Source organism: Comamonas granuli NBRC 101663, assembly GCF_000739995.1.
GTDB lineage: Bacteria > Pseudomonadota > Gammaproteobacteria > Burkholderiales > Burkholderiaceae_C > Simplicispira > Simplicispira granuli.
On record NZ_BBJX01000011.1, the window covers coordinates 1 to 55,110 of the forward strand.

The window sequence follows — 55,110 nt, forward strand, 5'->3', positions numbered from 1 at the left end:
GTTGGGCTTTCTGCGCCTGCACGGCTGCGAGCAGTTCCAGGGCTATCTGTTCGGGCGGCCCGGCACCGTCGAGGACATCGAGGCGCAATGGGCCGAGTGCCTGTGACCGTCGGCTGCTGAACACCGCAGGCCCCGCCCATGCCCATGCCGCCCGCCCAGCCTCTGCGCATTGCCTGGCTGCCGGGTGTCCTGGCGGTGCTGGCCGCGGCCATGCTGGGCGCCTGGGGTGCCGTGGAGCTGCAGTGGCAAAAGCGGCTGCAGGATCACCGCGAGCACATGGTGGCCAGGCTCGCCGAAGTGGCGCACACGCTGGACGCACGCACCGTGCGCAGCGAGGCACTGGAGGTCGTCACGCTGCTCGGGCGCGAGGCGCCCCTGCTGCAGCACACGCTGCGCGGGTCGGCGTCTGCAGCGGCCGTGCAGGCCCTGCTGGGCACCGTGCGCGAGCGCCTGGATGCGCGCGGCGTGTTCCTGCACGGGGCCGATGGCGCGCTATTGGCGCAGGCCACGGCCGAGTCCGCCCCGGACAGCGGCAATGCGGCGCAGCAGCCCTGGTTCCAGGCCGCGCTGCGCGGGCGCGGCAATGTGCACGCGGCGGTGGACGCTGCCAGCAGCGAGCGCGTGCTCTACCTGGCTGCGCCCGTGTCTGCGGGTGCCGACGTGGCAGCGCCGGTGCGTGGCGTGGTCATGGCCAAGCTGCCCTTCGCCGTGGCCGAATCCGCCCTGGCCGCGGCCGGAATGCAGGCGCTGCTGCTGGCGCCCCAGGGCGTGGCCATGGCGAGCACGCGCGCCGAATGGCTGTTCGCCGTCACGCCGCCGCTGGAGCAGCGCCGCATCGACGCCATGGCGCAGCTCCAGCAGTTCGGGCGCCACTTTGCCAACGGCGTGGCCTCGGCCCTGCCTTTCGACGTGCGCCAGGACGAGGTGTTCATCGACGGCGCCGTGTATGCGCTGGTGCAGCGCCCCATCGACTGGAACGCTGCGGACGGCCCCTGGACGCTGGTGCTGCTCGACGGCACGGCGCATGTCTTTCCCTGGGCAGACCGCGCCGGGCTGGCGCTGGCGGTGGGCACGCTGCTGGCGCTGCTGGGCCTGCTGGTGCTGCAGTCGCTGCGCAACCGCCAGCGCATGGCGGCCACGCACAAGCGTTTGCAGGTGCTCGGTGCGGCGCTGCAGAGCAGCCCGCTGGCCGTGGTGGTGACGGATGCGCGGGGCGTGATCGAATGGGTCAACCCCGGATTCGAGCAGACCACGGGCTACGCGCTGGCCGAGGTGTGCGGCGCCAAGCCCAGCGTGCTGGCCAGCGGCAAGACCCCGTTGCAGACCTATAGCGACATGTGGGCCCACCTCGTGGCAGGGCGCGCGTGGAAGGGCAGCTTCGTCAACCGGCGCAAGGACGGCGCCGAGTACCACGCCGAGGCCACGCTCTCGCCCGTGCTGGACGAGCGCGGCCAGTGCATAGGCATGGTGGGCCTGCACCAGGACGTGAGCGAGCGCATGCAGGAGCAGCAGACCCTGCGGCACAACGAGGCCCGGCTGCGCGAGCTCGTGGAGCAGCAGCAGGCCCTGTTCGACAACGCGCCCCCCGTGCTGCTCACCGGCGACGGTCGCATCCGCCTGTTCAACCCGGCGTTTGCCGCCCTCGTGGGCGGCACGCAGGCGCAGTTGCACGGCGCCCCCGTGAGCCGCCTGTTCGCCAGCGAGCAGGACCATGCGGCATTCTCGGCGCGCGTGGCGCCGCCGCTGGGGCAGGGCCGTGCGGTGCGCGAGCACTGGAAGGTGCGCCGCATGGATGGCACGCCCTTCGAGGCGCGCGTCTCGGCCAGCCCCGTGCACATCGACGGCTGCACGCATGCGGCGATCTGGATCATCGAGGACGTGACCGAGGTGCTCGCGGCCGAGCGCGCCATGCAGCAGGTGCGCGAGCGCCTCGAACTGGCGCAGGAAGTCGGCAAGATCGGCGTCTTCGACGTGGACCTGCGCACCGGGCGCAGCGTCTGGAGCAGCAAGCAGGCCGGCGCCGAGGGGCTGCAGGAGCGCGTGTTCGACGACTGGCGCGAGGCCTGGGCCGCGCGGCTTTACGCACCCGACCGCGAGGCCGCGCTCGCACGCATGGATGCGGCGCTGCAGGGCCAGGCCAGCAGTCTGCGCGATACCTGGCGCCAGCAGCGCTCGGACGGCCGGGTGTGCTGGTTCGAATGCTCCGCACGCATCCTGCGCGACGCCAGCGGCCGGGCCGAGCGCCTGGTGGGCGTGAACGTCGACATCGACGCCTACAAGCAGCTCGAAGCCCGTGTGGCGGCGCAACTGCAGTTCCAGCAGGTGCTCATCGACACCATCCCCCTGCCCGTGGTCTACAAGGACAGTGCCGGGCACTACCTGGGCTTCAACCGCGCCTACGAGCAGGCCTTCGGCATCCTGCGTGAAGACTACCTGGGCAAGACCGTGCTGGACATGCCGTTCTTCACCCCGCCCGAGCGCCGGCAGTTCCAGGACGACGTGGCCACCGCGCTGCAGAGCGCCCAGCCGGTGCACCGCGAGGTGGACATCCGGTACGCCGACGGCCAGGTGCGGCGCACCCTGTACTGGCTGCAGGGCTTCGGGCGCGAGGGCGATGCGCTGTGCGGCGTGATCGGCACGCTGGTGGACATCAGCGAGCGCGAGCGCCTGGCGCAGGACCTGCGCCGCGCCAAGGAGCTCGCCGAGGAGGCGGCTGCGCTCAAGTCGCACTTCCTGGCGAACATGAGCCACGAGATCCGCACGCCCATGAACGCCATCATCGGCATGTCGCACCTGGCGCTCAAGTCCGGCCTCACGCCGCGCCAGCACGACTATGTGAGCAAGATCGAGCAGGCCGGAAAGCACCTCATGGGCGTCATCAACGACATCCTCGACTTCTCGCGCATCGAGGCGGGCAAGCTGCGCATCGACGCCCACCCCTTTGTGCTCGACCAGGTGCTCGCCGGCGTGGTCGATGTGGTCAGCCACAAGGCCAGCGCCAAGGGTCTGGAGCTCATTTGCGATGTGGACAGCCGCGTGCCGCAAAACCTCGTGGGCGACGCGCTGCGCATCGGACAAATCCTCATCAACTACGCCAACAACGCCGTCAAATTCACCGAGCGCGGCGACGTGGGCATCGTGGTGCGCCTGCTGCAGGACGAGGGCGAGCAGGTGCTGCTGCGCCTGGAGGTGCGCGACACCGGCATCGGCCTGTCGCCCGAGCAGGTGGACAAGCTGTTCCAGAGCTTCCAGCAGGCCGACACCTCCACCACGCGCCGCTACGGCGGCACCGGCCTGGGGCTGGCCATCTGCAAGAGCCTGGCCGAGCTCATGCACGGCGAGGTGGGCGTGCACAGCACCCTGGGCCAGGGCTCGACCTTCTGGGTCAGCCTGCCGCTGCGCCGCGGCGCACCGGCCAGGCCGCTCCTGCCCGCGCCCGATCTGCAGGGCCTGCGCGTGCTGGTGGTGGACGACAACGCCCATGCCGCCACGGTGCTGAGCGAGATGCTGCGCTCCATGCGCTTCGCGGTCGATGCCGTGCACGACGGCGCGCACGCCCTGGCGGCGCTGCGCGAGGCCGCGCAAAAAGGCCAGCCCTACGGCCTGGTGGTGCTGGACTGGCAGATGCCCGGTATGGATGGCCTGGAGCTGGGCCAGCGCATCGGCGAACTGGCGCTGCCCGCGCTGCCGCACCGCGTCATGGTCACGGCCTATGGGCGCGAGGACGTGCTGCGCCGCGCGCAGCGCCAGGGCATCGAGGAGGTGCTCATCAAGCCCGTAAGCGCCTCCGTCATGTTCGACACGCTCATGCAGGTGCTGGGCCGGCCGCAGTCCGGCGCCGGCGAGCGCCCCGGCACCGGCGCCAGCGCGCAGGCCTGCCCCTGGCTGCCCGGTGCGCGCGTGCTCGTGGCCGAGGACAACGAGCTCAACCAGCAGGTCGCCCTGGAGCTGCTGCGCGAGACCGGGGCGCAGGTCGATCTGGCGCACAACGGCGCGCAGGCGCTGCAACTGGCGCGCAGCCGCCCCTACGACCTGGTGTTCATGGACATGCAGATGCCCGTGATGGACGGGCTGGAAGCCACGCGCCGCCTGCGCGCCGAGCCCGCGCTTGCCCGGCTGCCCGTTGTCGCCATGACGGCCAATGCCATGGAGGCCGACCGCCAGCGCTGCCTCGATGCCGGCATGAACGACCACTTGGCCAAGCCCGTGGTGCCCGAGCGCCTGTGGGAAGTGCTGCAGCGCTGGTGCGCCGCGCCGCTGGCCCAGGCGGGCGGCGCGGCTGCCGCTCCCCCTGCCGCGCCTGCCGGCCCCGGGCCGGACGAGGCGCGGCTGCCTGCGCCCTGCGCCGGTCTGGACCTGCAGGCCGGCCTGCGCAATGCCCTGGGCCGCCCGGCGTTCTATGCGCAGATGCTGCAGCGGTTTGCAGCGCACCACGCCGACAGCGCCGAGCGCATGGCCTGCGCCCTGGCCGGCGGGCAGCCCGAGACCCTGCTGCGCGAGGCCCACACCCTGCGCGGGCTGGCGGGCACCCTGGGCGCCGGGCCGCTGCAAGAGGCCGCAGCCCGGCTCGAGGAAGGCCTGCGCGCCAGCCCGGACCAGGGCGTGCCGGTGGCGCACCTGCTGCAGGGCGTGCGCGAGCACCTGGAGCCGCTGGTGGCGCACCTGCTGCGCTGGAGCGCGGCACTGCCCGAACCGGCGCGAACTGCCGCCGCAGGCAGTGCGGGCGGGGCTGCGGCCGCCGCCGCGGCCGATGGCGCCCAGGCCGCCCAGGAGCTGCAAGCCCTGCTGCGCGCCGACGACCCGCGCGCCCGCGCGCACGCGCTGCGCCACGAAGCGGCCCTGCGCCGCCTGCTGGGCGCCGCCGATGCAGCGGTGCTGGCGGCGCACATCGAACAATTCGACTATGAGACCGCGCTGCACATCCTGACCGGGTGGCTGGCGCGCAACCCGCAGGCTGGCCCACCGCCCGGCCCTGGCGGTGACCACGGAGGACGCCATGCAACGAGAGAGCCTTCCTGAAGGCGCGGCCGCCACCTGGGGCCAGCGCCAGATGCCCACCGTGCTGGTCGTGGACGACACGCCCGACAACCTCGCCATGATGGCCGAGCTGCTGGACGAGCGTTACCGCGTCAAGGTCGCCCACAGCGGCGAGCGTGCCTTGAAGGCCATGCAGGCCGACCCGCTGCCCGACCTGGTGCTGCTCGACATCATGATGCCCGGCATGGACGGCTACGAAGTGTGCCGCCGCCTCAAGGCCAGCGCGCTCACGCGCGACGTGCCGGTCATCTTCCTCACGGCGCGCAGCGACGTGCAGGACGAGCGCATGGGCCTGGAGCTGGGCGCGGTGGACTACATCACCAAGCCCATCAGCCCGCCCATCCTGCAGGCGCGCGTGCAGACGCACCTGGCGCTCAAGGCCACGGCCGACTTTTTGCGCAACAAGAGCGACTACCTGGAGCGCGAGGTGGCGCTGCGCACGCTGGAGCTGCAGGCCCTGCAGGATGTGACCATCATCGCCCTGGCCTCGCTGGCCGAGACGCGCGACGCCGAGACGGGCAACCACTTGCGGCGCACGCAGTGGTACGTCAAGACCCTGGCCGAGCAGTTGCGCCGGCACCCGCGCTTCGAGGCCGTGCTCACGGCCTCGATGATCGAACTGCTCTACAAATCCGCGCCGCTGCACGACATCGGCAAGGTGGGCGTGCCCGACCACATCCTGCTCAAGCCCGGCCGCCTGACCGAAGACGAATTCACCGTGGCCAAGACCCATGCCCAGCTCGGGCGCAAGGCCATCGAGGGCGCCGAGCGGCGCCTGGGCATGCGCGTGCGCTTTCTCGACGTGGCCAAGGACATGGCCGGCAGCCACCATGAGCGCTGGGACGGCACCGGCTACCCCCAGGGCCTGGCGGGCGACGCCATTCCCGTGGCGGCGCGCCTCATGGCCGTGGCCGACGTCTACGACGCCGTGATCAGCGCGCGCCCCTACAAGCCTGCGGGCACGCACGAACAGGCCTGCAACGCCGTCATCCGCGGGCGCGGCACGCAGTTCGACCCCCTGGTGGTCGATGCCTTCATCGAAGTGGCCGAGGACTGGCGCGGCATCGCCCAGCGCTTTCCGGACGAAGCCCAAGCCCCGCCCCCCTGAGCGCCGCGCTCCCCGGGCGTGGGGGCGTGTGCCCGGGCCCGGCCTGTTTCAGTCGCCGCTGCCTTCGCCGGCAGCGTCTGCGCCGTCCCCCTCCTCGGGGCTTTGCGCCTGCGTGGCAGGGTTGTCGGCGTCAATGCCTGCCTGGCGCAGCGCGGCTTTTTCACCGGCGCTGGCGAACTTGCTGTACTTGCCCAGGATCTGCACCATCTGGCCGTAAATGCGCGGCGTGCCCGCCAGGCACTCGCGCTGCTCCAGAAAGTCGGCCTCGCCCGTGAAGTTGCCGATCAGGCCGCCCGCCTCGGTCACCAGCAGCGAGCCCGCGGCCACGTCCCAGCTCGACAGGCCGGTCTCAAAGAAGGCATCGGTGTAGCCCGCAGCCACGTAGGCCAGGTCCAGCGCGGCGGCGCCAGGACGGCGCAGACCGGCGGTGCGCTGCATCACGTCGCCCATCATGGCCAGGTAGTTCTTGAAGTTGTCGCCCGGGCGGAACGGGAAGCCCGTGGAGATCAGGCACGACTTGAGCTGGGTGCGCTTGGAGACGCGGATGCGCCGTTCGTTGAGGAAGGCGCCGCGCCCGCGCGTGGCCGTGAACAGGTCGTTGCGCGTGGGGTCATAGACCACCGCCTGCTCGATCTTGCCCTTGAAGGCCAGCGCAATGCTCACGCAATAGACCGGAAAGCCGTGGATGAAGTTGGTGGTGCCGTCCAGCGGATCGATGATCCAGATGTAGTCGGAATCCTTGGCGCCATGCTGGCTGCCCGACTCCTCGGCCAGGATGCCGTGGCCCGGATAGGCCGTGAGCAGCGTCTCGATGATGGCCTGCTCGCTCGCATGGTCCACCTCGGTGACGAAGTCGTTGATCTGCTTCTGCGAGATGCGCACCGATTCCACGTCGAGCGCCGCGCGGTTGATGATGGCGCCGGCGGCGCGGGCGGCCTTGATGGCCACGTTGAGCATGGGGTGCAGATTGGACGACATGGATTGTGCAGGTGAGCGCGGCACGGCTTGTGGCGTGGCGCGCGGGCCAGGAACAGGGAAATCGCCGCCGGGCGATGCGGGCAGCGACAATAAGGCCCCGATTTTACCCGCACCGCCCGCGCAGCGCCTGCGCCGCCCGGGCACGCGCCCCCATGAAGACCCGTTTCATCCTCATCCAGACCAGCCATGCCGGCAATGTGGGCGCCGCTGCCCGCGCCATGAAGACCATGGGTTTCGACGACCTGGTGCTGGTCGCTCCGCGCTGGCCCAACGTGCTGCGGCGCGAGGAGACCATCCAGCGCGCCAGCGGCGCACTCGATGTGCTGCAGAACGCGCGCATCGTGGACACGCTGGACGAGGCGCTCGACGGCATCAGCCACCTGTGCGCCACGGCCATGACGCCGCGCGACTTCGGCCCGCCCACGCGCGCGCCGCGCGCGCATTTCGATATGCTATTGAAAAAGGAGCTGCCGGCGCATGCTGGACAAGCGCTGGAGGCCAAAATCACCTCCAATTCAGAACCGGCGGCTGCCGAAAGCGGCATCGGCTTCCTGTTCGGCTCCGAGCGTTTCGGCATGGCCAACGAAGATGTGTACCGCTGCCATGTGGCGCTCTCCATTCCCACCAACCCGCAGTTCGGCTCGCTCAACCTGGGCGCGGCCATCCAGGTCATCGCCTACGAGTGGCGCCAGGCCCTGGGCGGCTTTGGCGTGGAGCAGGCCACGCCCGAGCGCGCGTTGGCCGATGCGGGCCAGGTGGCCGGCATGCTGGCGCACTGGGAGCAGGCGCTCACGGCCATCGGCTTCCTCGACCCGGCCGCGCCCAAGAAGCTCATGCCGCGGCTGAACCAGCTTTTCAACCGCGCGCAACTGGGGGCCGAGGAAATCCACATCCTGCGCGGTGTCGCCAAGGCCATGATCGAGGCGGCCCAGCCAAAGCGCTAGACTGCGTGTCCTTTCTCCCCAGACCGACCCCCCCATGTTTGCCCGCCTGCGCTCCGACATCCAGTGCATCCTCGACCGCGACCCCGCGGCCCGCAGCACCTGGGAGGTCATCACCTGCTACCCCGGCCTGCACGCCATCTGGCTGCACCGGCCCGCGCACTGGTGCTGGACGCACGGCCTCAAGTGGCTGGGGCGCTTCATCTCGCATCTGGCGCGCTGGCTCACGGGCATCGAGATCCACCCCGGCGCCAAGATCGGCGAGCGCGTGTTCTTCGACCACGCCATGGGCGTGGTGGTGGGCGAGACCGCCGAGATCGGCGATGGCTGCACCATCTACCAGGGCGTCACGCTGGGCGGCACCTCGCTCTACAAGGGCACCAAGCGCCACCCCACGCTGGGCAAGGATGTGGTGGTCAGCGCCGGCGCCAAGGTGCTGGGCGGCTTCGAGGTGGGCGACGGGGCCAAGATCGGCAGCAACGCCGTGGTCATCAAGCCCGTGCCGGCGGGCGCCACGGCGGTGGGCATTCCCGCGCGCATCATCCCGTCCAAGGAAGGCCAGAGCGCCGACGTGACCGAGGCCCAGCCGCGCAAGTTCACGGCCTACGGCATCACCCAGGAGGACGACCCGCTGTCGCAGGCCATGCGCGGCCTGATCGACAGCGCCGCCTCGCAGGAGCACCAGATCGCGCTGCTGTGGCAGGCCATCGAAAAGCTCTCCGACTGCGTCAAGACGGGCGACTGCGTGCCCGATGACGCGGCGCTGAAGGAGCAGTTCGAGGCGGGCAAGCTCAACGACCTCGTGGGGAAGTAGGTCAGGCGTTGGCTGAGGGGGGCGGCCGGGGCGAGAGCCGCGGTCAGCCACCGGAACCAATGTGCCGCCTGCCGCGGCACATGCCTCACACCAGCCGCTGCAAATGCCCTGCCAGCGTTTGCAGGTTCACAAAGCTCAGGTCATACATCGCCGACAGGCCTGCAGCCTGTTCCTCGGTGAGATCCGCAGCGCACAGGATGAAGCGGCTTTTGTCCAGTCCCAGCCGTTTGCGCAGCCGCAGGTATTTGTCGATGTCACGCCGAAATTCGCCCGATTTGCATTCGATGCAAATGGGCGCCTGGCCTGCGGGCAGGCACAGCACATCGAGCTCATGCAAGTCTTCATTGGGAAACACCACCTTGACGCCGCGAGCGCAGGAGAAGCTCTGGCCACTTTGCTGCAGGTGGTCGATCAGCGCCATGAAGGCGTACCACTCCAGCCAACCCCCATCAAAGAACTGGCGCACCGCAGGCGCCGTCTGCAGTGTGAGGCGAACGATCTTTTCCGGCTTTTGATAGTGGTAGCGGGCAAAAAAGGTGTGGCTGTACAGCTGGCGGCACAGGGCATTGATGGCTTGTGCGTCCTTTTGCGCCAGTTGGCCCAGTTCCAGGTTCACCCAACTATGGCTCTTGCGGTAGGCATAGCGCACGCGGTCCATCAGCTCGCCATACAGCGCATAGTTGCCGCCGACCATGCGCGCCGCGTCGTCGAAGAAGCCACTGGTGTCCACCAGCGCATGGTCAAAGCGGGCGTCGATTTGCCGCGCTGCAAACCAGTCCCGCAGGGGCGCATGCTGTTGCGCAGTGGCCAGCAGGCTGGTGTTGTGCAGGTTCACGTCCTGCAGCGCAGAAGGCGCGTCGCTGTGCGCTGTCCCCGGATGGCTTGGTGCTGCAGCCTCGGTCTCAGTGGTGCCGGAGGCTTCTTCGGTCTGCTGCAATGCCTTGAGTTCGCGCATGGCGGCGAAATACCGCTCCAGCAGCTTTTCCACATAGAACACGGTGCCAAACACGGTCGATGCCGTGCCACAGCGCGCGCAGGGCATTTGGGACCCGACGGGGGTGGTGGACTCTTCCGAGATGAACCCACACTGGTTGCAGCGGTAGATGGGCATGGTGCAAGGAGATGGTCAGGAACGAAACGGCAGCGCGACAGGACCGCAGGCTTGCAGGGTGCTCAAGTGCCTTGCGGCCGCACCGCGCTCTTGGGCCGGAAGGCCTTGCACACGCTGTCGTGCGTCTCCAGGTAGGGGCCGCCGATGAGGTCGATGCAGTAGGGCACGGCCGCGAAGATGCCGGGCACGAGCTGCTGGCCGTCGCTGTCCTTGAGGCCTTCCAGCGTCTCGGCGATGGCCTTGGGCTGCCCGGGCAGGTTGATGATGAGGCACTGGCCGCGCACCACGGCCACCTGGCGCGAGAGGATGGCCGTGGGCACGAAGTGCTGGCTGATCCGGCGCATCTGCTCGCCAAAGCCCGGCATCTCCTTGTGCGCCACGGCCAGCGTGGCCTCGGGCGTCACATCGCGCGGGGCCGGTCCGGTGCCGCCCGTGGTCAGCACCAGGCTGCAGCCCTCGTCCGCCAGCGCGATCAGCGTGGCGCTGATGCTGTCCTGCTCGTCGGGGATCAGGCGCGGCTCGAAGCTGATGGGGTTCTTGAGCGCGCGCGCGAGCCAGTCCTGCAGCGCGGGCAGGCCCTTGTCCTCGTAGACGCCGCTGCTGGCGCGGTCGCTGATGGAGACGATGCCGATCTTTACCGGCTCGCAGGTGGGGGTGTTGTCAGTCATCGGCGGGCTCCTCGCCAGGGGGGATGGGTGCCTGCGCGGCGGCCTCCGCCAGTTGGGTGCGCAGCAGGGTGAACAGGTCGCGGTAGGCGCGGCCCTTGCGCGGCGCCTGCCCGTGGGACTGGGCGGCGGCGGCTTCGCGCTCGGGCAAGGCGTCCTTGCGCGCCTGGCGGATCAGGGCGCGCAGTTGCTGCATGTCGGCGCCGGGGAAGCTGGCGATCCACTCGGCCAGGGCCTGGTCGTGCGCGATGAGCTGGTCGCGCCAGTGCTCGGCCTGGTGCAGCAGCAGGGTCTCGCGCGCGGGGCCGCTGCGCTGCTCGGCCAGGGCGTCGCGGGCGGCCTGCACGGCGTCCTCGTCGAGCTTGCGCATGAGCTTGCCCACGTACTGCATCTGGCGGCGCTTGCCTTCGAAGTTGGTGATGCGGCGCGCTTCGGCCAGGGCCAGGACCAGGGTCTCGGGCAGTTGCAGGCGCTCGAACAGATCGCTGCGCAGGGTGAGCAGGTCATGGCCCAGGTCCTGCAGTTCGTCGCTTTCCCGCTTGAGGTCGGTCTTGCTGGAGTCCGTGCCCTTGAGTTCGGCTTTGAGCTGCAGATCCAGTTCGCTGCCTTCGGCGATGAACTGGCCTTTCACGAAATAGCCTTTTTTGGGTTTGCGTGGCATGGTGGCGTCGGGGGAAAAGAGAGGCGGGCGCTGGCGCGGGGGCGTGGGGGGTGCGCCGGGCGCGGGCCGCGGCGGCAAGTATCATAGCCGTCGCCATGAACCATATGTCCACCGCTGCCGAATCCGGCTTTGCCTATACCCGTGCCCAGTTTGAACGACTCGTGGACCACGCGCTCGCGCACGCGCGCAAGCTCGGCGCCACCGACGCCGGGGCCGAGGCCTCCGAAGGGGCCGGCCTGTCGGTGAGCGTGCGCAAGGGCGAGCTCGAGACGGTGGAGCGCAACCGCGACAAGTCGCTGGGCGTGACCGTCTACCTCGGGCAGCGGCGCGGCAACGCCAGCACCTCGGATTTTTCGGACGCCGCCATCGAGCGCACGGTGCAGGCCGCCTACGACATCGCGCGCTTCACGGCCGAAGACCCGGTGGCCGGTCTCCCCGATGCGGATGACATCGCCCCGCCCCAGGAGCACCGCGACTTGGATCTGTTCCACCCCTGGCTGCCTACGAGCGAGGAGGCCGCGCGCATGGCCCTGGAGTGCGAGGCCGCGGCCTTTGACACGCACAAGCGCATCACCAACAGCGAGGGCGCGGCCGTCTCGGCCCAGCAGAGCCATTTCTTCAGCGCGCACACGCGGGGGTTTCGCGGCGGCTACGCCTCGTCGCGGCACAGCGTCTCGGTCGCGCCCATCGCCTCGCTGCCCGGCCGGCATGGCGAGATGCAGCGCGACGCCTGGTACAGCTCGCAGCGCAGCGTGGGCGAGCTGGCGTCGCCCGCCGCCGTGGGCCGCTATGCCGCCGAGCGCGCGCTCAGTCGCCTAGGCAGCCGCAAGATCGCCACCACCGAATGCCCGGTGCTGTTCGAGTCCTCGCTGGCTGCCGGCCTGCTGGGGGCCTACGTGCAGGCCACGAGCGGCGGCGCGCTCTACCGCAAGAGCAGCTTCCTGGTCGATTCGCTGGGCAAGCCGGTGTTTCCCAAGCACATCGACATCCTCGAAGACCCGTTCGTGCTGCGCGGCAAGGGCAGCTCGCCGTTCGACGAGGAGGGCGTGCGCGTGCAGGCGCGCAAGGTGGTGGACGCCGGGCGCGTGCAGGGCTACTTCCTCAGCAGCTATTCGGCGCGCAAGCTCGGCATGAAGACCACCGGCAACGCCGGCGGCTCGCACAACCTGGTGCTGACCTCGCGCCGCACGAAGAAGGGCGACAACCTCGAGGCCATGCTGCAAAAGCTGGGCACGGGCCTGTTCGTCATCGAGCTCATGGGCCAGGGAGTGAATTACGTGACGGGCGACTACTCGCGCGGCGCCAGCGGCTTCTGGGTGGAGAACGGCCGGATCGCCTTCCCCGTGCACGAGATCACCATCGCCGGCAACCTCAAGACCATGTTCAAGGGCATCGAGGCCGTGGGCGCCGACGCCTACGCCTACGGCGCCAAGACCGTGGGCTCGGTGCTCATCAACCGCATGACGGTGGCGGGGAGCTGATTGGACGGCCACCCGGCACTGCGCGCCTGCTTTCGCGCGCCGATCCCGGAGATCGCGCAGGCCGCCGCGCTGCTGGATGCGGCCGTCACCGCTCACCTGCGGGGCCAGGCCGCCCAGGCCGAAGCCTGGATCCGGCAGGCCGACATGCCGGCGGTGGCTGCGTGGGTGGAGTCCATTCTGGGCAGGAACAGCCCCTATGCTGTCATCCGTCCCGCCCCTGCGCCCCGCCTGGCCGGGGCGCCACGGGTGCCGGCACGCATGCCCAGCGCGCAGGAACGCTGCCAACTGCATGCGCGCGATGGCTTTCACTGCCGGTTCTGCGGCATTCCCGTCATCCGCCAGGAGGTGCGCGAGCGCATCCGGCGGGCCTACCCCCAGGCGCTGCGCTGGGGCAAGCGCAACGCAGAGCGGCACGCCGCGTTTTTTGCCCTCTGGGCGCAATATGACCACCTGCTGCCGCACGCCCTGGGCGGCGGCAACGAGCTCTCGAACATGGTCATTACCTGCGCCGCGTGCAATTATGGGCGCGGCGGGTACACCTTGGCAGAGGCCGGCCTCGCCCATCCCCTGGAGCAGCCTCCGGTGCGGTCCGCGTGGGACGGTCTGGAGCGCTTTGGGCGCGCGCCCCCCGCCGTGGGGACCGATGCAGTCTTGCCTCAGTAGGCCGCGCCGGGGGCGCGTGCCGGCTGCGCCGCACCGCCAAACTGCGCGCGCAGCTGGCGCGCCGCATGGGCGAACACCAGCACGTCCACCCCCACGGCGACGAAGGTGCAGCCCAGGTCCAGGTAGCGCTGGGCCAGGGCCGGGTCGGAGGTGAGGATGCCCGCCGCCTTGCCGCTGGCCGTGATGGTGGCGATGGCGCCCTCGATGGCCGCCTGCACCTCGGGGTGGCCGGGGTTGCTGCGGTGGCCCATGGAGGCCGACAGGTCCGCCGGGCCGATGAAGACGCCGTGCACGCCGTCCACGGCGCAGATCGCAGGCAGGTTGCGCATGGCGGTCACGGTCTCGGCCTGCACCAGCAGGCAGATTTCATCGTCGGCCACCTCCATGTAGTCGGCGCGCGCCGTCCATAGCGACGAGCGCGCCACGGCGCTGCCCACCCCGCGCACGCCGCGCGGCGGGTACTGCGTGGCCGCGGCGATGGCGCGCGCCTGCTCGGCCGTGTCCACCATGGGCACGAGCAGCGACTTGGCGCCGATGTCCAGCACCTGCTTGATGAGCGCCGTGTCGCCCTGCGGCACGCGCACCACGGCGTGCGAATCGGGGTAGCCCTGGATGGCCTGCAGTGCCGCGAGCGTGCTGCGCAGGTCGTTGGGCGCGTGTTCGCCGTCGATCAGCAGCCAGTCGTAGCGCGCCGTGGCGGCGACTTCGGCGAGGTAGGGCTCGGCCATGGAGAGCCACAGGCCGATCTGGGCCTGGCCGGCGGTGAGGGCGGTCTTGAAGGGGTTGTGGGCGGGCATGGGGGGCTCCTGGGGGCGGGCGGTGGCGGGGCGGCGCCGGTGGGTGCCGGCGGGCCGCGTTCTTGGGCGCATCATAGCCAAAAAGGCCTGCAGCGCTCGCCCAGCAAGCGCTGCCAGCTATTGTTTCAGTAGCTGCCAATGCCTGCGCGGCGCAGCGGCAGGGCCGTGTCAGCCCTGCGCGATGCGCTGCGCGATGGCCTCGCCCACCTGCGTGGTGCTGGCCGTGCCGCCCAGGTCGGGCGTGCGCGGGCCGCTGCGCAGCACTTCCTCGATCGCCGCCACGATGGCGTCGTGCGCCGCGCGGCCCGCGCCCTGGCCGTGGGTGAGGAAGTCCAGCATCAGCGCGCCGGACCACACCATGGCGATGGGGTTGGCGATGTTCTGGCCGTAGATGTCGGGCGCCGAGCCGTGCACGGGCTCGAACAGGCTGGGGAAGCGCCGCTCGGGGTTGAGGTTGGCCGACGGTGCCAGGCCGATGGTGCCGGTGGTGGCCGGGCCCAGGTCGGAGAGGATGTCGCCGAACAGGTTGGTGGCGGCGACCACATCGAAGCGCCCCGGCTGCAGCACGAAGCGCGCGGTCAGGATGTCGATGTGCTGCTTGTCCAGCGTGACCCCGGGGTAGTGCCGGCCCACGTCCTCGGCGCGCTGGTCCCACCAGGGCATGCTGATGGCGATGCCGTTGCTCTTGGTGGCCAGGGTCAGGTGCTTGCGTGGGCGGCTTTGCGCCAGGTCGAAGGCGAACTTGAGCAGGCGCTCGGCGCCGTGGCGCGAGTACACCGACTCCTGGATCACGATCTCACGCTCCGTGCCCTCGTACATGATGCCGCCCAGCGAGGTGTACTCGCCCTCGGTGTTCTCGCGCACCACGAGGTAGTCGATGTCGCCGGGCTTGCGGCCCGCGAGCGGGCAGGGCACGCCCTCGAACAGGCGCACGGGGCGCAGGTTGATGTACTGGTCGAATTCGCGCCGGAACTTGAGGAGGGACCCCCACAGCGAGACATGGTCCGGCACGGCGCTCGGCCAGCCCACGGCGCCGAAGAAGATGGCGTCCATGCCCGAGAGTTGCGCCTTCCAGTCGTCCGGCATCATCCGGCCGTGCTGCAGGTAGTAGTCGCAGTGCGCCCAGTCGAAGGTGTGGAATTTCAGCGCCAGGCCGCAGCGCTGGGCGGCGGCCTGCACGGTGCGCAGGCCCTCGGGCATGACTTCCCGGCCGATGCCGTCACCGGGAATGACGGCAATCTGGTAGCTGCGGGCCATGGCTGTCGGTGCCCGCGTCAGCCCGCCAGCGCGGCCTTGACCGCTGCCGACACCTGGCCCATGTCGGCCTTGCCGGCCAGGCGCGTCTTGACCACGCCCATGACCTTGCCCATGTCGCCCGGTCCCTTGGCGCCGACCTCGGCGACGATGGCCTGGATCGCGGCGCTCACCTCATCGGCCGACATGCGTGCGGGCAGGTAGACCTGCAGCACGGCCAGCTCGGCCTTTTCCTTGTCGGCCAGGTCCTGGCGGCCCGCGCCCTCGAAGGCGGCGATGCTGTCCTTGCGCTGCTTGATGAGCTTGTCCACGATGGCGACGATGGCGGCGTCGTCCAGCGTCACGCGCTCGTCCACCTCCTTTTGCTTCATGGCCGCCTGCAGCAGGCGGATGGTGCCCAGGCGCTCGCTGTCCTTGGCGCGCATGGCGGTCTTCATGTCGTCGGTGATCTGGTCCTTGAGGCTCATGGTGTTTTTCTCCAGTCAAACACGGTGTAGAAAACAAAAAACCCGCGCTTGGCGTCCCTAGCGCGGGTTTGGTGGGCGTCTGGTGCAAACGCCGGCTGTGCTCAGTACAGCTTTTTGGGCAGCTGCATGCTGCGCACGCGCTTGTAGTGGCGCTTGACGGCGGCAGCCTTCTTGCGCTTGCGCTCGGCGGTGGGTTTTTCGTAGAACTCGCGGGCGCGCAGGTCGGTCAGCAGGCCCAGCTTCTCGATGGTGCGCTTGAAGCGGCGCAGCGCCACGTCAAAGGGTTCGTTCTCTTTTACACGGATGGTGGTCATTAGCTAATGGTTTCCAAAATGTGCCGCCAGAGGGTTGCGGGGAAGATCGGGCCCTGCAGCCGTGCGCGGCGGGTTGCCCCGTCTGTAACTAGTATTTGGCCGACGGGGCTAGTGCCAGCAAAGCCGGGCATTATAGCCTTTTTGCACTGCAAATCAAGTCGCTGCGGGCGCGGCCAGCGCCAGGGCGCAGGCATGGGCGCTGGCCCAGGCCCACTGGAAGTTGTAGCCCCCCAGCCAGCCCGTGATGTCCACCACCTCGCCGATGAAGTACAGCCCCGGCTGGGCCTTGGCCTCCATGGTCTGCTGCGACAGGGCGCGCGTGTCCACGCCGCCCAGGGTCACTTCGGCCTTCTTGTAGCCCTCGGTGCCGGTGGGCGTGAGCTCCCAGCGCGTCATCTGCGCGGCCAGGCGGGCCAGGGCCTTGTCGGAGGCCTCGTTGATGGGGCGCTGCCATTCGGGGTCGCGCGCCGCCCAGGCGTCGGCCAGGCGGCTGGGCACGAAGGCGGCCAGGGCGTTGGCGATGTGCTTGCGCGATTGCAGCTTGGCCTGCGCGAGCGCGGCGGGCAGCTCCGCGCCGGGCGCCAGGTCGATGGCCAGCGGCGTGCCCTCCTGCCAGTAGCTGGAGATCTGCAGCACCGCCGGGCCCGACAGGCCCCGGTGGGTGAACAGCAGGTCTTCGTCGAAGGCCATGTGCGTCTTCTTGCTGCCGGTGGCGATGCGCACGGGCAGGGCCAGCCCGGCCAGCTGCGCCCAGGGCGCCCAGTCCTGGCCGTCGAAGGTGAGCGGCACCAGGCCGGGGCGGCGCTCCACCAGGGGGATGCCGAATTGCTGGGCGATGCGGTAACCCAGGTCGGTGGCGCCGATCTTGGGGATGGACAGGCCGCCCGTGGCCACCACCAGGCTGCGCGTCCGCACGCGGCCCCGGTCAGTATCAATTTGATAGCTACCCGCGCTTGTATCTTCTGCGCTGGAGGCCAAAAAGGCAATCTTTTTCACGCTGCAGGGTTGCCAGTGCGTCACCCCCCCTGCGGCGCATTCGGCCAGCAGCATGGCGATGAGGTCCTCGGCCGAGCGGTCGCAGAACAATTGCCCCTTGTGCTTTTCGTGGAAGGCGATGCCGTGCTTTTGCACCAGGGCGATGAAGTCCTGCGGCCCAAAGCGCGCCAGCGCCGAGCGGCAGAACTGCGGGTTCTGGCCCACGAAGTGCTTGTGCGGCGCCTGCGGGTCCAGGTCGCGGTTGGTGAAGTTGCAGCGCCCGCCGCCCGAGATGCGGATCTTCTCGGCCACCTGCGCGGCGTGGTCGATGAGCAGCACCTTGCAGCCGCGCTGGCCCGCCTGGGCGGCGCAGAACAGGCCGGCGGCGCCCGCGCCGATGACGACGGCATCGAACTGCGGCACGGCGCTGCCCGCCGCGCTCGCGCTGGCGTGCGCCGTCATGCGCCGTGCGGCGCCGTGCGCTCGAAGGTCACCACATGGTCCACCTCGGCGCGTATGCCTATCCACTCGCCGATGGCGTGGTCGTGGTGGCTGGGCACATGGGCCAGGAGCTGCTGGCCATTGTCCAGCCGCAGGGTGTAGAGGAACTCGGAGCCGCGGAAGGCCTTGCGCACGATCTGCGCCTGCACCGGGGCATGGTCGTCGTGCACGATGTCGTCGGCGCGCAGCAGCACGTCGCATGCGCCGCCCGGGTAGCGTGCGGGCAGGGGGCACTCGGTGAGGTTGGCCAGGTCGCCCAGCGGGGTGCGCACTACCACGGCCTGGCCTTGCTGCACCAGCGTGGCCGGAGCGAACACGCCGTGCCCGATGAAGTCGGCCACGAAGCGCGTGGCCGGACGGTGGTAGAGGGTGTAGGCATCGTCCCACTGCTGCAGGCGGCCCTGGTCCATCACGCCGATCACGTCGCCGATGGCAAAGGCCTCGAACTGGTCGTGCGTGACGAACAGCGCCGTCGTGCCCGCCTGCTGCAGGATGGCGCGCACCTCGTGCGCCAGGCGCTCGCGCAGCTCCACGTCGAGGTTGGAGAAGGGCTCGTCGAGCAGCATGAGCCGCGGGCGCGGGGCCAGGGCGCGCGCCAGTGCCACGCGCTGCTGCTGCCCGCCCGAGAGCTCGTGCGGGTAGCGCGCCGCGCTGCCCTGCAGGCCCACGAGCTCCAGCACCTCGGCCACGCGCGCGGCGCGCGCGGCGCGCGGCAGGTCGGCGATGCCGAAGGCCACGTTGGCGCCCACGTCCAGGTGGGGAAACAGCGCGTAGTCCTGGAACACCATGCCGATGCGCCGCTCCTCGGGCGGCAGACAGCGCCCCGGGGCGCCGACCTCCTGCCCGGCGAGCCGGATGCGGCCGGCGGACACGGGCTCCAGGCCGGCGACGCAGCGCAGCAGGGTGGTCTTGCCGCAGCCCGAGGGACCGATGAGCACGCCGATCTGCCCGGCACTCAGGCCCAGCGAGACGTCCTGCACCGCCGCCGCGGCCTGGCCGCGGTAGCGCACTTGCAGTTGGGAAACTTCCAGGAACATGGACCCATTGTAAAAGCGCCCAGGTGAATGCGTAGAATTCGCATTTTCATTGGGCTGCCTGTCTTGCCGCGCCTGTCTCCCGTTTTCCGTCCACTTCTCCTCCTGCTCCTGGCCAGCGTGCTGTCCCTGCCCGTGCTGGCGTTGCTGGCCGCCTGGCTGCCGGGGGGCGCGGGCGCGGCGTCGGCCTGGGGCATCCTGCGCGAGATGGCGGCCACCGTGCTGCCCGGTTATGCCTGGACCACGCTGTGGCTGGCGCTGTGGGTGGGCCTGGGGGCCGCCTGCGTGGGCACGGCCGCCGCCGCGGCGGTGACCTTGTTCGACTTTCCGGGGCGGCGCGCGTTCGAGTGGTTGCTGCTGTTGCCGCTGGCCATGCCCGCCTACGTCACGGCCTATGCCTACACCGATTTCCTGCAGTTCAGCGGGCCGCTGCAGGTGGGGCTGCGCGCGGCCTTCGGCTGGGAGGGGCGGCTGCTGCCCGAGGTGCGCAGCCTGTGGGGCGCGGTGCTGGTGTTCGTGTTCGCGCTCTACCCCTACGTCTACCTGCTGGCGCGCACGGCGCTGGGTGAGCGTGCCGCGCACCTCATGGAGGCGGCGCGGCTGCTGGGCGCGCCCTTGCGCCGGCGCATCGCGCGCATTGCCTTGCCCCTGGCGCGCCCGGCCGTGGCCGCGGGGGTGGCGCTGGTGCTCATGGAAACGCTGGCCGACTACGGCGTGACGAGCTACTTCGGCATCCAGAGTTTTTCCACCGGCATCTACAAGGCCTGGCTGGCCATGGACAACCGCATCGCCGCGGCCCAGCTCTCGACGCTGCTGCTCGTGCTGGTGCTGGCCCTGCTGGGCCTGGAGCAGCGCGCCCAGCGGCGCATGCGCTTTGCCGGCGGCGGCGTCGGCCGGGCGGGGTCGGCCGAGGCGCGGCCTGCCCGGCTGCGCGGGCGCCATGCCGTGCTGGCCTGGGCGGTGTGCGGTCTGCCGGTGCTGCTGGGCTTCGTGGCACCGGTGCTGTTCATGCTGCGGCCACTGACGGCCGATTGGTCGGTGCTGCCCTGGGAGCGCTTTGGCGCGTGGACCTGGAACAGCATGCGCCTGGGGGGCATGACGGCGCTGCTGTGCGTGGCCGTGGCCCTGGCCCTGGCCTTTGCCGTGCGCCGCCAGCCCACGGCCCTCACGCGCGGCGTGGTGCGCCTGGCCAGCCTGGGCTATGCGGTGCCCGGCTCGGTGGTGGTGGTGGGCCTGCTGCTGCCCGTGGGCTGGCTGCAGGAGCGCGTGCCGCAGTGGGGGCTGGGCGCGCTGGTCACGACCACGGCGCTGGGCATCGTCTGGGCCTATCTGGTGCGTTTTGGCGCCGTGGCCCTGCAGTCGGTGCAGAGCGGCTATGCGCGCATTCCGGCGAGCCTGGACGATTCGGCGCGCCTGCTGGGCGTGGGCCGCTGGGGCCTGCTGCGGCGCGTGCACTGGCCGCTGCTGCGCCGTTCCACGGCCGCGGCGGCGCTGCTGGTGTTCGTCGACGTGATGAAGGAGCTGCCCGCCACCCTGGTGCTGCGCCCCTTCGACAGCGACACCCTGGCCGTGGTCGCCTACCAGCTCGCGCGCGACGAGCGCCTGGGCGAGGCGGCGCTGCCTTCGCTGGCGTTGGTGCTCGTGGGGCTGGTGCCCGTGGTGCTGCTCAGCCGCGCCCTGCGCAGCCGCGAGGCCGATGCGTAGGCGGGGGAAACCCTGATCACCGCCCGCCCGGGGTTTGGATTTTCAGGCGAATGGCGTTAACCTCCCAGCCCTTGCTGCGCAGGTGGGCCTGCAGGGCGGGCAGCAGTTGGCGCAGCTTGGCGGCGGCGGCGTTGCTCTTGACCACCAGGCACCAGGTGTCCCCGTCGATGGGGCCGGGCTGGAGGCTGGCGCGCAGCAAGGGGGGGACCAAGGCTTCCACGGCCTTGAGGCGTTCACCGGACTCCTGCGCGAGTGCGGTCAGCTTCGCCAGTGTGGGGGACTCATCGGCAGCCTGCTGCAGCGTGATGGCGTGGTGGCGGCGGAGCATGTTCGATTCAGGAAACGGAATACACGGATGCAGTTGATTATCATGGACTCGCGGCTGGCGCGCAGCCGCGCCATCCACCTCACGGGCGGGCGCCTGCTGGCGGTGTTCCTGGCGGCGTCGCTGGTGCTGATGTGCATGGCGGCGCTGCTCTACCACCTGGTATTCCTCAAGGGCGCGCGCGAGGGCTGGCCCGTCATCGGCGCGGTTCTGCGCCTGGTGGTGCAGGATGAGTTCGCGCAGCGCGACCGCTTCGTGCGCCAGAACATCGACGCCATGGCGCGCAAGCTCGGGGAGATGCAGGCGCGCATGGTGGAGCTCGAATCGCTGGGCGAGCGCGTCTCGGGCCTGGCCGGGATCGAGCTGCCGCGCAAGTCCGCGGCGCCGGGCATGGGCGGTGCGCTCATCGCCAGCCATTCGCTCAGCATGGAGGAGCTCGACGCCACCCTGCAGCAGCTCGACCAGCTCTCGGGACAGCGCGTGGACCTGCTCACGGTGCTCGAATCGCGCCTGTTCGACCAGCACATCCACAAGCATCTGGTACCCACCGAGTCGCCCGCGCCAGGGCGCAGCGTGGGTTCGGGCTTTGGCTGGCGCATCGACCCCATCGTGGGCAAGACGGCGCTGCATGCCGGGCTGGATTTCCCGGCCGAAACCGGCGCCGACATCGTCGCTGCCGCCGCCGGGGTGGTCGTCACGCAGGAATATCACGCCGAGTTCGGCAACATGGTCGAGATCGACCACGGCAACCAGATCGTCTCGCGCTACGCCCACTCCTCCAAGGTGCTGGTCAAGCGCGGCGACCTGGTGCGCCGCGGGCAGAAGATCGCCGAGGTCGGCACCACGGGCCGCTCCACCGGGCCGCACCTGCACTTCGAGGTGCTGGTGCAGGGAGTGCCCCAGGATCCGCAGAAATTCCTCACGGCGGGCAGCCAGGCGGCGCGCAAGCTCGCTGCCGCACCCGCCCGCCCCGCCGGGCGGCAGGTGGCGGGCAGGTAGAATCCGCCCCACCGCGGCCTTCCCCGGCAAGCAGTAGCGCGCTTGATTTCCCCGGGCTTGGCCGCATCTGCTGTCACTTCAATACAAGCTTCTGGCCGTCCGGTGTCACCGCGGGCGCACGGGGCGTATCTGTTCGCATGGCCACCAATCTCCTGACCAAAATTTTCGGCAGCCGCAACGACCGGCTTCTCAAGCAGTACCGCAAGACCGTGGCGCGCATCAACGCCATGGAGCCGGAATACGAAAAGCTCAGCGACGAGCAGTTGCGCGCCAAGACCGAGGAGTTCAAGGGCCGCGTCGCCCAGGGCGAATCGCTGGACAACCTGCTGCCCGAGGCCTTCGCCGTGGTGCGCGAGGGCTCCAAGCGCGTGATGAAGATGCGCCACTTCGACGTGCAGCTCATCGGCGGCATGGCCCTGCACTACGGCAAGATCGCCGAGATGCGCACGGGTGAGGGCAAGACGCTCACGGCCACGCTGCCGGTGTACCTCAACGCCCTGTCGGGGCTGGGCGTGCACGTGGTCACGGTGAACGACTACCTGGCCAGCCGCGACGCCGCCTGGATGGGGCGGCTGTACAACTTCCTGGGCCTGACGGTGGGCACCAACCTGCCCAATATGCCGCGCGAGGAAAAGCAGGCCGCCTACAACGCCGACATCACCTACGGCACGAACAACGAGTACGGCTTCGACTACCTGCGCGACAACATGGTCTACGAGGCGCAGGACCGGGTGCAGCGCAAGCTCAATTTCGCCATCGTGGACGAGGTGGACTCCATCCTCATCGACGAGGCGCGCACGCCGCTCATCATCAGCGGCCAGGCCGAGGACCACACCGCCATGTACCTGGCCATGAACCAGGTGGTGCCGCTGCTGGTGCGCCAGGAGGGCGAGGCCGACCCGCGCACGGGCCAGGGCGTGACCAAGCCCGGCGACTTCACCGTGGACGAGAAGGGGCACCAGATCTTCCTGACCGAGCAGGGCCACGAGAACGCCGAGCGCATCCTCGCCAGCCAGGGCCTGATCGCCGAGGGCGCTTCGCTCTACGACCCGGCCAACATCACGCTGATGCACCATCTGTATGCGGCGCTCAAGGCCAAGCATCTGTTCCACCGCGACCAGCACTATGTGGTGCAGAACGGCGAGATCGTCATCGTCGACGAGTTCACGGGCCGCCTGATGTCGGGCCGCCGCTGGAGCGACGGCCTGCACCAGGCCGTGGAGGCCAAGGAAGGCGTGCAGATCCAGGCCGAGAACCAGACGCTCGCGTCCATCACCTTCCAGAACTACTTCCGCCTGTACAACAAGCTGGCGGGCATGACCGGTACGGCCGACACCGAGGCCTACGAATTCCAGGAGATCTACGGCCTGGAGACCGTGGTGATCCCGCCCAACCGCCCGAGCAAGCGCGACGACCAGCTCGACCGCGTGTACAAGACCACGCGCGAAAAGTACGAGGCGGCCATTGCCGACATCCGCGAATGCCACGGGCGCGGCCAGCCCGTGCTGGTGGGCACGACCTCGATCGAGAACTCCGAGATCATCGACCAGCTCCTGACGCAGGCGGGCCTGCCGCACCAGGTGCTCAACGCCAAGCAGCACGCGCGCGAAGCCGACATCGTGGCCCAGGCCGGCCGCGAGGGCATGATCACCATCGCCACCAACATGGCGGGCCGCGGCACCGACATCGTGCTCGGCGGCAATATCGAGAAGGAAATTGCCGCCATCGAGGCCGATGAGTCGCTGGACGAGGGCACGCGGCAAAGCCGCGTTGCCAGCCTGCGCGCGCAGTGGCAGCAGGACCATGAAAAGGTCAAGGCGCTGGGCGGGCTGCGCATCATCGCCACCGAGCGCCACGAGTCGCGCCGCATCGACAACCAGCTGCGCGGCCGCTCGGGCCGCCAGGGCGACCCGGGCTCCTCGCGCTTCTACCTGAGCCTGGACGACGCGCTGATGCGCATCTTCGCGGGCGACCGTGTCAAGGCCATCATGGACCGCCTGAAGATGCCCGACGGCGAGGCCATCGAGGCGGGCATCGTCACGCGCAGCATCGAGTCGGCGCAGCGCAAGGTCGAGGCGCGCAACTTCGACATCCGCAAGCAATTGCTGGAATACGACGACGTGGCCAACGACCAGCGCAAGGTGATCTACCAGCAGCGCAACGAGATCCTCGACGCGGCAGAGCTCTCCGAGCTGATCGCCGGCATGCGCGAGGGCTGCTTCTCCGACATCGTGCGCCAGTACGTGCCGGCCGAATCGGTCGAGGAGCAATGGGACCTGCCCGCGCTGGAGAAGGTGCTGGCCGAGGAGTGGCAGCTCACCATCCCACTGCAGCAGATGGTCGAGGGCTCCCAATCGGTGACCGATGAAGACATCCTCGACAAGGTGGTGGCCGCGGCGCATGCGGCCTATGGCGCCAAGGTCGAGCTGGTGGGCAAGGAGAACTTCACCCAGTTCGAGCGCGTCGTGCTGCTGCAGAACTTCGACTCGCATTGGCGCGACCACCTGAGCGCGCTGGACTACCTGCGCCAGGGCATCCACCTGCGCGGCTATGCGCAAAAGCAGCCCAAGCAGGAATACAAGCGCGAGGCCTTCGAGCTGTTCGGGCAATTGCTGGACATGGTCAAGAACGAGGTCACGCGCATCCTCATGACCGTGCAGGTGCAGTCGCCCACGCAGATCGACCAGGCCGCCGAGGACCTGGAGGCGCGCGCCGAGCGCATCGCCAACGTCACCTACTCCGCCCCCACCGAGACCGGCGAGGTCGAGACCACGGTGGACGAGCGCACGCTCAGCGTGCAGCAGAAGGTGGCGGCCGGCGGGCGCGTGGGCCGCAACGACCCCTGCCCCTGCGGCAGCGGCAAGAAGTACAAGCAGTGCCACGGCAAGCTCGCCTAGAACCAGGCACAACACCCTGAGCGGCTGCGCCGCTTCCCCCTTCTCTCGGCTTCGCCGGGAAGGGGGGCAACACCAGCGCGGCGGGGCGGCCCTTGCGCGGTGTCTGCTGGCACGGCTCGCGCCAGTTGCAGGGACGGCAGCCCATGGTTTGTTTGGGGGTGCCCTATCATCGCCCCCTGCTTTTGGAAGGATCACCCCCATGCCCGTTCATCTCTCCGCTCCCAACCCTGCCGACCTGCACCCCGTGGCCGGCGTGCGCATCGGCGTCGCCGAAGCCGGCGTGCGCAAGGCGAATCGCAAGGACTTGACCGTTTTTCTGCTCGACGAGGGCGCGAGCGTGGCGGGCGTGTTCACGCAGAACCGCTTCTGCGCCGCGCCGGTGCAGGTCTGCCGTGAGCACCTGGCGGGCGGCCAGGCCGTCCGCGCCCTGGTGGTGAACACCGGCAACGCCAACGCCGGCACGGGGGCGGATGGCCTGGCGCGCGCGCGCGCCACCAGTGCGGCGCTGGCGCGGCATCTGCAAGTGGATGCGGCGCAGGTGCTGCCGTTCTCCACCGGCGTCATCATGGAGCCGCTTCCCGTGGACCGCATCGAGGCCGGCCTGCCCGCGGCCATCGCCGACGCGCAGCCGGCCCATTGGGCGCGCGCGGCCGAGGGCATCATGACCACCGACACCGTGGCCAAGGCCTTCAGCCGCCAGGTGCAGATCGGCGGCGCCACCGTCACGGTGACCGGCATCGCCAAGGGCGCGGGCATGATCCGCCCGAACATGGCCACCATGCTGGGCTTCGTGGCCACCGACGCGCGCATCGCGCCGGCGCTGTTGCAGGGCCTGGTGCGCGAGCTGGCGGACCAGTCGTTCAACCGCATCACCATCGACGGCGACACCTCCACCAACGACTGCTTCATGCTGATCGCCACGCAGCAGGCAGCGCATGCCCCCATTGAAGCGCTGTCCAGCGCCGAGGGCCAGGCCCTCCAGGCCGCGCTGCTGGAAGTGGCGCAGAAGCTGGCCCAGGCCATCGTGCGCGACGGCGAGGGCGCGACCAAATTCATCACCGTGCGCGTGGAAGGCGGCAAGACCGGCGAGGAATGCCGCAAGGTGGCCTACGCCATCGCCCATTCGCCGCTGGTCAAGACGGCGTTCTTCGCCAGCGACCCGAACCTGGGCCGCATCCTGGCGGCCGTGGGCTATGCCGGCATCGAGGATCTGGACCAGACCGGCATCGACCTCTACCTCGACGACGTGCACGTGGCCGTGCAGGGCGGGCGCAACCCCGCGTACCGTGAGGAAGACGGCCAGCGCGTGATGAAGCAGAGCGAGATCACCGTGCGCGTGCTGCTGGGCCGCGGCAGCGCGCAGGACACGGTCTGGACCTGCGATCTGAGCCACGACTACGTGACCATCAACGCCGATTACAGATCTTGAGGTGGAACACCCCCCTGAGCCGCTGCGCGGCTTCCCCCCGCTCTCACAGCGCTTCGCGCTGCGGGCAGGGGGACGCCCCCAGTGCGGCGGGGCGGCCCTTGCACGGGGGCTCTGGCCTGGGCCGTGCCAGGTTTGTCCATGGTGGGCGTAGCGTGTGCAGGGGTTTTTGCTGCTAATTTGATAGCTGCTGGCGCTTTATTGGTGCGCGCTGGAGGCCAAAATGAACGAAAAATTTGAACATCTGATCGAACGCGCCGAGCAGCTCATCGCGCGCATCGAATCCGTGCTGCCGCAGCCGCTGGCGGCGCCCGACTGGTCTTCTGCCATTGCCTGGCGCTACCGCAAGCGCAGCAGCGGGCACGGCACGCTGGAGCCCGTGCGCCATGTGGCGGCGATGCGTCTGGAAGACCTGAAGGAAATCGACGGCCAGAAAGAGAAGATCCAGCGCAACACCGAGCAGTTCGTCCGCGGCCTGCCGGCCAACAACGTGCTGCTCACGGGGGCGCGCGGCACGGGCAAGTCCTCGCTCATCAAGGCCTGCCTGAACTCTTACGCGCCGCAGGGCCTGCGCCTGATCGAGGTGGACAAGGCCGATCTGACCGACCTGCCCGACATCGTCGAGGTGGTGGCCGGCCGGCCGGAATACTTCATCGTGTTCTGCGACGACCTGAGCTTCGAGGACGGCGAGCCGGGCTACAAGGCGCTCAAGTCCATCCTCGACGGCTCGGTGGCCGCCGCCACGCCCAACGTGCTGATCTACGCCACCAGCAACCGGCGCCACCTGCTGCCCGAGTACATGCGCGAGAACCTCACGTACACCCACACCGACGATGGCGAGGTGCACCCGGGCGAGGGCGTGGAGGAGAAGATCTCGCTGTCCGAGCGCTTCGGCCTGTGGGTGAGCTTCTACCCGTTCAGCCAGGACGAATACCTGGCCATCGCCGGGCAGTGGCTGGCCTCGTTCGGGCTGGGCGGCGATGCCATCGCCGCAGCGCGCCCCGAGGCCCTGGTCTGGGCGCTGGAACGCGGTTCGCGCAGCGGCCGCGTGGCCTATCAGTTTGCGCGCGACTATGCAGGACGCCACGGTGGTTGAGCCGGCGCGCAAGCACACCGAGGTCGCGGTCGGCATCCTGATCCGCGCCGATGGCGCGCTGCTCTTGAGCACAAGGCCGCCGGACAAGGTGTATGCGGGCTACTGGGAGTTCCCTGGCGGCAAGATCGAGGCGGGCGAGACCGTGGAGCAGGCGCTGCGCCGCGAGCTGCAGGAGGAGCTGGGCATCACCATCGGCCCGGCGGCGGTCTGGAAGGTGACCGAGCACGACTACCCCCACGCCCTGGTGCGCCTGCACTGGTGCAAGGTGCATGACTGGACCGGGGACTTCGAGATGCGCGAGGGCCAGGCCATGGCCTGGCAGCACTGGCCCATCGAGGTGCGTCCGGTGCTGCCAGGCGCGTTGCCGGTGCTGGCTTGGCTGGCCGAGGAGCGCGGCGTGCCGTTCGATCCGGCAATACTATCGAATGGATAGCTGCCGGCGCTTGCTCAGTAAGCGCCAGAGCCCCATTTCACTCCAAACTGGTCCGTGGATCGCCGAACGGGGCGTCCTCGGGCGGGGCCTCCGCAGGGACGCGAAAATCCTCGCGCGCCCAGGCGCCCAGGTCCATCTGCTGGCAGCGCTGGCTGCAGAACGGGCGCCAGGGGTTGTCCGGGTGGTAGAGGCTGGGGCCTTGGCAGGCGGGGCAGCGCACGGTGCGCGGGGCGGGCTGTGGTGCGGGGCGGTGCATGGCGCGGGAGGCTGGGGCAGAGCTGCTCAGGCGCACAGGGTGAGCTCGAAGACGGCGTCCTCGCTGCAGGCCTGCAAATGCCATTGCGGCGTCTGGCGCATGAGGCGCACGGACACCATGAGCCGGTTGCCGCTGATCTCGGGCACCAGGCCCAGGGCGGGATCGATGCGCAGGCGCAGGAGCTGAAAGCTCCGCCCTTGCGGCAGGTTTTGCTGGAACTGTCCGCGCTCGGCGGCAACCTTTTGCGGCATGCCGGAGTCGCGCAGCAGCTTGAGCAGCAGGTAAATCGAGTCGGCCAGGGGCGCGAGGGTGCCGGCCCATTCCTGCAGGGCCGCCTGGCGCTCGGTGGCAGGCCGGTGTTGCCAGGCATAGTAGCTCGGCAGGTCGAACCCGCAGGTGCCGCCAGGAATGCCCGCGCGGCTGCGTATGCCCATGAGCCATTCGTTCTCGGTCAGCAGGTGGCCGGTCTTGCCGACCTGGCTGCTGAGCGTGCCGAAGCAGCGGTCGAGCTGTGCCACCACACCGTCGAGCGCCGCCTCGGAGATGGCCGGGTTGCCGCGGTAGCCGTCGAGCACGTGCTTTTGCTTCTCGATGTCCTTGAGCACGTCGGCCTTGAGGTCCGCGCGCGCCGCCACGTCCATGATTTCAAAGATGGTGGTGAGGGCGAAGTGGTGGTCCAGCGGGTGGCTGCGCGGGATCAGCTCGCCCAGGCGCCGCAGCAGGTATTCGAGCCGCAGGTAGGTGCGGATGCGCTCGTTGAAGGGGTATTCGTACAGAATCACGGCGAAATCATAGCCCGAACCTGCGGGCCGCAAGGCTGACCTGGCTGCGCAGGGCGTCGAGGGACAGGCCGTCGTTGTACATCACCAGGTCGGCGCAGGCACGCCGCTGGCTGCGGCTGGCCTGGGCGGCCAGGATGTCGCGCACGGCGGCGGGGGAGAGCTGGTTGCGTGCGACCACGCGCTCGATCTGGGTGTCCTCGCGGCAGTCGACCACGATGACGGCGTCGAGCCGACGGCGCCAGTGGCCCGATTCGACCAGCAGGGGGATGTCGTGCACCACCAGGCGCGCGCCCTGGGCCCGGGCCTGCAGCGCCTGGCGCTCCGTCTCCTGGCCCACCAGGGGGTGGATGATGGCTTCGAGCCGCTGGCGCGCCTCGGGCTGGGTGAAGGCCAGCGTGCGCATGCGCGCGCGGTCCAGGGCGCCATCCGCGGCCATCAGTTCCGGGCCGAAGGCCGCGGCGATGGCGGGCATGGCCGCGCCGCCGGGCGCCGTCAGTTCACGCGCGATGCGGTCGGCATCGATGATGGTGGCACCGCAGTCGGCGAGCATGGCGGCCACGGTGCTCTTGCCGCTGCCAATGCCCCCGGTCAGGCCCACCTGCCAGCAATGCTTGTCCATCACAGTCCCAGCCAGCCCCAGAGGGCGTGCAGGATGGTGGACGGCCCCAGCACCATGCCGATCAGGCCTGCGCCCACCAGGAAGGGCCCGAAGGGCACGTAGCCGCCTTCGCGCAGGCTGCGCTTGAGCTTCATCGCAATGCCCACGGCAGCGCCGACCACGGAGGCCAGCAGAATCAGCGGCACCAGTGCCTGCCAGCCAAACCAGGCACCCAGCGCGGCAAACAGCTTGAAGTCGCCGTAACCCATGCCTTCCTTGCCGGTGGCGAGCTTGAATGCCCAGTACACCAGCCAGAGCGAGAGATAGCCTGCGGCGGCGCCCAGCACGGCGTCCTGCAGGGAGATGCCCGTCCACCCGGCGGCCGCGCTGAGCAGGCCGGCCCACAGCAAGGGCAGGGTCAGGTCGTCGGGGAGCAGGGTGGTGTCCCAGTCGATGAACGCCAGGGCGACCAGCACGGCGCTGAAGGCACACCAGGCCAGACCGGACGTGCCCAGCCCCCAGCGCTGCACGCAGTAATAGAACAGGGCGCCGGTGAGCAGCTCCACCGCCGGGTAGCGCGCGCTGATGCGCGTCTGGCACGCCGCGCAGCGCCCGCGCAGCGCCAGATAGCTGAGCACCGGAATGTTCTCGTACCAGGCCAGGGTGTGCCCGCAGGCCTGGCAGCGCGAGCGCGGCACGGCCAGGTTGAAGGCCGCGGCGTCCGGGGCCGCAGGGGCCGGGCCGCCGGTTGCGTGCGCATAGTCCGCATGCTCGCGTGCCCACTGGCGCTCCATCATCTGCGGCAGGCGGTAGATCACCACGTTGAGAAAACTGCCGACCATGAGGCCCAGGACACCGGCCAGGGCCGCATCCCACCAGGGATCCAGGATCATCAAACCACCTGGCCCAGCTTGAAGATGGGCAGGTACATGGAGACCACGATGCCGCCGATCAAGGTGCCCAGGAAGACGATGATGATGGGCTCCATGAGGCTGGAGAGACCGGCCACCATTTCGTCCACTTCCTGCTCGTAGAAGTCGGCCGCCTTGCTCAGCATGTGGTCGATGGAGCCCGATTCCTCGCCGATGGCGCACATCTGCAGCACCATGGAGGGGAAGACGTTGGCATTGGTCATGGCCACGGTGAGGCTGGTGCCCGTGGAGACCTCCTGCTGGATCTTGTCGGTGGCCAGGGTGTAGACCGAGTTGCCAGCGGCGCCGCCGACCGAATCCAGAGCCTCGACGAGCGGCACGCCGGCAGCGAACATGGTCGCCAGCGTGCGCGTCCAGCGGGCCACGGCGGACTTGTAGATCAGGTCGCCGAAGATGGGGATGCGCAGCAGCAGGCGGTCCATGAACATCTGCATCTTCTCATTGCGCTTCCAGGCCTGCATGAAGAAGTAGAAGCCGCCGCCGATGATGCCGAAGATCAGCCACCACCATTGCACGAACACTTCGCTCATGCCCATCACGAACAGGGTGGGCGCGGGCAGGTCGGCGCCGAACGAGGTGAACACCTCCTTGAAGGCGGGGATCACGAAGATCATGATCACCGTGACCACCACGAAGGCGACGATGATCACCGAGATCGGGTACATCAGCGCCGACTTGATCTTGCCCTTGATGGCCTCGGTCTTTTCCATGTAGGTGGCAAGGCGGTCGAGCAGGGCTTCCAGGATACCGGCGGCCTCGCCTGCCTCGACCAGGTTGCAGTAGAGGCTGTCGAAGTACAGCGGGTACTTGCGAAACGCCGCATTGAGCGAGGTGCCGGTCTCCACGTCGGCACGGATGTCGTTGAGCAGTTTGCCCACGCTGGGGTTGGCGTTGCCGCGTCCCACGATGTCAAAGGCCTGCAGCAAGGGCACGCCGGCCTTCATCATGGTGGCCATCTGCCGGGTGAACAGGGCGATGTCCTTGGGCTTGATCTTCTTGCCGCTGCGCATGCGGCGCTTCTTGATCTTGGTGGGCAGCACGCCCTGGCGGCGCAGCATGGCCATCACCTGGTTTTCCCCGGTGGCGCGGGTCTCGCCGCGCACGACCTTGCCGTTGCGGTCCTTGCCTTCCCACTCGAAGACGAAGTCCTTGATGCCTGCTTTTGCTGCCGTTGCCATAGATCTCCACCTCGTACGGTCGTTGTTATTCGTTGGTCACGGCGAGCACTTCCTCCAGCGAGGTCAGTCCCAGCTTGACCTTGTGCAGCCCCGATTCGCGCAGCGAGCGCACGCCCTCGTTGCGTGCCTGCTCGGCGATCTCCAGGGCGCTGCCATCGCGCAGGATGATGCGCTGGATCTCCTCGCTGATGGGCATCACCTGGTAGATGCCCAACCGTCCCTTGTAGCCGTTGTTGCACGCCGAGCAGCCCACGGGTCGGTAGGGTACCCAGGAGCCGTCGATTTCCTCTTCCGGATAGCCCGCGTCGAGCAGCGCCTCGTGCGGCACGTCGGCCGGAGCCTTGCAGTGCGGGCACAGCCGGCGCGCCAGGCGCTGGGCCGTGATGAGGATCACGCTGGAGGCGATGTTGAACGGCGCAATGCCCATGTTGCGCATGCGCGTGAGCGTGGTCGGTGCGTCGTTGGTGTGCAGGGTGGAGAGCACCAGGTGGCCCGTCTGCGCCGCCTTGATCGCGATGTCGGCTGTCTCCAGGTCGCGGATTTCACCCACCATGATGATGTCCGGGTCCTGGCGCAGAAAGGACTTGAGCGCGGCAGCGAAGGTCAGTCCCGCCTTCTCATTGACGTTGACCTGGTTGACGCCGGGCATGTTGATTTCCGAGGGGTCCTCGGCTGTGGCGATGTTCACCCCGGGCTTGTTCAGCAGGTTCAGGCAGGTGTAGAGCGACACCGTCTTGCCCGAGCCCGTGGGGCCGGTCACCAGGATCATGCCGTAGGGCCGATTGATCGCCTGCAGCAGCCGCTCCTTTTCCTCCGGCTCATAGCCCAGCGCGTCGATACCCATCTTGGCGCTGCTCGGGTCCAGGATACGGATCACGATCTTCTCGCCGAACAGCGTGGGCAGGGTGCTGACGCGGAAGTCGATCACACGGTCGGGGCCGACCTTGAGCTTCATGCGCCCGTCCTGGGGCACGCGCTTTTCGGAGATGTCCAGGCGCGAGATCACCTTGATGCGGGAGGCGAGCTTGTCCTTGATGGCCACGGGCGGCGAGGCAATCTCGCGCAATTCGCCGTCGATGCGAAAGCGCACGCGGTACTGGTGCTCGTACGGCTCGAAGTGCAAGTCCGAGGCGCGCATGTTGAACGCATCCACCAGCATCTTGTGCAGGAACTTGACGATGGGGGCGTCCTCGACGTCGGCGGCCGCGCCGGTGTCCTCGGGCTCATCCGGGATCTCGGAGGACACATCGTTGAAGTCGAAATCGCCGCCGGAGAGCGCCTCCATGGACTCGCCCGCCGACTTGGTCGCTGCCTCGACCAGCTTGGAGAGCTTGTCGTACTCGGCAATGATCCAGTCCACGCCCATCTGGGTCGTGAACTTGATCTTTTCGGCCGCTTCCTGGTCCGTGGGGTCGGCGGTGGCCACGATCAGCCGGTTGTTGCGCTTGCTCAGCACGAGCACCCGGTAGGCCTGGCAAATCTTGTTGTCGAGCAGATCCTTGGGCAGGCGCAGGGGATCGATGGCGTCCAGGTCGAGCAGCGGGGCGCCGAATACGGCCGATACCGTGTGTGCCAGGTCGGAGGGCGAGACCGCGCCCGAGCCGGTCAGTTCGGCGATGAAGCTGGTGCGGCTGGCCTGCGACTTGCGGAAGATGTCCTCTGCTGCCTTGGGGGTGAGCTTGCCCGCGGAAATCAACGCCCTGCCCAGGCCGGGCAAGGCAATTGATACAGGGTCTTTGTGCGTGGAATCTACAGCGGCCATGTCACCAGATGGAACGGGAAATCGCGAAACCATCCTATCATCGTCGAACAGTGCAGCACTGTAAATCGTGACAGGGATTGCCCGAGGGGACCGCTGGACGCAATCCGTGGGCACCTGGTCGGGGTGAGAGGATTCGAACCTCCGGCCTCTACGTCCCGAACGTAGCGCTCTACCAGGCTAAGCTACACCCCGATGGTCTGTGCGCGGAACCGTTCAGGTTCTGCGCGTCAGCAGCTGAGCCGCCAATTGTAGCAAAGCTGCGCGGTGCGGATTGTCCGGAAGGATAGAAATTGCGTCCATGGCGCGCTGCGCCTCTGCGGCGGCGGCCTGCCGGGCCACGTCCAGGGCCCCTGTTTCGCGCACGATGGCGGCGATGGCGTGCAGCTCGTCGGTGCTGCCCTGCTCGATGGCGTGGCGCACCGTGAGCGCCTGCGCCGGCGTGCCGCGTTGCATGGCGGCGATCAAGGGCAGCGTGGCCTTGCCCTCGCGCAGGTCGTCACCCAGGTTCTTGCCCATTTCCTGGGTGTCGCCGTCGTAGTCGAGGACGTCATCGATGATCTGGAACGCTGTGCCCAGGGCCTGGCCGTAGGTCGCGCAGGCCTCTTCGGTGGCCGCGCTGCTGCCCGCCAGGATGGCTGCGAGGCGACTGCTGGCCTCGAACAGCTTGGCGGTCTTGGAGCGGATGACCTGGAGGTAGGCGGCTTCGTCCAGCGATGCGTCATGCATGTTCATGAGCTGCATGACCTCGCCTTCGGCAATGACGTTGGTGGCGTCGGCCAGGACTTCCATGATGCGCATCTGCCCGGCATCGACCATCATCTGGAAGGCGCGCGAGTACAGAAAATCGCCCACCAGCACGCTGGCGGGGTTACCGAAAGTTTCATTTGCTGTGGCGCGGCCGCGACGCATCGTGGAGGCATCGACCACGTCGTCGTGCAGCAGGGTGGCGGTATGGATGAATTCAACCACCGCGGCCAGGTTGAACCGCTGTGCGCTGTGACAGCCCAGGGCGCCAGCGACGAGCAGCAGCAGCGCCGGCCGCAGCCGCTTGCCGCCGGCCGCGATGATGTATTGGGAGATCTGGCCCACCAGCGGGACATGGGAGTCCAGCCGCAGGGCGATGACCCGGTCCACTTCGCGCATGTCCGGGGCGATGAGTGCGAGCGGGGAGGGAGGGGATGGGGGGGTGGAGGCGGTCAAGGTGCGTGCTGCTAGCGAAGTGGGCCGATTATAAAAAGCGCCCGCCGTGTCTCCGGGCGCGGTCCCCCGGCTTGGCAAGGGGATGGCTCTTTCGGACAAAAAAGCTATAATTTACGGTTCCTTGGAAATCGTTCCTCGGAATGGGTGTGCACGAAGCGTCCTGGAAAGCCCGGGGCCGGGGTGCACAAATGCAAGAAAGAGGTCAACATGTACGCGGTCATAAAAACCGGCGGCAAGCAGTATCGCGTTGCTTCCGGCGAAAAAATCAAGGTAGAACAGATTGCTGCGGACGTAGGCCAGGAAATCGTGATCGACCAGGTTCTGGCCGTCGGCAACGGCGCGGAACTCAAGGTGGGCACGCCCCTGGTGTCCGGCGCCACCGTGAAAGCCACCATCGTGGCCCACGGCAAGCACGACAAGGTGCGCATCTTCAAGCTGCGCCGTCGCAAGCACTACCAGAAGCGCCAGGGCCATCGCCAGCAGTTCACCGAACTGCTGATCGGTGCAATTGCCGCTTGAACTGAGGAGTAGAAGTCATGGCACAGAAAAAAGGCGGCGGCTCTACGCGAAACGGGCGCGATTCCAAGCCCAAGATGCTCGGCGTGAAGGCGTTTGGCGGTGAACTGATCAGCGCCGGCTCCATCATCGTGCGCCAGCGCGGCACCAAGTTCCACCCCGGCACGAACGTCGGTGTGGGCAAGGACCACACGCTGTTTGCCCTGGTCGACGGCCACGTGTCGTTCGCCACCAAGGGTGCGCTGAACAAGCATACGGTCAACGTGACGCCGGCTGCCTGAGGCCTGCCGTCCCGCGTTCCCCGCTGCGAAGCCCCGCCCAAGCGGGGCTTTGTATTTTCCGGGGCAGGGCCGCTGCTGTTTTGTAAACTGGATACCCCATGAAATTCGTCGATGAAGCCTATATCGACGTTGCCGCCGGCGACGGCGGCAACGGCTGCGTGTCGTTCCGGCACGAGAAATACAAGGAGTTCGGCGGCCCCAATGGCGGTGACGGCGGACGCGGCGGCCATGTCTATGCAGTGGCCGATCCCAACCTCAACACCCTCGTGGACTACCGCTATGCCCGCCGCCATGAGGCCAAGCGCGGCGAGCATGGCATGGGTTCGGACATGTTCGGCGCCGCCGGTGCGGACATCACGCTGAAGATGCCCGTGGGCACCATCATCAGCGACGCCGAGACCGGCGAAGTGCTGCACGAGCTGCTCACACCGGGCGAATGCATCGTGCTCGCCAAGGGCGGCGACGGCGGCTTTGGCAACCTGCGCTTCAAGAGCTCCATCAACCGGGCGCCGCGCCAGAAGACGCCGGGCTGGCCGGGCGAGCGCAAAAGCGTCAAGCTCGAACTCAAGGTGCTGGCCGACGTGGGCCTGCTGGGCATGCCCAATGCGGGCAAGTCCACCTTCATCGCCGCGGTCTCCAATGCGCGGCCCAAGATCGCCGATTACCCGTTCACCACGCTGCATCCCAACCTGGGCGTGGTGCGCGTGGGGCCGGAGCAGAGTTTCGTCGTGGCCGACATCCCGGGCCTGATCGAAGGCGCCTCCGAAGGTGCGGGCCTGGGGCATCAGTTCCTGCGCCACCTGCAGCGCACGCGCCTGTTGCTGCACATCGTCGACCTGGCGCCGTTCGACGATGCGGTCGATCCGGTCGCCCAGGCCAAGGCCATCGTGGGCGAGCTCAAGAAATATGACGCCGCGCTGTACGAGAAACCGCGCTGGCTGGTGCTCAACAAGCTCGACATGGTCCCGCAGGAACAGCGCGCGGCCAAGGTCAAGGACTTCGTCAAGCGCTTCAAGTGGAAGGGCCCGGTGTTCGAGATCTCTGCGCTCACGCGCGAGGGCTGCGAGCCGCTCATCAAGGCCATCTTCCAGCACGTGCACAGCTTGCAGCGGGCCGAGCAGCAGGTGCCCGACGTGGACCCGCGCTTTGCCGGTGATGCGGCGGAATAAAATACGCTACTATTTTGATAGCTTATAGCGCTTGCCCAGCAAGCGTTGCAACACAAAAAGACGCAAAAATGGCTTCGAACGTGCTGCGCGATGCCCGCCGCATCGTGGTGAAAGTGGGCTCCAGCCTGGTAACCAACGAAGGCCGCGGCCTGGACGAAACGGCCATTGCCCAGTGGTGCCGCCAACTGGCTGCGCTGGTGCGCGGCGACGGCCAGGTGCGCCGCGAGGTCATCATGGTCTCCAGCGGCGCCATCGCCGAGGGCATGAAGCGCCTGGGCTGGACGAGCCGCCCCAAGGAAGTGCATGAGCTGCAGGCCGCTGCCGCCGTGGGCCAGATGGGCTTGGCGCAGATGTACGAGACCAAGCTGCGCGAGCAGGGGTTGGGCAGCGCCCAGGTGCTGCTCACCCATGCCGACCTGGCTGACCGCGAGCGCTACCTCAACGCGCGTTCCACCCTGCTCACGCTGCTGCAGCTCGGCGTGCTGCCGGTGATCAACGAGAACGACACCGTGGTCAACGACGAGATCAAGTTCGGCGACAACGACACCCTGGGGGCGCTGGTCGCCAACCTGGTGGAGGCCGACGTGCTGGTCATTCTCACGGACCAGAAGGGCCTGTACACCGCCGATCCGCGTAAGGACCCCGAGGCGCGGTTCGTGCATGAGGCGCGGGCGGGCGATCCGGCACTGGAGGCCATGGCCGGCGGCGCGGGCTCAAGCATCGGCAAGGGCGGCATGATCACCAAGATCCTGGCGGCCAAGCGCGCCGCAGGCTCGGGCGCCTCGACCGTCATTGCCTGGGGGCGCGAGAGTGACGTGCTCGTGCGCCTGGTGCAGGGCGAGGCCATCGGCACGCTGCTGGTGGCGCAGACGGCCAAGACGCAGGCGCGCAAGCAATGGATGGCCGACCATCTGCAGTTGCGTGGCGCTGTGGTCGTGGATGCCGGCGCCGCCGCCAAGCTGCGGGGCGAGGGCAAAAGCCTGCTGCCCATCGGCATGACCGCGGTGGAAGGCGAATTCTCGCGCGGGGACGTGATTGCCGTGCGTGACGCGCAGGGCCGGGAAATTGCACGCGGCCTGGCCAACTACGCCAGCGCCGAGGCGCGCCTGCTGTGCCGCAAGCCCTCGGGTGAATTCGAGCGCCTGCTGGGCTACGCGGCGGAGCCCGAGATGGTGCACCGCGACAACCTGGTGCTCACCGGCGCCTGAAAGCACGGCCCCGCGCCGCTGCGCGGCGCCCGCGGCCTGTGCCGGGGCGCGCGCCCCTCAACGGGTTCCGTGCGGCAGCTTGCTGCCCCCGGCAGGCGTATCCGGCAGCGCCGACGACGGCGGCGCGGGGTCGAAGCTGGCGCCAGGCGGCATTTCCACCCCTGGGTGCAGCAGCAACTGGTTCGCGCGCAGGGCGGTGCCCGCTGCCTGGGCGGACTCGGGTTCCCGCGTGCGCATATTGCCGCGCAGGTAGCGGTTGCGGTACTCCTGGCGCGGCAGGAAGCGTGCGAGCTCCGTGAGTGCCATTTCATAGACGCCGCGCTTGAATTCGACCACCACATCGAGGGGCACCCAGTAATCGTTCCAGCGCCAGGCGTCGAACTCGGGGTGATCGGTCGCGCGCAGGTTCAGATCCCAGTCGTGACCCAGGAGCTGCAGCAGGAACCAGATCTGCTTCTGGCCCTTGTAATGTCCGCGCGCGTCGCGGCGGATGTACCGGTCAGGCACCTCGTAGCGCAACCAGTCCCGGGTACGGGCCACCAGACGAACGTGGCTGGGCGACAATCCGACCTCTTCGTGGAGCTCCCGGTACATGGCTTGTTCGGGGGATTCGCCCCGGTCGATGCCGCCCTGTGGAAACTGCCAGCTATGGGTGCGTATGCGCTTGCCCCAGAACACCTGGTTCTTGTGGTTGAGCAGGATGATGCCGACGTTCGGGCGAAAGCCGTCCCGGTCAAGCATAATCTAACCCCAATTTTTACAACTGCGTCCATTATGCATGCCACCTGGTTTGCGGCAAGTGCGGCGCCCCTTCCCCCCGCCTGATTGCGTCCGATGAAAGCCTCCCAGTTCTTCATTTCCACCCTCAAGGAAGCCCCGGCCGATGCCGAGGTGGTCAGCCACAAACTCATGATGCGCGCCGGCATGGTCAAGAAGCTGGGCGCCGGCATGTACAACTGGATGCCCATCGGCCTGCGCGTGGTGCGCAAGATCGAGGCCATCGTGCGGGAGGAGATGAATCGCGCCGGCGCGGTGGAACTGCTGATGCCGGTGGTGCAGCCGGCCGAGTTCTGGCAGGAAACCGACCGTTGGAGCAAGATGGGGCCGGAGTTGATGCGCGTGAAGGACCGGCATGGCCGCGATTTCGTCATCCAGCCCACCAGCGAGGAAGTGATCACCGACATTGCACGCCAGGAACTGCGCAGCTACAAGCAGTTGCCCAGGAACTTCTATCACATCCAGACCAAGTTCCGCGACGAGCGCCGCCCGCGTTTCGGCGTGATGCGCAGCCGTGAATTCATCATGAAGGACGCGTACAGCTTCGACCGCGACCTGGACGCCGCCAAGGGCAGCTACCAGGCCATGGCCAAGGCCTACCGCGCCATCTTCGACCGTTTCGGTCTGCGCTACCGTGCCGTCGCCGCCGACAGCGGCGCCATTGGCGGCGATCTGTCCGAGGAGTTCCAGGTCATCGCTGCCACGGGCGAGGATGCCATCGTCTACTGCCCGGGCAGCGGCTACGCCGCCAACATGGAAAAGGCCGAGGCCCTGGCCCCGGCCGGTCCGCGGCCGGCACCGGCCCACGCCATGGAGAAGATGCCCACGCCCGGCAAGGCCACCTGCGCCGACGTGGCCGAATTGCTCGGTGTGCCGCTGGCCACCACCGTCAAGTCGCTGGTGCTGGCCACGGACGAGGTGAACGAGGCGGGCGAGACGGTGAAAAGCACCGTCTGGCTGCTGCTGCTGCGCGGCGACCATGACATGAACGAGATCAAGGTCGGCAAGGTGCCGGGGCTGGATGCGGGCTTCCGCTTCGCCACCGTGGGCGAGATCGAGGAGCATTTCGGCTGCAAGCCCGGCTACCTGGGCCCCATCGGCTTGAAGAAGCCCGTGAAGATCGTCGCAGACCGCGAGGTGGCCGTGCTGGCCGACTGGATCTGCGGCGCCAACGAGGTGGACTACCACCTCACCGGCGTGAACTGGGGCCGCGACCTGCCCGAGCCCGATGCCGTGGCCGACCTGCGCAACGTGGTGGCGGGCGACCCCTCGCCCGACGGCAAGGGCGAGCTGGCCATCGAGCGCGGCATCGAGGTGGGGCATATCTTCGTGCTCGGCACCAAGTACAGCAAGGACATGGGCGCCACGTTCCTGGACGAGAACGGCAAGCCGCAGTTCTTCGAGATGGGCTGCTATGGCATCGGCATCACGCGCCTTCCTGCCGCCGCCATCGAGCAGAACCACGACGAGCGCGGCATCATCTGGCCCGATGCCATTGCGCCCTTCACCGTGGTGGTCTGCCCGGTGGGCATGGACCGCAGCGAGGCCGTCAAGGCCACCGCCGAGCAGCTCTACGCCGACCTGTGCGCCGCCGGCGTGGACGTGATCCTCGACGACCGCGGCGAACGCCCTGGCGCCATGTTCGCCGACTGGGAGCTGATCGGCGTGCCGCACCGCGTGACCATTGGCGACAAGAGCCTCAAGGACGGCGTGGTCGAGTACCAGCACCGCCGCGACGCCGCCGCGACCAAGGTGGCCGTGGCCGACATCCTGGCCCATGTGAAGGGCCGGCTATCGGTATGAGCATCGGCCGCCGGGCCTGCCTCGCGGCGGGGGCCGGGCTGTTCCTGGCGCCTGGGGTTGCGCGCGCGGGCGGACAGATCGAGGAGCCCCTGGCCGATGCCGTGCGCACGGCCTTGAGCTCGGCCATCGCCAACAGCGCGCCGCCCGAACCCCATTTCGCCACCACCGAGGCGCGCCTGCACTACCTGCGCTGGCTGGGCACCATGAGCAACCGCCTGCGCCGGCGCAAGGCCGACCTGGAGGTGCGGCGCGAGTTCTTGCAGACCGCCTGGTACGAGAGCGCGCGCGCCGGGCTCGATGTGTCCCTGGTGCTGGGCCTGATCCAGGTGGAGAGCGCGTTCCGCAAGTTCGCCGTCTCCAGCGTGGGGGCGCGCGGCTACATGCAGGTCATGCCGTTCTGGAGCCGGCTGATCGGCGACGGCGACCCCGGCAAGCTGTTCCATATGCAGACCAATCTGCGCTTTGGCTGCGTCATCCTGCGCCACTACCTGGACCGCGAGCGCGGCGACCTGTACCTGGCCCTGGGCCGCTACAACGGCAGCCGGGGCAAGCCGGCCTACCCCAATGCGGTGTTTGCCGCGCAGCGCCATTGGGCCTTCGACGGGCGCCTGGCCCTGTGAGTGGGCTCAGGCGGGGGGCGCGGCAGGCGAGTCCTCGGGCAGGCGCGTGACCATGACCTGGTCGATGCGGTAGCTGTCCACGTCGATGACCTCGAACTTGTAGCCCTTCCAGGCCACGCTGTCCGTGCGCCGAGGCACGCGGCGCAGCATGACCATCAGAAAGCCCGCCAGCGTCTCGTACTCGTCGGCGTGCGGCAGCTCGTCGAGCTGCAGTGCGTGCAGCACGTCGGTGATGGGCGTGACGCCGTCGATGAGCCAGGAGTGCTCGTCGCGCCGCACGATCTGCTCCTCGTCGGCGGGGCCCACGAGGTCGCCCATCACCGTGCTCATGACATCGTTGAGCGTGACCACGCCGACGATGAGGCTGTACTCGTTGACGATGACGGCAAAGTCCTCGTGCACCTGGCGGAACTGCTCCAGCACCTCGGCCAGCGTCAGGCGGTCGGGCACGATGAGCATCTTGCGCACCAGGTGCTCGTCGGCGAGCGAGATCGGCTGGTTGTTGAGCACGCGCTGGAACAGGTCCTTGGCGTCCACGTAGCCCAGCACGTGGTCGATGTCGCCATCGCACACCGGGTAGGTGGAATAGGGCTCGGCGGCGATGCGCGCGCGGATCACCTCGTCGGGGTCGTCGCGCAGGAAGTAGGCGATGCGGTCGCGCGGCGTCATGGCTGACTCCACGGTGCGCGTGTCGAGTTCGAAGACGTTGGCGATCACCTGCTGCTCGCGCAGCGCGAGCACGCCGGCGCGCGCGCCGGCCTCGGTCATGGCCAGGATGTCCTCGGAGGTGATGCGCTCGTCGCGCTGGCTGGACAGGCCCGAGAGGCGCAGGAGCGCATCGGCGGCGCGCCCGTAGAGCCAGACCATGGGCCGGAAGACGGCCATGCACCACTGCATGGGCAGCACCACGCGCACGGCCACAGACTCCGGGTGCGCCATGCCCAGGCGCTTGGGCAGCAGGTCGGCAAACAGGATGAACAGCGAACTGACGGCCAGAAACGAGGCCAGAAAACCCAGGGTCTGGGCGCTCTTGGCGCTCAGCCACAGCTCGAACAGCGCAGTGAAGTAGGGGCTCAGCGCGCCTTCGCCCACGATGCCGCCGAGGATGGCCACGGCGTTGAGCCCGACCTGCACCACGGTGAAATAGTCGCCCGGCTGTTCCTGTATGTGCAGCACGCGCTCGGCGCGTGCGTCGCCCTCGTCGGCCATCTGGCGCAGGCGCAGGCGGCGCGCGGCGGCCAGTGTGATCTCGGCCACGGAGAAGAAGGCGCTGGCCGCAATCAGCAGGCCGATGATGAACAGGCTTTGGCTCAGGGTCATGCAATGGCGGCAGAGGTGCCGGAGCGTGCGCGTGGCGCACCACGGTCTGAGTGTAGCCGGGTGTCCTGGGCCCCTATTGCACGAAGCCTATGCGGGCCTTGCCGCTGGCCGCGCGCGGCAGGTCTTCGGGCTGCACGGCGCTGCGCTGGGCCAGGCGGGCGTTGCCAAAGCCCGTCATGAGCGCGCGGCGCATCTCACGCGGGGGCAGGGCGGCCAGCAGGTCCAGCACATCGTCGAGCGGCTCGGGCTCCAGCAGGCGCCCCCAGTCGTGGTCGGCGCGGATCTGGGCGTACAGATTGCGCGCGATGGTGCGCGCCTGCGCGGGGGAGGGGGCCTGCACCTCGAAGACGTTCATGCGGTTGAGGATGGGGTCGGGGATGCTGCGCTCGTCGTTGGCCGTGGTGATCCAGATGACCTGGCTCGCGTCGATGGGCACTTCGGCGAACTCGTCGGTGAAGGCCTGGGCCGTGTCATGCTCCAGCAGGCTGTAGAGCGCGCCCAGTGGGTCGTACTGCGCCTCGCTGCTGGCCTTGTCGATCTCATCGACCACGAGCACGGGGTTGGCGTATTCGCCCTCGACCAGGGCCTCGAACACCTTGCCGGGGCGCGCGCCCTTCCATTGCGCGGACGAGCCCGACAGCAGCCAGCCCGCCGTCATGGAGCCCATGGGCAGCAGGTTCATGCCCGTGCCCAGCAGCTCGGCCAACTGGCGTGCGAAATGCGTCTTGCCGATGCCCGGCGGCCCGAGCAGCAGCATGGGCGTGACCTCCAGGCCATCGCTGCTGTCCTGCGCCAGGGCGACATGGCGGCGCACATCGTCGAGCGCCTCGGTGAAGTTGGGCAGTTGCTCGTACAGCGCGCCCATGTCGGGCACGCCGCGCGGCTTGACCTGAAAGCGCTCGGGTCCGCGTTCGAGCATGCGTTCGTACACGCTGCGCAGGCCCTCGTGCTCGCGCTGGCCCGCGCCGTCCTGCAGGCGGGCGAGCTTGCGCTCCACGTCGCCGGGATGGAACACCTTGTGCATGCGCGCCACCGGCAGGTTCAGGTGGAGGGTTTGTGGAACCAGGCTATGGGCTGTCATGGCGAGCTCCTGCGGTCGGGGATGTCACGCCCAAATTCAAGCACAGATGCCCGGGCCGCTCAATGCTGGAAATGCCCGGTGTTGCACCCCCTGTTCCAGGCACAAAAAAAGCCGCCCTGGGGGGCGGCTGGCGCGTGCGGCGTGCGGGCTCAGGTGCCGAGCATCTTCTTGAGTTCGCCCGACTCGTACATCTCCATCATGATGTCCGAGCCGCCGATGAATTCGCCCTTGATGTAGAGCTGCGGGATGGTGGGCCAGTGGCTGTAGTCCTTGATGCCCTGGCGGATCTCGTCGTCGTCGAGCACGTTGACGGTGGCGATGTCCTTGGGGTCCACGCCGCAGGCCTTGAGGATTTGCACGGCGCGGCCCGAGAAGCCGCACATGGGGAAGCTGGCCGTCCCCTTCATGAACAGCAGAAGGTCGTTGGATTTGACGAGGGCGTCGATGCGTTGGTGGATGTCGCTCATGGAGGCTCCGGGATAGGGCTGCTGTGGCGGCAGCGATGGCAAAACCGCGATTATTTCATCCCTGGCCATTGGCCGCCCGAGCAACGCACGATGCCGGCGAGGTCTTTGCGTGTTTGCACGGCGGCAAAGCCGGCCTCCTGCAGCAGGGCGCAGACGGCCGGGGCCTGGTCCCAGCCGTGCTCGAGCAGCAGCCAGCCGCCCGGCGCCAGGCAGGCCGGGGCCTGGGCGATGATGGCGCGCAGGTCCGCCAGGCCGTCGGCGCCGCTGGCCAGGGCCGCGCGCGGCTCGTGGCGCAGCGCGGCCAGGTGCGGGTCGGCCTGGGGGATGTAGGGCGGGTTGGCGACGATGGCGTCGAACGGCCCCTGCAGCCCCTGCAGCCAATCGCCCTGCAGGCATTGCACCGGCAGGCGCAGGCGCGCGGCATTGCCCTGGGCGACGGCGAGCGCGCCGGCGCTGGCATCCACGGCCAGCACCCGAGCGTCGGGGCGCTGGCTTTGCAGGGCCAGGGCGATGGCGCCGCTGCCCGTGCCCAGGTCGACGATGCGCGGCGCGGTGCGCGCCTGCAGCGCCTGCAGGGCCCAGTCCACCAGGGTCTCGGTGTCGGGGCGCGGGTCGAGCACGCGCGCGTCCACCTGCAGCTCCAGGCCGTAAAAGGCCTTGCGCCCCGTGAGGTAGGCCACGGGCTCGCCCGCCTGGCGCCGCGCGCACAGGGCGGCGTACTGCGCCTGCACGGGCGCCGGCAGGGTGTCGGTGTCGTGCGTGAGCAGCCAGGCGCGGTCGTGCAGGGGGCGGCCCAGGGCGTGCAGCAGCAGCATCTGCGCATCGATGCGCTCCAGGCCCTGGGCGCGCGCCTGCTCCAGTGCCTGCTGGACGCTCCAGGGTGCTATGTTTTCAGGAGCTTCTGGCGCTTGTTCCATGGGCGCTGCCTGCGGTTTTCTTAGATGCCCGTGCCGCGTTCGAGCTCGGCGAGCTGCTCGGCCTCGCGGGCGTGGCGCAGGGCCTGCAGCACCTCGTCCAGATCGCCCTCCATGATGGCCAGCAGCTTGTAGAGCGTGAGGTTGATGCGGTGGTCGGTCAGCCGCCCCTGCGGGAAGTTGTAGGTGCGGATGCGGTCGCTGCGGTCGCCGCTGCCGATCAGGCCCTTGCGCTCGGCGGCCTCCTTGGCGGCGCGCTCGCTGCGCTCCTTGTCCTGGATGCGCGCCTGCAGCACCTGCAGGGCCTTGGCCTTGTTGGCGTGCTGGCTGCGCCCGTCCTGGCATTCGGCGACGATGCCCGTGGGCAGGTGCACCACGCGCACGGCCGAGTCCGTCTTGTTGATGTGCTGGCCGCCGGCGCCGCTGGCGCGGAAGGTGTCGATGCGCAGGTCGGCCGGGTTGAGGGTGATGGCCTCGGCTTCGTCCGGCTCGGGCATCACGGCCACGGTGCAGGCGCTGGTGTGGATGCGGCCCTGCGCCTCGGTGGCGGGCACGCGCTGCACGCGGTGGCCGCCCGATTCAAAGCGCAGCGTGCCGTAGGCGCCCTCGCCCACGATGCGCAGCACGATTTCCTTGTAGCCGCCGAGCTCGGCAGGGCTCTCGCTCACCACCTCCGTGCGCCAGCCGGTGTTGGCCGCCCAGCGCGTGTACATGCGCGCCAGGTCGCCGGCGAACAGGGCCGACTCGTCGCCGCCCGTGCCGGCGCGGATTTCGAGGAAGGCGTTGCGCGCGTCGTCCGGGTCCTTGGGCAGCAGCAGGCGCTGCAGTTCGTCTTCGAGCTGGGCCAGCTCGGCCTCGCAGCCCTGGATTTCCTCCTGCGCCATCTCGGCCATGTCGGGGTCGGCGAGCATGTCGCGCGCGCCGGCCAGGTCGGCCTCGCGCTGCAGGTAGCGGGCGTAGCGCCCGGCGATCTGCGTGACCTCGGCGTGCTCGCGCGAGATGGCGCGGTACTGCGCCATGTCGGCCATGATGTCCTCGCGCGAGAGCAGGAAGTCGAGCTCCTCCAGGCGCCGGGCATAGCGCTCCAGTTGGGTGCGGAGAAAGGGTTTCATGGCGTTCCGGGGGAAGGGGTTTGCTACGCTTTGGGTAGCTGGAGGCGCTTGCCAGTCAAGCGCCAGAGGCCGATGGGGCTTGCAATGCTGCGGCAGCGAGCGCCGCTAGAGCGTCTTCTTGCTCTGCGAGCGCAGGAACAGGCGTGCGGCGGTGTCCGCCGTCTGTGCGCGCGTGCTGGCGTCGCCCGCGCGCAGCTCGGCCAGGGTGCCGTGCAGCATCTTCTGCGCCAGGCCGCGCGAGAGGGCGTCGAGCACGGTGTCGATGTCCTCGCCCTTGGCCAGGCGCTTTCTGGCGCGGTCGAGTTCGATGGCGCGCCAGACGTCGGCCTGGTCCTGGATCTGGCGGATCAGCGGCACCACGCCGTGCTCGGGGTGGCGCTGGTCCAGCCAGTGCATGAAGCTTTGCACGCCCGCGTCGATGATGGCCTCGGCCTGCGCCACGGCGGCCTGGCGGTTGGCCTGGGCGGTCTGCACCACGCTGGCCAGGTCGTCCACGGTGTAGAGGTAGACGTCGTCGAGCTGCTTGACCTCGGGCTCGATGTCGCGCGGCACGGCCAGGTCCACCATGAACATGGGGCGGTGGCGGCGCTTCTTGAGGGCGCGCTCGACGGCGCCCAGGCCCACGATGGGCAGGCTGCTGGCGGTGCAGCTCACCACGATGTCGAACTCGTGCAGGCGCTCGGGCAGGTCGGCCAGGCGCATGACGGAGCCGCCAAAGCGCGTGGCCAGCTTTTCGCCGCGCTCGAGCGTGCGGTTGGCGATGGCGATCTGCCTGGGGTTGCGCGCGGCGAAATGCGTGGCGCACAGCTCGATCATCTCGCCCGCGCCGATGAACAGCACGCGCGTTCTGCCCAGGTCTTCAAAAAGCTGGCTCGCCAGGCGCACGGCGGCGGCGGCCATGCTGATGCTGTGCGCGCCGATCTCGGTGCTGGTGCGTACCTCCTTGGCCACGGCGAAGCTGCGCTGGAAGAGCTGGTTGAGCGTGCTGCCCAGGGCGCCCGCGCTTTCGGCGGCGCGCACGGCGTCCTTCATCTGGCCCAGGATCTGGGCTTCGCCCAGCACCATGGAGTCGAGCCCGCTGGCCACGCGGAAGGCGTGGCGCGCCACGGGGCCGTGCTCCAGGATGTAGGAATGCTCGCGCAGCACGGCGGGGCTCACGCCGCCGCTGTGGGCCAGCCAGCCCAGGGTGCTGTCCAGGGCCGGGCGCTCGCCCGCGCAGTAGATCTCGGTGCGGTTGCAGGTGGAGATGATGGCCGTCTCCACGCTGGCGCCGCCCTGGCCCAGCGCCTGGCGCAGGCCGTGCAGCGTGGGCGCGATCTGGTCGAGCGCAAACGCAAAGCGACCGCGCAGATCGAGCGGCGCGGTCGTGTGGTTGATGCCCAGGGCCCAGACAGTCATGGGTCCGGATTATAAAATTTCTGCCGCACTAGGCCAGGCGCATGCGCACAGGTCTTGATTTACGTCATTTTTCCATGGCCCCGCTGACCCTGCTCAACCACCTGCTCAACTTTGCCGCCCCCGCGGCGGCGCTGGCCCTGGCGCTTGCGCTGGGGGGGCGGTTCTTGATGCCAAAATCGGCTTCGCGCCTTTCCTGGTGGGCGCGAGCAGCTATTGTTTTCGTAGTAGGCTGCGCCGTGCTCGCCGCCGGCCTGTGGTACTACGGCCGCGACGGCAAGATGGCCACCTACGCGGCCCTGGTACTGGCCATGGCCACGGCCCAGTGGCTGCTGGGGCGTGGCTGGAGAGGTTGAGCGGGCCGCCGCGCCGCGCTGGGGTGAAGGCGCGCAGCGCCTGGGGGTCACCCCAGCACCGCCCAGTGGTTGCCCGCCGCCATGCCCGCGGGCCAGCGCAGCATGGCCGGGGGCTCCGTGGGGTGCCAGCGCGCCAGCCCCAGTCCGCCGCCCAGGGTGACGCCGGGCGCGTCCTCCAGGGGCCACAGGCCGCATGGGTTTTGCACTTTGCCGATGGTCAGCAGCTTGTCGGGCTCGTGCGGTTGCCACAGCACGACGCGGTGGGCGAACTGGGCAGTGAGCACGAAACCCCCGTTGGGCCCGGCGGCCACGTCGCCCGCGTAGCCATCGGCCACCATGTGGGTCGGCGTGGTGAGCTGCGCGCCGTCCCACACGGCCAGCAGCGGGGCGTCGCGGCGCCGGGCGGGGTCGTCGTGCTCGGCCTGCAGGCCCACGCCCAGGAGCTGCGCGCCGCCGGCGAGCGGGCGGTTCCAGGCGATGTGGTGCGGCGCCAGGCGCTTGTCGCGCAGGCTCCATGTGCCCAGGAGTTCACCGTTCTCGGGCTTGAGCAGCACGAGCTTGGGGTCCATGCGCTCCAGGTTGCGCTTGTCGCCCGTGGGGGTGCGCGGGATGCCGCCGTTGGCAATCACCAGGCGCCCCTGCGCGTCCACGAGGATCTGGTGCGGGTCGATGCCGTGCGTGCGGTGCTCGGCCACCTTGCGCAGGTCGCGCACGTCGCGCACGCTGACCCAGCCGGCGCCGGTCTGGCGGTCGGTCTCGCCGGTGTAGAGCCAGTGCCCGTCGGGGCTGGCGATGACGTGGCCGTCCAGCGTGCGCGCATCGCCTTCGTCGGCCATGGTGAGGCGCTGCTGCACCTGGCCCTGGGCGTCGAGGCGCAGCATCCAGGTGCCGGGGCGCGTGGCCACCGCCAGGAAGCCGCCGCCCGGCTCGGGCACGATGGCGTGGGGCAGGGTGGGCGTGCTGACGGCGAACTGCGTGCTCACGCGGCCCTGCTCCCAGTCCACCCGCAGGGCGCCGGTCTGCCAGTCGCGTTCGTTCATGCGCCAGCCGCCGGCCACGCGCAGGGGTTGGCCCGTGGCGGCGGCACGGGACAGGGCGGGCAGTGCGGCGGCTCCCAGGGCGGCGCCCAGTTGTTCCAGAAAATGGCGGCGGTGCACGGCGGTCTCGGGCAGGAAGTGGCGATGCACGAAGAATACTACAAATAAGAATGATTCGTAATTGATAAATCGCAAGCGCCGGAGCAATCTGCGCCCCGCGGGGCGCTGTTCAGGCGTCCGTGGGGGCGAACAGGTCGACGCGGTCGGTGATGATGCCGTCCGTGCCCAGGGCGATGAGGCGCTCGGCGGCCCAGGCGTCGTTCACGGTGTAGCTCAGGCAGCGCATGCCCGCACCCTGCACCAGGGCGACGAGCCCGGCGTTCCACAGCGCATGGTCGCAGACGATGGCGGTGCAGCCCAGCTCCCGGGCCAGGCTCCACCAGCCGTCCCACAGCGCATCCAGCAGCAGGGCGCGCGGCAGGTGCGGGGCCGCGGCCTGGGCGCCGCGCAACGCGGGCACCTGGAAGGACGACAGCAGCGGCGCCACGGCCTGGCCCTGCCACAGGCGCGCGGCATGTTCGGCCACCACGCGGCCCGTGGCTTCCTCCAGGCCCGGCGTGGGCTTGATTTCGATGTTCAGGGCATGGCCGTTGGCCAGGCAGTAGCGCGCGATGGCGGCCAGGCTGGGCAGCGGCTCGCCGGCGTAGTTGCGGCTGTGCCAGCTCCCGGCGTCGAGCTGCGCGAGCGTGCCCCAGGCGTGCTCGCCGCCGATGGGGCTGGCCTGCGGGCCCAAGGCCTGGGCGGCGTTGGTGGTGCGCGCGAGCTCGGCGTCGTGCATGAGAAAGGGCAGGCCGTCGCGCGTGAGTTTGACGTCGCATTCGAACATGCGGTAGCCGTAGCGTGCGCCCAGGCGGAAGGCGGCCAGCGTGTTCTCGGGCGCGAGGCGGCCGGCGCCGCGGTGCGCGATCCAGCGGGGGTAGGGCCAGGGGGCGGTCATGGCTGTGCGGGCGCGGCGATGCGCTTGCCGCTGGCGGCGTCGAAGGCGTGCAGGCGGTCGGGCCGCGGGCGCACGCGCAGGCGCTCGCCGCTGCGCGGCGCGGGGGCGCCTTCCTCGATGCGCACGATGAGCGGCTCGTCCCCCAGGCGCGCATAGACCAGGCGCTCGGCGCCCAGCAGCTCCACGGTGTCCACGGCCACGTCCCAGCCGTCCGGGCCCACGTCCAGGTGCTCGGGGCGTATGCCCAGGATCTGCCCGGGCGCCACGCCCGGCGCGTGCTGCAGCAGGTTCATGGGCGGCGAGCCGATGAAGCTGGCCACGAAGGTGGAGGCGGGCGTGTGGTAGACCTCCTCGGGCGTGCCGAACTGCTCCATGTGGCCCGCGTTCATGACGATCATGCGCTGCGCCAGCGTCATGGCCTCGACCTGGTCGTGCGTGACGAACAGGCTGGTGATGCTTAGGCTCCGGTGCAGCTTCTGGATTTCGATGCGCGTCTGTGCGCGCAGCTTGGCGTCGAGGTTGGAGAGCGGCTCGTCGAACAGGAACACCTGTGGCTGGCGCACGATGGCGCGCCCCATGGCCACGCGCTGGCGCTGGCCGCCCGAGAGTTCGCGCGGCTTGCGCTCGAGCAGGTGCGAGAGCTCCAGGATCTTGGCGGCCTTGTCCACGCGCGCGCGGATTTCGTCGCGCGGCCGCTTGGCGATCTTCAGGCCGTAGGCCATGTTGTCGAACACGCTCATGTGCGGGTAGAGCGCATAGTTCTGGAACACCATGGCGATGTCGCGCTCGGCGGGCTCGAGCTGGTTGACCACGCGGCTGCCGATGGCGATCTCGCCGCCGCTGATCTCCTCCAGCCCGGCGACCATGCGCAGCAGCGTGGACTTGCCGCAGCCCGAGGGGCCGACGATGACGATGAATTCGCCGTCCGCGATCTCGGCGTTCACGCCGTGGATGACCTGGTTGGCCTTGGGGCCGTGGCCGTAGCGCTTGACGACGTTGCGCAGGGAGAGGGATGCCATGGTGCTATGTTTTCAGTAGCTTCCAGCGCTTGCTGTATAAGCGCTGAAAGCGGATTTTGCTTATTTTTCCGTGTCCACCAGGCCCTTGACGAACCACTTCTGCATGAGCATCACGACCAGCGCCGGCGGCAGCATGGCGAGGATGGCGGTGGCCATGACCACGTTCCACTCCACGTAGACCTCGCCGAAGATGGCGCGCTTGATGCCCAGCACGATGGGGTACATGTCCTCGCTGGTGGTGACCATCAGCGGCCAGAGGTACTGGTTCCAGCCGTAGATGAACTGGATCACGAACAGCGCCGCCATGGTGGTCTTGGACAGGGGCAGCAGCACGTCGAGGAAAAAGCGCATGGGCCCGGCGCCGTCGATGCGCGCCGCCTCCACCAGCTCGTCGGGCACGGTGAGGAAGAACTGGCGGAACAGGAAGGTGGCCGTGGCCGAGGCGATCAGCGGCACCGTGAGGCCGGCATAGGTGTTGAGCATGCCCAGATTGGAGATCACCTCGTAGGTCGGGCCGATGCGCACCTCCACGGGCAGCATCAGCGTGATGAAGATCATCCAGAACACGGCGTTCTTCAGCGGGAAGCGGAAGTACACGATGGCAAAGGCCGAGAGCAGCGAGATGGCGATCTTGCCCACGGCGATGGCCAGGGCCATGGCCAGGCTCACGCCCAGCATGGGCCAGCCTGCGGCGATGGTCGAGCCCGCGTGCGTCTTGCCGCCCAGCAGGGCGAGGCGGTAGGTCTCGAGCAAGTGCGTGCCCGGCAGCAGCGACAGCGGGTGGCTGGAGGCGATCTGCTCGGCCGACTGCGTGGAGGCGATGAAGGCCAGGTAGACCGGGAAGGCGATGACCAGCACGCCCAGCAGCAGCACGGCGTGGGCGACGAAGTCGAGGACGGGGCGGCGTTCGACCATCATGATCAGTACTGGACCTTCTTCTCGACAAAGCGGAACTGCACCACCGTGAGGGCTATGACCACGCCCATCAGCACCACCGACTGCGCGGCCGAGCCGCCCATGTCCAGGGCCTTGAAGCCGTCGTAGTAGAGCTTGTAGACCAGGATGGCCGTGTCCTTGCCCGGGCCGCCGTGCGTGGCCGCGTCCACCGTGCCGAAGGTGTCGAAGAACGCGTAGATCACGTTCATCACCAGCAGGAAGAAGGTGGTGGGCGAGAGCAGCGGGAACACGATGGTCCAGAAGCGCCGCCAGGGCGAGGCGCCGTCGATCGTCGCCGCCTCGATGAGCGAGTGCGGTATGGACTGCAGGCCCGCGAGGAAGAACAGGAAGTTGTAGGAGATCTGCTTCCAGGCGGCGGCCATGACGATGAGCGCCATGGCGTGGTTGGCGTTGAGCAGGTGGTTCCAGTCATAGCCCAGGGACTGCAGCGCGAAGGCGATCACGCCGTAGGGCGAGGCGAACAGCATGAGCCACAGCACGCCGGCCACCACGGGCGCGACGGCATAGGGCCAGATGAGCAGCGTCTTGTACAGGCCTGCGCCGCGCACCACACGGTTGGCCATGACGGCCAGCAGCAGCGCCAGCGACATGGACGAGGCGGCCACCAGCACGGAGAAGATGGCCGTGGTCTGGAAGGACTCGAGGTAGCCCGGGTCGCTCCACAGGCGCTCGAAGTTCGCCATGCCCACGAACTCGCGGCTGGTGCCGAAGGCGTCCTCCTGCAGCACGCTCTGGTAGAGCGCCTGGCCCGCAGGCCAGAAGAAGAACACCACGATGATGGCCATCTGCGGCGCGATCAGCAGCCAGGGCAGCCAGGCAGAGCGGAAGAGAACACGTTTTTCCATGCGATGCGTGCGCCGGTTGAAGGCCCCAAAACCCTCCCCCGCGGGGCGGGAAAGGGTCGGGCGGGGGGATTGTCAGTGCTGCCGCTGCCAGCGGACGGGGGGTTTAGCCCTTGTTCGCTTTCTGGAAGCGTTCCAATTGCTCGTTGCCGCGCCGGATGGCCGCGCCGATCGCCTCCTTGGCGCTCTTCTTGCCGCTCCAGACGCCTTCCATCTCCTCGTCGATGATGGTGCGGATCTGCACGAAGTTGCCCAGGCGCACGCCGCGCGACTTGTCCGTGGTCTTGCGGATCATCTGCTCGACCGAGACGTCCGTGCCCGGGTTCTGCTTGTAGAAGCCGGACTTCTCGGTCAGCTCGTAGGAGGCCTTGGTCACCGGCAGGTAGCCGGTGCGCTGGTGGCTGGCGGCGGCCACCTCGGGCTTGGAGAGGTAGGCGAAGAACTGCGCCACGCCCTTGTACTCGGCCGGCTTCTTGCCGCTCATGACCCACAGGCTGGCGCCGCCGATCACGGTGTTCTGCGGTGCGCCCGGCACGTCGGGGTAGTAGGGCAGGGTGCCGATGCCGTAGTCGAATTTGCCGTTGCGCTTGACGTTGCCGTACAGCGCCGAGGAGCCGGTGGCCATGGCGCATTCGCCCGAGACGAAGGTGGCGTCGGCCGCGTTGCCCCGGCCCTTGTAGACGAACAGGCCCTGCTTGGACATGTTGGCCAGGTTCTCGATGTGGCGCAGGTGCAGCGGCGTGTTGAAGGCCAGGCGCGTGTCCAGGCCGCCGAAGCCGTTGTTCTTGGTGGCGAACAGCACGTTGTGCCAGGCCGAGAAGCTCTCGAGCTGCGTCCAACTGATCCAGCTCGTGGTGAAGGGGCACTTGTGGCCGGTGGCCTTGAGCTTGGCCGCGGCGGAGGCCACCTCGGGCCAGGTCGTGGGCGGCTTGTTCGGGTCCAGGCCCGCGGCCTTGAAGGCGTCCTTGTTGTAGTGGAACACCGGCGTGGAGCTGTTGAACGGGAAGCTCAGCATCTGCCCGTTGGGCGCCGTGTAGTAGCCGGCCACGGCGGGCACGTAGGCGCCGGGGTCGAACTTCACGCCGCCGGCCTGCATCACCTTGCCCACGGGCACGATGGCGCCCTTGCTGGCCATCATGGTGGCCGTGCCGACCTCGAACACCTGCAGGATGTGCGGCGCATTGCCCGCGCGGAAGGCGGCGATGGCGGCCGTCATGGATTCGTCATAGCTGCCCTTGAAGGTGGGCACGATCTTGTAATCCTTCTGGCTGGCGTTGAACTCCTTGGCCAGGTCGCCCACCCACTCGCCCAGGGCGCCGCCCATGGAGTGCCACCATTGGATTTCGGTTTGGGCCTGGGCCGTGCCGCCCAGCAGGGCCAGTGCGGCGCCAAGGGCCAGGGTGCGGTATGTCATGCGTTTCTCCTCGGATGAATGGACGGAATGCTGCGCCCTATCGTCGGGTGGGTCTGTGACAGGCGCGTGGCTGTCATGAAGGCATGGGGGCTTTTTACCCATGCGGGGCGGGATTCCCTACCGGGAAAACCCGCCTGCGAACGCTCCCGCTTTGTCCCTGATGCGGGTAGTGGCGCCCCGCCATCCTGCGGTTTTGTGCACTGCACCATGCTAGGATAACCCGCCAATTTACTCAGCTACTACCCCGGCCCAGCGCGCACCTGCCGCGCGCCCCGGCCGTGCCACCACAGGACTGCCATGCCCCCCACCTCGCTCGACAAAAGCAAGATCAAATTCCTGTTGCTCGAAGGCCTGCACCCCAGCGCTCTGCAGGTGCTGCGCAATGCCGGGTACAGCCAGATCGAGGCGCTCTCCGGCGCGCTGCCGCAGGAGGAGTTGATCCAACGCATCGCCGACGTGCATTTCATCGGCATCCGCTCGCGCACCCAGCTCACCGCCGAGGTGCTGGCGCACGCGCACAAGCTGGTGGCCATCGGGTGCTTCTGCATCGGCACCAACCAGGTGGACCTGCTGGCCGCCCGCGAGCGCGGCATCGCCGTGTTCAATGCCCCGTACTCCAATACCCGCTCGGTGGCCGAGCTGGTGCTGGCCGAGGCCATTCTGCTGCTGCGCGGCGTGCCCCAGAAGAACGCCGTGGCGCACCGCGGCGGCTGGCTCAAGAGCGCCGAGAACGCCTACGAGGCGCGCGGCAAGACGCTGGGCATCGTCGGCTACGGGGCGATCGGCTCGCAGCTCTCCGTGCTCGCCGAAAGCCTGGGCATGCACGTCGTCTTCCACGACGTGGTGGCCAAGCTGCCGCTGGGCAACGCGCGCCAGGCCGCCAGCCTGCAGGACCTGCTGGCGCAAAGCGACATCGTCTCGCTGCACGTGCCCGAGCTGCCCTCCACGCAATGGATGATGGGCGCCGCCGAGATCGCCGCCATGAAGCCCGGCAGCATCCTCATCAACGCCTCGCGCGGCACGGTGGTCGAGATCGAGCCCCTGGCCGAGGCGCTCCGGGCGGGCAGGCTGCTGGGCGCGGCGGTGGACGTGTTTCCGGTCGAGCCGCGCAGCAACAAGGACGAGTTCGTCTCGCCCCTGCGCGGCCTGGACAACGTCATCCTCACGCCGCACATCGGCGGCTCCACGCTGGAGGCCCAGGCCAACATCGGCGTGGAGGTGGCGGAAAAGCTGGTGCGCTACAGCGACAACGGCACCACCACCTCGTCGGTGAACTTTCCCGAGGTGGCGCTGCCCGCGCAAAGCGGCAAGCACCGCCTGCTGCACGTGCACCGCAACGTGCCGGGCGTGCTCTCGGAGATCAACCGCATCTTCTCGGACAACGCCATCAACGTCTCCGCCCAGTACCTGCAGACCAACGAGGCCATCGGCTACGT

The 55,110-nt window shown here is 68.8% G+C and carries 51 protein-coding genes and 1 tRNA gene (1 of these 52 only partly in view); 20 read left to right on the top strand and 32 right to left on the bottom strand.

Annotated features, from left to right (window positions below; translation table 11 throughout):
* Positions 1-138 precede the first annotated feature (138 nt).
* Both CGR01S_RS12190 and CGR01S_RS12195 read left to right on the top strand, forming a co-directional pair.
* On the top strand, positions 139-5,019 hold the full coding sequence (locus CGR01S_RS12190; protein ID WP_084690670.1) for a PAS domain S-box protein: 4,881 nt from the start codon (positions 139-141) through the stop codon (positions 5,017-5,019).
* A complete protein-coding gene (locus CGR01S_RS12195; protein WP_042427594.1) occupies positions 4,997-6,145 on the top strand; it encodes a response regulator in 1,149 nt (382 codons plus the stop codon). The genes CGR01S_RS12190 and CGR01S_RS12195 overlap by 23 nt, the downstream gene beginning before the upstream one ends.
* A 48-nt stretch (positions 6,146-6,193) precedes the next feature.
* Here CGR01S_RS12195 and CGR01S_RS12200 read toward each other — a convergent pair whose 3' ends face one another.
* Positions 6,194-7,123 (bottom strand): inositol monophosphatase family protein, encoded by a 930-nt coding sequence (locus CGR01S_RS12200; RefSeq protein ID WP_042427431.1) that lies wholly within the window; start codon positions 7,121-7,123, stop codon positions 6,194-6,196.
* A gap of 152 nt (positions 7,124-7,275) precedes the next feature.
* Here CGR01S_RS12200 and CGR01S_RS12205 point away from each other — a divergent pair, with 152 nt between their 5' ends.
* Both CGR01S_RS12205 and cysE read left to right on the top strand, forming a co-directional pair.
* The gene (locus CGR01S_RS12205) at positions 7,276-8,067 is read left to right on the top strand and encodes an RNA methyltransferase (protein ID WP_042427434.1); all 792 of its coding nucleotides are present in this window, start codon (positions 7,276-7,278) and stop codon (positions 8,065-8,067) included.
* 34 nt (positions 8,068-8,101) lie between these two features.
* Complete coding sequence (cysE, locus tag CGR01S_RS12210; protein ID WP_042427438.1) at positions 8,102-8,878, top strand: serine O-acetyltransferase; 777 nt, start codon at positions 8,102-8,104, stop codon at positions 8,876-8,878.
* 85 nt (positions 8,879-8,963) lie between these two features.
* On the opposite strand, the gene CGR01S_RS12215 is transcribed toward cysE, so the two are convergent.
* From CGR01S_RS12215 to yjgA, 3 genes are all read right to left on the bottom strand, one after another.
* The gene (locus tag CGR01S_RS12215; protein WP_042427441.1) at positions 8,964-9,989 is read right to left on the bottom strand and encodes a PDDEXK family nuclease; all 1,026 of its coding nucleotides are present in this window, start codon (positions 9,987-9,989) and stop codon (positions 8,964-8,966) included.
* A 62-nt stretch (positions 9,990-10,051) separates the two neighbouring features.
* Positions 10,052-10,657 carry a molybdopterin adenylyltransferase gene (mog, locus tag CGR01S_RS12220; protein ID WP_042427444.1) on the bottom strand — a complete coding sequence of 202 codons (606 nt, stop codon included), beginning with the start codon at positions 10,655-10,657 and terminating at the stop codon, positions 10,052-10,054.
* Positions 10,650-11,315, bottom strand: coding sequence for a ribosome biogenesis factor YjgA (gene yjgA, locus CGR01S_RS12225; protein ID WP_042427448.1), 666 nt, complete (start codon positions 11,313-11,315; stop codon positions 10,650-10,652). The genes mog and yjgA overlap by 8 nt, the downstream gene beginning before the upstream one ends.
* A 95-nt stretch (positions 11,316-11,410) precedes the next feature.
* On the opposite strand from yjgA, the gene pmbA reads away from it, so the two are divergent.
* Together pmbA and CGR01S_RS12235 are read left to right on the top strand one after the other, a co-directional pair.
* Positions 11,411-12,796: a metalloprotease PmbA gene (pmbA, locus tag CGR01S_RS12230; protein WP_042427451.1), complete on the top strand. Its 1,386-nt coding sequence runs from the start codon at positions 11,411-11,413 to the stop codon at positions 12,794-12,796.
* Entirely contained in the window at positions 12,797-13,459 is a 663-nt protein-coding gene (locus CGR01S_RS12235) for an HNH endonuclease (RefSeq protein WP_042427454.1), read from the top strand.
* On the opposite strand, the gene CGR01S_RS12240 is transcribed toward CGR01S_RS12235, so the two are convergent.
* The 6 genes from CGR01S_RS12240 to CGR01S_RS12265 form a co-directional block, all read right to left on the bottom strand.
* A complete protein-coding gene (locus CGR01S_RS12240; protein WP_042427457.1) occupies positions 13,453-14,256 on the bottom strand; it encodes an aldolase/citrate lyase family protein in 804 nt (267 codons plus the stop codon). The two genes, CGR01S_RS12235 and CGR01S_RS12240, sit on opposite strands and share 7 nt — an antisense overlap.
* Before the next feature lie 168 nt (positions 14,257-14,424).
* The gene (locus CGR01S_RS12245) at positions 14,425-15,513 is read right to left on the bottom strand and encodes a tartrate dehydrogenase (protein WP_042427460.1); all 1,089 of its coding nucleotides are present in this window, start codon (positions 15,511-15,513) and stop codon (positions 14,425-14,427) included.
* 17 nt (positions 15,514-15,530) lie between these two features.
* Entirely contained in the window at positions 15,531-15,977 is a 447-nt protein-coding gene (locus tag CGR01S_RS12250) for a GatB/YqeY domain-containing protein (RefSeq protein WP_042427464.1), read from the bottom strand.
* Positions 15,978-16,078: 101 nt separating this feature from the next.
* Positions 16,079-16,291 carry a 30S ribosomal protein S21 gene (gene rpsU / locus CGR01S_RS12255; protein WP_007833691.1) on the bottom strand — a complete coding sequence of 71 codons (213 nt, stop codon included), beginning with the start codon at positions 16,289-16,291 and terminating at the stop codon, positions 16,079-16,081.
* Between the two features lie 153 nt (positions 16,292-16,444).
* Positions 16,445-17,728 (bottom strand): BaiN/RdsA family NAD(P)/FAD-dependent oxidoreductase, encoded by a 1,284-nt coding sequence (locus CGR01S_RS12260; protein WP_042427476.1) that lies wholly within the window; start codon positions 17,726-17,728, stop codon positions 16,445-16,447.
* Positions 17,725-18,804 (bottom strand): ABC transporter ATP-binding protein, encoded by a 1,080-nt coding sequence (locus tag CGR01S_RS12265; RefSeq protein WP_042427479.1) that lies wholly within the window; start codon positions 18,802-18,804, stop codon positions 17,725-17,727. The genes CGR01S_RS12260 and CGR01S_RS12265 overlap by 4 nt, the downstream gene beginning before the upstream one ends.
* 27 nt (positions 18,805-18,831) lie before the next feature.
* Between CGR01S_RS12265 and CGR01S_RS12270 the strand changes: the two genes are divergently transcribed.
* Positions 18,832-20,505 carry an ABC transporter permease gene (locus CGR01S_RS12270; RefSeq protein ID WP_042427482.1) on the top strand — a complete coding sequence of 558 codons (1,674 nt, stop codon included), beginning with the start codon at positions 18,832-18,834 and terminating at the stop codon, positions 20,503-20,505.
* 16 nt (positions 20,506-20,521) lie between these two features.
* Here CGR01S_RS12270 and CGR01S_RS12275 read toward each other — a convergent pair whose 3' ends face one another.
* The gene (locus tag CGR01S_RS12275) at positions 20,522-20,833 is read right to left on the bottom strand and encodes a DciA family protein (RefSeq protein WP_042427485.1); all 312 of its coding nucleotides are present in this window, start codon (positions 20,831-20,833) and stop codon (positions 20,522-20,524) included.
* Between the two features lie 27 nt (positions 20,834-20,860).
* Between CGR01S_RS12275 and CGR01S_RS12280 the strand changes: the two genes are divergently transcribed.
* The 5 genes from CGR01S_RS12280 (at position 20,861) to CGR01S_RS12300 (ending at position 27,681) form a co-directional block, all read left to right on the top strand.
* Entirely contained in the window at positions 20,861-21,829 is a 969-nt protein-coding gene (locus CGR01S_RS12280; RefSeq protein ID WP_042427488.1) for a M23 family metallopeptidase, read from the top strand.
* A gap of 137 nt (positions 21,830-21,966) precedes the next feature.
* Positions 21,967-24,726, top strand: a complete 2,760-nt coding sequence (gene secA / locus CGR01S_RS12285) for a preprotein translocase subunit SecA (RefSeq protein WP_042427491.1) — start codon at positions 21,967-21,969, stop codon at positions 24,724-24,726.
* A gap of 199 nt (positions 24,727-24,925) precedes the next feature.
* On the top strand, positions 24,926-26,155 hold the full coding sequence (argJ, locus tag CGR01S_RS12290) for a bifunctional glutamate N-acetyltransferase/amino-acid acetyltransferase ArgJ (protein WP_042427495.1): 1,230 nt from the start codon (positions 24,926-24,928) through the stop codon (positions 26,153-26,155).
* Between the two features lie 220 nt (positions 26,156-26,375).
* Positions 26,376-27,248, top strand: a complete 873-nt coding sequence (locus CGR01S_RS12295) for an ATP-binding protein (RefSeq protein ID WP_042427498.1) — start codon at positions 26,376-26,378, stop codon at positions 27,246-27,248.
* Entirely contained in the window at positions 27,241-27,681 is a 441-nt protein-coding gene (locus CGR01S_RS12300) for an NUDIX domain-containing protein (RefSeq protein ID WP_439644745.1), read from the top strand. The genes CGR01S_RS12295 and CGR01S_RS12300 overlap by 8 nt, the downstream gene beginning before the upstream one ends.
* Before the next feature lie 37 nt (positions 27,682-27,718).
* Here CGR01S_RS12300 and CGR01S_RS12305 read toward each other — a convergent pair whose 3' ends face one another.
* From CGR01S_RS12305 to CGR01S_RS12340, 8 genes are all read right to left on the bottom strand, one after another.
* On the bottom strand, positions 27,719-27,937 hold the full coding sequence (locus CGR01S_RS12305) for a DNA gyrase inhibitor YacG (RefSeq protein WP_042427504.1): 219 nt from the start codon (positions 27,935-27,937) through the stop codon (positions 27,719-27,721).
* A 26-nt stretch (positions 27,938-27,963) separates the two neighbouring features.
* Positions 27,964-28,719, bottom strand: a complete 756-nt coding sequence (gene zapD, locus CGR01S_RS12310) for a cell division protein ZapD (protein WP_042427508.1) — start codon at positions 28,717-28,719, stop codon at positions 27,964-27,966.
* Between the two features lie 7 nt (positions 28,720-28,726).
* Positions 28,727-29,338: a dephospho-CoA kinase gene (gene coaE / locus CGR01S_RS12315; protein ID WP_042427511.1), complete on the bottom strand. Its 612-nt coding sequence runs from the start codon at positions 29,336-29,338 to the stop codon at positions 28,727-28,729.
* Positions 29,338-30,210, bottom strand: coding sequence for a prepilin peptidase (locus CGR01S_RS12320; RefSeq protein ID WP_042427514.1), 873 nt, complete (start codon positions 30,208-30,210; stop codon positions 29,338-29,340). Before CGR01S_RS12320 ends, coaE begins: the two co-directional genes overlap by 1 nt.
* The gene (locus CGR01S_RS12325) at positions 30,210-31,427 is read right to left on the bottom strand and encodes a type II secretion system F family protein (RefSeq protein ID WP_042427517.1); all 1,218 of its coding nucleotides are present in this window, start codon (positions 31,425-31,427) and stop codon (positions 30,210-30,212) included. The genes CGR01S_RS12320 and CGR01S_RS12325 overlap by 1 nt, the downstream gene beginning before the upstream one ends.
* Before the next feature lie 25 nt (positions 31,428-31,452).
* Complete coding sequence (gene pilB, locus CGR01S_RS12330) at positions 31,453-33,189, bottom strand: type IV-A pilus assembly ATPase PilB (protein WP_042427520.1); 1,737 nt, start codon at positions 33,187-33,189, stop codon at positions 31,453-31,455.
* Between the two features lie 115 nt (positions 33,190-33,304).
* Positions 33,305-33,381: transfer RNA gene (locus tag CGR01S_RS12335), tRNA-Pro, on the bottom strand.
* Between the two features lie 21 nt (positions 33,382-33,402).
* Positions 33,403-34,332 carry a polyprenyl synthetase family protein gene (locus tag CGR01S_RS12340; RefSeq protein WP_042427523.1) on the bottom strand — a complete coding sequence of 310 codons (930 nt, stop codon included), beginning with the start codon at positions 34,330-34,332 and terminating at the stop codon, positions 33,403-33,405.
* Between the two features lie 264 nt (positions 34,333-34,596).
* On the opposite strand from CGR01S_RS12340, the gene rplU reads away from it, so the two are divergent.
* From rplU to proB, 4 genes are all read left to right on the top strand, one after another.
* Positions 34,597-34,908 carry a 50S ribosomal protein L21 gene (rplU, locus tag CGR01S_RS12345; protein WP_042427597.1) on the top strand — a complete coding sequence of 104 codons (312 nt, stop codon included), beginning with the start codon at positions 34,597-34,599 and terminating at the stop codon, positions 34,906-34,908.
* A gap of 17 nt (positions 34,909-34,925) precedes the next feature.
* Complete coding sequence (gene rpmA, locus CGR01S_RS12350; RefSeq protein WP_042427526.1) at positions 34,926-35,186, top strand: 50S ribosomal protein L27; 261 nt, start codon at positions 34,926-34,928, stop codon at positions 35,184-35,186.
* Positions 35,187-35,284: 98 nt separating this feature from the next.
* Positions 35,285-36,355 carry an Obg family GTPase CgtA gene (cgtA, locus tag CGR01S_RS12355; protein ID WP_042427528.1) on the top strand — a complete coding sequence of 357 codons (1,071 nt, stop codon included), beginning with the start codon at positions 35,285-35,287 and terminating at the stop codon, positions 36,353-36,355.
* Positions 36,356-36,423: 68 nt separating this feature from the next.
* A complete protein-coding gene (gene proB / locus CGR01S_RS12360; RefSeq protein ID WP_042427531.1) occupies positions 36,424-37,563 on the top strand; it encodes a glutamate 5-kinase in 1,140 nt (379 codons plus the stop codon).
* Positions 37,564-37,620: 57 nt separating this feature from the next.
* Here proB and CGR01S_RS12365 read toward each other — a convergent pair whose 3' ends face one another.
* Positions 37,621-38,304, bottom strand: coding sequence for an RNA pyrophosphohydrolase (locus tag CGR01S_RS12365; RefSeq protein WP_042427534.1), 684 nt, complete (start codon positions 38,302-38,304; stop codon positions 37,621-37,623).
* Between the two features lie 93 nt (positions 38,305-38,397).
* On the opposite strand from CGR01S_RS12365, the gene CGR01S_RS12370 reads away from it, so the two are divergent.
* On the top strand, positions 38,398-40,143 hold the full coding sequence (locus tag CGR01S_RS12370) for a proline--tRNA ligase (protein ID WP_042427536.1): 1,746 nt from the start codon (positions 38,398-38,400) through the stop codon (positions 40,141-40,143).
* Positions 40,140-40,763 carry a lytic transglycosylase domain-containing protein gene (locus CGR01S_RS12375; protein ID WP_042427539.1) on the top strand — a complete coding sequence of 208 codons (624 nt, stop codon included), beginning with the start codon at positions 40,140-40,142 and terminating at the stop codon, positions 40,761-40,763. The genes CGR01S_RS12370 and CGR01S_RS12375 overlap by 4 nt, the downstream gene beginning before the upstream one ends.
* 6 nt (positions 40,764-40,769) lie before the next feature.
* Here CGR01S_RS12375 and paeA read toward each other — a convergent pair whose 3' ends face one another.
* The 6 genes from paeA to hemA form a co-directional block, all read right to left on the bottom strand.
* Positions 40,770-42,083 (bottom strand): polyamine export protein PaeA, encoded by a 1,314-nt coding sequence (paeA, locus tag CGR01S_RS12380; protein WP_042427541.1) that lies wholly within the window; start codon positions 42,081-42,083, stop codon positions 40,770-40,772.
* Positions 42,084-42,156: 73 nt separating this feature from the next.
* On the bottom strand, positions 42,157-43,164 hold the full coding sequence (locus CGR01S_RS12385) for an AAA family ATPase (RefSeq protein WP_042427543.1): 1,008 nt from the start codon (positions 43,162-43,164) through the stop codon (positions 42,157-42,159).
* 149 nt (positions 43,165-43,313) lie between these two features.
* Entirely contained in the window at positions 43,314-43,631 is a 318-nt protein-coding gene (gene grxD, locus CGR01S_RS12390; protein ID WP_042427546.1) for a Grx4 family monothiol glutaredoxin, read from the bottom strand.
* Positions 43,632-43,681: 50 nt separating this feature from the next.
* Positions 43,682-44,548 carry a peptide chain release factor N(5)-glutamine methyltransferase gene (prmC, locus tag CGR01S_RS12395; protein ID WP_042427549.1) on the bottom strand — a complete coding sequence of 289 codons (867 nt, stop codon included), beginning with the start codon at positions 44,546-44,548 and terminating at the stop codon, positions 43,682-43,684.
* A 20-nt stretch (positions 44,549-44,568) separates the two neighbouring features.
* Positions 44,569-45,657 (bottom strand): peptide chain release factor 1, encoded by a 1,089-nt coding sequence (gene prfA / locus CGR01S_RS12400; protein ID WP_042427553.1) that lies wholly within the window; start codon positions 45,655-45,657, stop codon positions 44,569-44,571.
* A 105-nt stretch (positions 45,658-45,762) separates the two neighbouring features.
* A complete protein-coding gene (gene hemA, locus CGR01S_RS12405; protein ID WP_042427556.1) occupies positions 45,763-47,055 on the bottom strand; it encodes a glutamyl-tRNA reductase in 1,293 nt (430 codons plus the stop codon).
* A gap of 74 nt (positions 47,056-47,129) precedes the next feature.
* Here hemA and CGR01S_RS12410 point away from each other — a divergent pair, with 74 nt between their 5' ends.
* Positions 47,130-47,408 carry a hypothetical protein gene (locus tag CGR01S_RS12410; protein WP_042427558.1) on the top strand — a complete coding sequence of 93 codons (279 nt, stop codon included), beginning with the start codon at positions 47,130-47,132 and terminating at the stop codon, positions 47,406-47,408.
* 47 nt (positions 47,409-47,455) lie between these two features.
* On the opposite strand, the gene CGR01S_RS12415 is transcribed toward CGR01S_RS12410, so the two are convergent.
* From CGR01S_RS12415 to ugpB, 6 genes are all read right to left on the bottom strand, one after another.
* Positions 47,456-48,595: a DUF1513 domain-containing protein gene (locus CGR01S_RS12415; RefSeq protein WP_052382556.1), complete on the bottom strand. Its 1,140-nt coding sequence runs from the start codon at positions 48,593-48,595 to the stop codon at positions 47,456-47,458.
* A 79-nt stretch (positions 48,596-48,674) separates the two neighbouring features.
* Entirely contained in the window at positions 48,675-49,442 is a 768-nt protein-coding gene (gene ugpQ, locus CGR01S_RS12420; protein ID WP_042427559.1) for a glycerophosphodiester phosphodiesterase, read from the bottom strand.
* Entirely contained in the window at positions 49,439-50,461 is a 1,023-nt protein-coding gene (locus CGR01S_RS12425) for a sn-glycerol-3-phosphate import ATP-binding protein UgpC (RefSeq protein WP_042427561.1), read from the bottom strand. The genes ugpQ and CGR01S_RS12425 overlap by 4 nt, the downstream gene beginning before the upstream one ends.
* Before the next feature lie 60 nt (positions 50,462-50,521).
* Positions 50,522-51,376, bottom strand: a complete 855-nt coding sequence (gene ugpE / locus CGR01S_RS12430) for a sn-glycerol-3-phosphate ABC transporter permease UgpE (RefSeq protein WP_042427604.1) — start codon at positions 51,374-51,376, stop codon at positions 50,522-50,524.
* A gap of 5 nt (positions 51,377-51,381) precedes the next feature.
* On the bottom strand, positions 51,382-52,263 hold the full coding sequence (gene ugpA / locus CGR01S_RS12435) for a sn-glycerol-3-phosphate ABC transporter permease UgpA (protein WP_042427562.1): 882 nt from the start codon (positions 52,261-52,263) through the stop codon (positions 51,382-51,384).
* Positions 52,264-52,366: 103 nt separating this feature from the next.
* Complete coding sequence (gene ugpB, locus CGR01S_RS12440; RefSeq protein ID WP_042427565.1) at positions 52,367-53,674, bottom strand: sn-glycerol-3-phosphate ABC transporter substrate-binding protein UgpB; 1,308 nt, start codon at positions 53,672-53,674, stop codon at positions 52,367-52,369.
* A gap of 297 nt (positions 53,675-53,971) precedes the next feature.
* On the opposite strand from ugpB, the gene serA reads away from it, so the two are divergent.
* A protein-coding gene (serA, locus tag CGR01S_RS12445) for a phosphoglycerate dehydrogenase (protein ID WP_042427569.1) crosses the window boundary here: on the top strand, positions 53,972-55,110 show its 5' portion. It continues 91 nt past the right edge of the window; 1,139 of the gene's 1,230 nt are visible here — the first part of the coding sequence; the start codon lies at positions 53,972-53,974; its stop codon lies beyond the right edge, outside the window.

What these genes read in the sequence shown, in the direction of transcription:
- CGR01S_RS12320 (WP_042427514.1), bottom strand. Translation starts at nt 30,210, where the DNA reads ATGATCCTGGATCCCTGGTGGGATGCGGCCCTGGCCGGTGTCCTGGGC.
- CGR01S_RS12190 (WP_084690670.1), top strand. Translation starts at nt 139, where the DNA reads ATGCCCATGCCGCCCGCCCAGCCTCTGCGCATTGCCTGGCTGCCGGGT.
- cgtA (WP_042427528.1), top strand. Translation starts at nt 35,285, where the DNA reads ATGAAATTCGTCGATGAAGCCTATATCGACGTTGCCGCCGGCGACGGC.
- cysE (WP_042427438.1), top strand. Translation starts at nt 8,102, where the DNA reads ATGTTTGCCCGCCTGCGCTCCGACATCCAGTGCATCCTCGACCGCGAC.
- CGR01S_RS12260 (WP_042427476.1), bottom strand. Translation starts at nt 17,728, where the DNA reads ATGACGGCGCACGCCAGCGCGAGCGCGGCGGGCAGCGCCGTGCCGCAG.
- CGR01S_RS12240 (WP_042427457.1), bottom strand. Translation starts at nt 14,256, where the DNA reads ATGCCCGCCCACAACCCCTTCAAGACCGCCCTCACCGCCGGCCAGGCC.
- CGR01S_RS12280 (WP_042427488.1), top strand. Translation starts at nt 20,861, where the DNA reads ATGCAGTTGATTATCATGGACTCGCGGCTGGCGCGCAGCCGCGCCATC.
- CGR01S_RS12265 (WP_042427479.1), bottom strand. Translation starts at nt 18,804, where the DNA reads ATGTTCCTGGAAGTTTCCCAACTGCAAGTGCGCTACCGCGGCCAGGCC.
- CGR01S_RS12215 (WP_042427441.1), bottom strand. Translation starts at nt 9,989, where the DNA reads ATGCCCATCTACCGCTGCAACCAGTGTGGGTTCATCTCGGAAGAGTCC.
- CGR01S_RS12250 (WP_042427464.1), bottom strand. Translation starts at nt 15,977, where the DNA reads ATGAGCCTCAAGGACCAGATCACCGACGACATGAAGACCGCCATGCGC.
- CGR01S_RS12270 (WP_042427482.1), top strand. Translation starts at nt 18,832, where the DNA reads ATGCGTAGAATTCGCATTTTCATTGGGCTGCCTGTCTTGCCGCGCCTG.
- argJ (WP_042427495.1), top strand. Translation starts at nt 24,926, where the DNA reads ATGCCCGTTCATCTCTCCGCTCCCAACCCTGCCGACCTGCACCCCGTG.
- rpmA (WP_042427526.1), top strand. Translation starts at nt 34,926, where the DNA reads ATGGCACAGAAAAAAGGCGGCGGCTCTACGCGAAACGGGCGCGATTCC.
- rpsU (WP_007833691.1), bottom strand. Translation starts at nt 16,291, where the DNA reads ATGACCACCATCCGTGTAAAAGAGAACGAACCCTTTGACGTGGCGCTG.
- CGR01S_RS12200 (WP_042427431.1), bottom strand. Translation starts at nt 7,123, where the DNA reads ATGTCGTCCAATCTGCACCCCATGCTCAACGTGGCCATCAAGGCCGCC.
- ugpE (WP_042427604.1), bottom strand. Translation starts at nt 51,376, where the DNA reads ATGGTCGAACGCCGCCCCGTCCTCGACTTCGTCGCCCACGCCGTGCTG.
- CGR01S_RS12275 (WP_042427485.1), bottom strand. Translation starts at nt 20,833, where the DNA reads ATGCTCCGCCGCCACCACGCCATCACGCTGCAGCAGGCTGCCGATGAG.
- grxD (WP_042427546.1), bottom strand. Translation starts at nt 43,631, where the DNA reads ATGAGCGACATCCACCAACGCATCGACGCCCTCGTCAAATCCAACGAC.
- prmC (WP_042427549.1), bottom strand. Translation starts at nt 44,548, where the DNA reads ATGGAACAAGCGCCAGAAGCTCCTGAAAACATAGCACCCTGGAGCGTC.
- CGR01S_RS12370 (WP_042427536.1), top strand. Translation starts at nt 38,398, where the DNA reads ATGAAAGCCTCCCAGTTCTTCATTTCCACCCTCAAGGAAGCCCCGGCC.
- coaE (WP_042427511.1), bottom strand. Translation starts at nt 29,338, where the DNA reads ATGGACAAGCATTGCTGGCAGGTGGGCCTGACCGGGGGCATTGGCAGC.
- CGR01S_RS12365 (WP_042427534.1), bottom strand. Translation starts at nt 38,304, where the DNA reads ATGCTTGACCGGGACGGCTTTCGCCCGAACGTCGGCATCATCCTGCTC.
- CGR01S_RS12245 (WP_042427460.1), bottom strand. Translation starts at nt 15,513, where the DNA reads ATGGCCCGCAGCTACCAGATTGCCGTCATTCCCGGTGACGGCATCGGC.
- CGR01S_RS12325 (WP_042427517.1), bottom strand. Translation starts at nt 31,427, where the DNA reads ATGGCAACGGCAGCAAAAGCAGGCATCAAGGACTTCGTCTTCGAGTGG.
- ugpB (WP_042427565.1), bottom strand. Translation starts at nt 53,674, where the DNA reads ATGACATACCGCACCCTGGCCCTTGGCGCCGCACTGGCCCTGCTGGGC.
- pmbA (WP_042427451.1), top strand. Translation starts at nt 11,411, where the DNA reads ATGAACCATATGTCCACCGCTGCCGAATCCGGCTTTGCCTATACCCGT.
- proB (WP_042427531.1), top strand. Translation starts at nt 36,424, where the DNA reads ATGGCTTCGAACGTGCTGCGCGATGCCCGCCGCATCGTGGTGAAAGTG.
- CGR01S_RS12340 (WP_042427523.1), bottom strand. Translation starts at nt 34,332, where the DNA reads ATGCGCGAAGTGGACCGGGTCATCGCCCTGCGGCTGGACTCCCATGTC.
- paeA (WP_042427541.1), bottom strand. Translation starts at nt 42,083, where the DNA reads ATGACCCTGAGCCAAAGCCTGTTCATCATCGGCCTGCTGATTGCGGCC.
- rplU (WP_042427597.1), top strand. Translation starts at nt 34,597, where the DNA reads ATGTACGCGGTCATAAAAACCGGCGGCAAGCAGTATCGCGTTGCTTCC.
- CGR01S_RS12305 (WP_042427504.1), bottom strand. Translation starts at nt 27,937, where the DNA reads ATGCACCGCCCCGCACCACAGCCCGCCCCGCGCACCGTGCGCTGCCCC.
- hemA (WP_042427556.1), bottom strand. Translation starts at nt 47,055, where the DNA reads ATGACTGTCTGGGCCCTGGGCATCAACCACACGACCGCGCCGCTCGAT.
- CGR01S_RS12375 (WP_042427539.1), top strand. Translation starts at nt 40,140, where the DNA reads ATGAGCATCGGCCGCCGGGCCTGCCTCGCGGCGGGGGCCGGGCTGTTC.
- ugpQ (WP_042427559.1), bottom strand. Translation starts at nt 49,442, where the DNA reads ATGACCGCCCCCTGGCCCTACCCCCGCTGGATCGCGCACCGCGGCGCC.
- CGR01S_RS12205 (WP_042427434.1), top strand. Translation starts at nt 7,276, where the DNA reads ATGAAGACCCGTTTCATCCTCATCCAGACCAGCCATGCCGGCAATGTG.
- mog (WP_042427444.1), bottom strand. Translation starts at nt 10,657, where the DNA reads ATGACTGACAACACCCCCACCTGCGAGCCGGTAAAGATCGGCATCGTC.
- pilB (WP_042427520.1), bottom strand. Translation starts at nt 33,189, where the DNA reads ATGGCCGCTGTAGATTCCACGCACAAAGACCCTGTATCAATTGCCTTG.
- CGR01S_RS12425 (WP_042427561.1), bottom strand. Translation starts at nt 50,461, where the DNA reads ATGGCATCCCTCTCCCTGCGCAACGTCGTCAAGCGCTACGGCCACGGC.
- CGR01S_RS12410 (WP_042427558.1), top strand. Translation starts at nt 47,130, where the DNA reads ATGGCCCCGCTGACCCTGCTCAACCACCTGCTCAACTTTGCCGCCCCC.
- prfA (WP_042427553.1), bottom strand. Translation starts at nt 45,657, where the DNA reads ATGAAACCCTTTCTCCGCACCCAACTGGAGCGCTATGCCCGGCGCCTG.
- yjgA (WP_042427448.1), bottom strand. Translation starts at nt 11,315, where the DNA reads ATGCCACGCAAACCCAAAAAAGGCTATTTCGTGAAAGGCCAGTTCATC.
- CGR01S_RS12195 (WP_042427594.1), top strand. Translation starts at nt 4,997, where the DNA reads ATGCAACGAGAGAGCCTTCCTGAAGGCGCGGCCGCCACCTGGGGCCAG.
- CGR01S_RS12385 (WP_042427543.1), bottom strand. Translation starts at nt 43,164, where the DNA reads ATGACAGCCCATAGCCTGGTTCCACAAACCCTCCACCTGAACCTGCCG.
- secA (WP_042427491.1), top strand. Translation starts at nt 21,967, where the DNA reads ATGGCCACCAATCTCCTGACCAAAATTTTCGGCAGCCGCAACGACCGG.
- CGR01S_RS12295 (WP_042427498.1), top strand. Translation starts at nt 26,376, where the DNA reads ATGAACGAAAAATTTGAACATCTGATCGAACGCGCCGAGCAGCTCATC.
- ugpA (WP_042427562.1), bottom strand. Translation starts at nt 52,263, where the DNA reads ATGGAAAAACGTGTTCTCTTCCGCTCTGCCTGGCTGCCCTGGCTGCTG.